Genomic DNA, 54326 nt, shown 5'->3' with positions numbered 1-54326 from the left:
ACAGCGCCTGGCCCGACGCCGGCGCGCCGGGCAGCGCGCGGCCGCGCTCCGCCACGCTGGCGATCAGGCGGCGCGACGGCGGCATCGTCGGCACCTGAACCGCACGCAAGAACGCGTTCGAAGAAAGAGAAAGGCAGACCCCATGAGCATCCGCATCGTCCGCCTCGGCACGCCCCGCGCACCCGGCGAAGGCCTGCGCGTGGGCACCGTGCGCCGCCCGCCGCGCGGCGTGCCGAAGACCGAGTTCGCCTCGCAGGACTGGTACGACGTGTGGTACCCGAACCTGGCGCCCTCGGTCGAGGCGATGAAGGAGGCGCAGGAAGCGCAGAAGACGCAATCGGCCACGCAGTGGAACGCCTTCGTGCGCAAGTTCAAGTCGGAGATGGCCGAGCCCGACGCGAGCCGCAGCCTCGACCTGCTGGCCGCGCTGTCGCATGGCGCGGCGCTGGCGGTCGGCTGCTACTGCGAGGACGAGTCCCGCTGCCACCGCTCGGTGCTGCGCAGCCTGCTGGCCGAGCGCGGCGCGAAGATCGCGGACTGACCAGGCGATCGGCGAATGCCGCTCAGACCATCGGCGCGCCGACGAACACCGGCAGGCGCTCCGCCTTCGCCGAGTACGCCGCCAGCGCGGGATGGTCGGCCGGCGAGATGGCGTCGGGCGCCATCAGTTGCGTGAAGGCCCAGGCCACGGCGGTCGATACGCCGGCCTGCGTCATCGTCTTTTCGTCGGCCGCCAGCGGCGCGGCGACGACCTCTTGCTCGAGTGCCGAACAGGCCGAGGCAAGCTGGCCGCGCACGCGGTCCAGCCACGGCGGGTGGCGCTTGTCGGCCGGGCGCAGGTTGTGCTCGTAGGCGATCTGCACGGTCTTCTCGCAGGCCGCCAGCGCGAGCCCCGTGAGGCGCAGCGCGCGCAGCCGTTCGGTGCGGTCGGCCGGCATCAGGCTGCGTCCGCTCAGCGCTTCGGCGTAGTCGATGATCAGCGTCGAGTCCATCAGCACATGGCCGTCGTCGCAGACCAGCGTGGGCGCCTTCACCACCGGGTTGATGGCGCGGAACTGCTCGAAGGTGCTGAACACCGAGAGCGAGCGGTGCTCGAAGGGAACGCCGAGCAGGCGCAGCGAAATGGCGGTGCGCCGCACGAAGGGTGAATCGAGCATGCCGACGAGTTGCATTGGCTGTTTCTCCGGAAGATGGGCGCCCACGATAGCGGCCGCGCGGCGCGCGCTGAAGTGCAATCCATCGAAAATCGCGGCCGCAAACCGATCAACCATCGGCCCTGAAGGCCCTGACAGCCCTGCCTGCGCACCATGAACATCGACAAGAAAGACCGCCTGATCCTCGAAGCGCTGCAGACCGATGCGCGCCAGAGCCTGGCCGCCATCGGCAAGCGCATCGGCCTGTCGCAGCCGGCCATGAGCGAGCGCGTGCGCAAGCTCGAGGAGGCCGGCGTGATCGAGGGCTACGGCGCGCGCGTGAACCTGCGCGCGCTGGGCGTGGGCCTGCAGGCCATCATCCGCATCGACACCACGCACGCGGGCATCGCCAGGTACCTGAAGCTGTTCGAGGCCATGCCCGAGGTGCTGAGCGCCGACCGCGTGACCGGCGAAGACTGCTTCTTCGTGCGCTGCGCGATCCCCGAGCCCTCGGACCTGGAGCGCGTGGTGGACGCGCTGGCGGTCGACGGCGCGGTGACCACGTCGCTGGTGTTGTCGAGCCCCGTGAACAAGCACGTCACGGTACACGCGGCGAAGGCTCCAAAGAAGTAGCCGCAGGCCCGCGACAGCCCGGCCCGGTCAGCGCTGCGCCTTGTCCTTCTGGTTCTGCGCCTCGATGCGTTCGCGCGCGGCCAGCCAGTCGGCGTCGCTCCACTGGCGCAGTTCGTAGAAGTTGCCGCCGGTGGCCAGCGCGTTGCCGCCGTCCATCATGATGCTCTGGCCCGTGAGCCAGTCGCACTGGCCCGGCGCCATCAGGAAGGCCGCGAGGTTCTGCAGCTCGCTCATGCGGCCGGTGCGCGCCATCGGGTTGTTCAGCTTGCTGCGCGCGCCGGGCTCCTCGCCGGGGTTCAGGCGCTTGCTCATGCCTTCGGTGGGAATCTCGCCGGGGCCCACCGCATTCAGGCGGATGCCGTGGCGCGCCCACTCGACCGCGAGCGACTTGGTCATCACGTCGATGCCGGCCTTGCTCATGGCCGAGGGCACCACGTAGGGGCTGCCGTTGTCGACCCAGGTGGTGATGATGCTCATGACACTGCGAAACGCGTCGCCGCCCTTCCACTCGCCCGCCTTCGACTGCGCGACCCAGCGCTTGCCCACCGCCTGCGTCACGTAGAAGCTGCCGTGGAACACGATGTTGGCGACGGCGTCGAAAGCGCGCGGCGACAGGTTCTCGGTGGGCGAGACGAAGTTGCCCGCCGCGTTGTTGACCAGGCCCGTGAGGCCGCCGCCCTGGAACAGGCTCTCGACCATCTCGTCGACCTGCTGCGCGATGCGGATGTCGACGCCGAAGGTGTCGATGCGCCGCTCCGGAAACTGCTGGCGCCACTCGGCGGCCGTTTCTTCGCAGACCGCCTGGCGCCGCCCGCAGATGGCAACGTCGGCGCCCAGGCCCAGGAAGCGCTCGGCCATCGCGCGGCCCAGGCCGGTGCCGCCGCCGGTCACGAGGATGCGCTGGCCGCGCATCAGGGAAGTGTCGAACATGGGGTGTCTCCTTGTCTGTGCGGGCAGCGCCAAGGTGGTGGCTGCCACCGGCGCATGCTACGCGCGCGGCGCCCCGGCGGCTTGCGGGAACTGGCTTCGCGCCGCGGGGCAGAATGTTCGAAACAAGTTCCCAGGAGACCAGACCCATGCCGAGTTCCGCCAGCCCAGCAACCGCCGCAAACGCTGTCGACGACCAAGCCGCGCCGCTCGAGGGCGTGCGCGTCGTGAGCCTCGCACTCAACCTGCCCGGCCCCGCCGCGCTGCTGCGCTGCCGCGCGATGGGCGCCACCTGCCTCAAGCTCGAGCCGCCGGGCGGCGACCCGATGGCGCTGTACAACCGGCCCGCCTACGCCGCGCTGCACGAGGGCGTCGAGGTTCGCGCGGTCGACCTCAAGAGCGACGCCGGCCAGCAGCAACTGCACGCCGAGCTCGCGACCACCGACGTGCTGCTCACCTCCTTCCGCCCTTCCGCGCTCGACAAGCTGCGGCTCGACTGGGCCACGTTGCATGCGCGCTACCCGTCGCTGTCGCAGGTCGCCATCGTCGGCGCGCCGGGCGCGCGCGCCGAGGAGCCGGGCCACGACCTGACCTACCTCGCCGAAAGCGGCCTCGTCACCGGCACCGACCTGCCGCCGACGCTGTACGCCGACATGGGCGGCGCGCTGCTCGCGAGCGAAGCGGTGCTGAAGGCCGTGCTGCTGCAGTCGCGCAAGGCGGGCGGCGTGTACCTCGAGGTGGCGCTGAACGCGTCGGCCGACTGGCTCGCCCTGCCCCGCACCTGGGGCCTGACGCAGCCCGCGGGCGCGGTGGGCGGCGCGCATGCCGGCTACCGCGTGTACCCGTGCGCCGACGGCCGCGTGGCCGTGGCCGCGCTGGAGCCGCATTTCGCGGCGCGCCTGTGCGAGGCGGCCGAGCTCGCATCGCGCGACATGATGGCGCCCGCCACGCACCAGGCGCTGGCCGCATGGATCGCGGCCCGCACGCGCGCCGAGCTCGACGCCATGGCACGCGAACGCGACGTGCCGCTGCTCACGCTGGCCGATTGATCGCACCGAGGGGTTGATCGCGCCGGTGGCGACCGGGCGCGGCGCTACCTGGTGGCGCTGTTGCGCTGCTTGTCTTCGCGCTTGAGCGCCAGGTAGGTGTCGAGGTCGACCTCGTGCAGCTGCCGCGGGTACTGCTCGGCCCCGGCGAACCAGCGGCGCTGCCGGCGCTCGGCCTGGTCCGCGCCCGGCGCGGCCAGGTAGGCGTCCAGCGTCAGGAAGTAGCGCATCGCGTTGCGCTCGACCAGCCCGCGCAGGCCGCGGATGTAGTCGGGCTGGCCTTCCGGTGTCTTGCCCATCACGGTGAAGCCCACCTTGTCGCTGCCGAAGGTGGCCAGGTAGGCCATGGTGCCCAGCCGCACCATCGCGTTGTGGTCGTAGCTGTAGCTGAAGTGCAGGAAGCTCTTGCGCTCGTCGAGCGCCACGGCCTCCAGCGTGACGCGGTAGTTGCTGGTGCCCAGCGGCCCGCTCTCCGCGGTCAGCTCGACCGACAGGTGCTCGGGCGTGGCGCTGGCCACGCGGTAGGCGAAGGGCAGCTCGAAGGCATCGTCCAGCGGCTTGTCGTAGCGCCGCACCACGTACAGCGTGAGCGTCTCGCGGCCCTGCGCGCCGCCGGCCACCACGCAGCGCCGGTTGTTGATGTGCAGCGTCAGCACGTCGCACCAGTGGGCCGAGCCTTTGAGCGTGGCGCTGATTTCGGAGAGCGGATGCTCGACCACCGCGTACACGTCGCCCTGCAGGCCGTCGGGCGTTTCCATGGAATCGAGCTGCACGGGCCGCCCGAAACTGCTGTGGTCGAGCCTGGCGCTCAGCCGCTGGTGGGTGGCGCGCAGCGCCTGGGCGGCGGAGGTCGAGGGGGCGGATGCAGCCGGGACCGGTGTTGGTGTCGATATGGGTGCTGGCGCGGGCGGTGCGGCGGCACCGTCCGCCGGCGCGGCCAGCCCCTGCACCGAGGCCGCGAGCAGCAACGCGCCCGCCAGGATGCGCGTCCATGAAACCGACGGATGGGGCGAACTGCTCATGGGACCACACGATACAACGGAGCGCCCTGCCCGTGGTGCCGGTCGGTCGGCTCGCGCCTGCTGCGCCGCACCAGCGCGAGAACGCCCCGTCGCTTATCTTTCGCAGGCGCGCCATTGCAGCAAACCAAGGAACACCCATGCCACTCGTTCGAATCGACATTTCCAGCGACAGCCCCGAAAGCCTGGGCCACGCCATCGGCGACCTCGTGTACCAGGCCATGCGCGACACCATCAACGTGCCGGAAGACGACAAGTTCCAGATCGTCACGCGGCACGACGTGCGCGAGCTGGTGCGCCCGGCAAGCTACCTCGGCATCGCGTATTCGCCGGGCCTGGTGATGCTCCAGGTCACGCTGAACCACGGGCGCTCGGTCGAGCTGAAGAAGGCGTTCTACCGGCGCGTGGCCGACGACCTGCACGGCCAGCTGGGCATCCGGCGCGAGGACGTATTCATCAACCTCGTCGAGGTGGCCAAGGAGAACTGGTCGTTCGGCAACGGGGAAATGCAGTACGCCTAGCCCAGCCTAGCCCAGCGGCGAGAATCCCGCCGATGAAACGCCAGGGCACGCTCGTTCGATGGGAAAAAGACCGGGGCTTCGGCTTCATCCGCTGCGCGGAGATTTCCGCCGACGTGTTCGTGCACCTGCGCGACTTCGCCGACCGCGGCAGCACGCCGCAGGTCGGCATGAAGCTGACGTTCGAGGAGATCCACGTGGGCGGCAAGGGGCCGCGCGCCGTGGCGGTGCAGGCCGTGGGCGCAGCGCGCCAGGCGGAAGCGCCGCAGCAGCGTCGGCAGCGGCGCATTGCCGCGGCGCCTCGCCAGCGGCCCGTTCGCGCGAGCGGTAGTCGGGGTGGCGGCGGTAACCGCGGGGGCGGTAGCGGCGGCCGGGACGCCTCGTTCCCGCAAGCGATGGTGCTGCTGCTCGCCGTGTATGCCGCCCTGCTCGGCTACGGCGTGTGGACGGCGCGCCTGCCGGCCATCGCGCTCGGCGTGTTGCTGCTGCTGAGCCTGCTGACCTTCTTCGCCTACGGCTTCGACAAGAACGCCGCCGAGGCGGGCCGCTGGCGCACGCCGGAGAACACGCTGCACATGCTCTCTCTGGTCGGAGGATGGCCGGGCGCCTGGGCGGCGCAGCGGCTGTTCCGCCACAAGGTGCGCAAGGCGAGCTTCATGGCGGCTTACTGGGCGACGGTGCTGGCCCACATGGCGGCCGTGGGCGCCTGGGTGGGCAAGCTGCTGCCAGCGGACCTGCTGGCGTTCGCTTCTTGAGGTGCCGAGGCCTCAGCGCGGCTTGCGGATACTGCCGCGCACGGGGCCGGCGGCCTTGCGCGATGCCGGTGCCGAACCGTTGTCGCGCGGCGGCAGGCCGGTGTGCTGCGTGAGGATGCGGCCCTTCGACGGCTTCACCGGCGTCAGCTTGACGGGCGCGGCCTTGGCGGCCGGCGCAACCGTCGAGTTCTTGCGCCGCGCGCTGGTGTAGCCACCGTCGGTCAGCGGCTGCCACGTCGGAATGAGGTGGTGCTTGCCGTTGCCGATCAGGTCGGCGCGGCCCATGCTCTTCAGTGCCTCGCGCAGCAGCGGCCAGTTGTTGGCGTCGTGGTAGCGCAGGAAGGCCTTGTGCAGGCGGCGGCGCTTGTCGCCGCGCACGATGTCCACCGTCTCGCTCTCGCGCGTGATCTTGCGCAGCGGGTTCTTGTTGGTGTGGTACATCGTCGTGGCCGTGGCCATCGGGCTCGGGTAGAAGGTCTGCACCTGGTCGGCGCGGAAACCGTTCTTCTTGAGCCAGATCGCGAGGTTCATCATGTCCTCGTCGCTGGTGCCCGGGTGCGCGGCAATGAAGTACGGAATGAGGTACTGCTTCTTGCCCGCCTCGGCCGAGAACTTCTCGAACATCTGCTTGAACTTGTCATAGCTGCCGATGCCCGGCTTCATCATCTTGGTGAGCGGGCCCTGCTCGGTGTGCTCGGGCGCGATCTTCAGGTAGCCTCCCACGTGGTGCTGCACCAGCTCCTTCACGTACTCGGGCGACTGCACGGCCAGGTCGTAGCGCAGGCCGGAGCTGATCAGGATCTTCTTGATGCCCTTCAGCGCACGCGCCCGGCGGTAGATCTTGATGAGCGGGTCGTGGCTGGTGTTCAGGTTCGGGCAGATGCCCGGATACACGCAGCTGGGCTTGCGGCAGGCCGACTCGATCTCGGGCGACTTGCAGCCCACGCGGTACATGTTGGCCGTGGGGCCACCCAGGTCGGAGATGGTGCCGGTGAAGCCCTTCACCGAGTCGCGGATGGCCTCGACCTCCTTGATGATCGAGTCCTCCGAGCGGCTCTGGATGATGCGGCCCTCGTGCTCGGTGATCGAGCAGAAGGTGCAGCCACCGAAGCAGCCGCGCATGATGTTCACGCTGAAGCGGATCATTTCCCACGCGGGGATCTTGGTGGCGCCGTCGTGGCCGCCGTTCTCGTCGGCATAGCTCGGGTGCGGGCTGCGCGCGTACGGCAGGTCGAACACGTGGTCCATCTCTGCCGTGGTCAGCGGAATGGGCGGCGGGTTGATCCACACGTCGCGCGCCGTGGCGCCCTCGCCGTGCGCCTGCACCAGCGCGCGGGCGTTGCCGGGGTTGGTTTCGAGGTGCAGCACGCGGTTGGCGTGCGCGTAGAGCACCGGGTCGCTGCGCACCTGCTCGTACGACGGCAGGCGGATGACCGAATGGTCGCGTGGCGGCACCTTGATCTTCGCGCGCGAAACCAGGGCCGGGTTGGGCACGAAGGTCAGCGGCTTGATGGCGGGGTTGACCACCGAGCCGGCGGCAAAGCCGGCCACAGCGCCCGCAGTGGCGCCAGCGGATTCAGCGGCCTTGGCCACCGCTTCGGCCTCGTCTTCCTTCGCGCAGGTGGCGCCGTTGGCCTTGGCCTGCTCCGACACCATGAGGTACGGGTTGACGTGCGCCTCGACGCGGCCGGGCTCGTCGACGCTGGTGGAGTTGATCTCGAACCAGCCCTCGGGCGTTTCGCGCCGCACATAGGCGGTGCCGCGCACGTCGGTGATCTGCTGCACCGGCTCCTTGGCAGCCAGGCGGTGCGCGATCTCGACGATGGCGCGCTCGGCGTTGCCGTACAGCAGCAGGTCGCACTTCGAGTCGACCACCACGGAGCGGCGCACCTTGTCCGACCAGTAGTCGTAGTGCGCGATCCGGCGCAGCGAGCCTTCGATGCCGCCGAGGATGATCGGCACGTCGTTCCAGGCTTCCTTGCAGCGCTGCGAATACACGATGGCCGCGCGGTCGGGGCGCGAGCCGCCCACGTCGCCGGGCGTGTAGGCGTCGTCGCTGCGGATCTTTCGGTCCGCCGTGTAGCGGTTGATCATCGAATCCATGTTGCCGGCGGTCACGCCGAAGAACAGGTTCGGCTTGCCCAGCGCCTTGAAGGGCTCGGCGCTCTGCCAATCGGGCTGCGCGATGATGCCCACGCGGAAGCCCTGCGCCTCGAGCATGCGGCCGATCACCGACATGCCGAAGCTGGGGTGGTCGACGTAGGCGTCGCCCGTGACCACGATGATGTCGCAGCTGTCCCAGCCGAGCGCTTCCATTTCCTTGCGCGAGGTCGGCAGGAACTTGGCCGTGCCGAAGCGGGCGGCCCAGTACTTGCGGTAGCTGGTCAGCGGCTTGGCGGCACGAGCGAAAAAGGAGACGTCGACGGGGGCGTTCATCGGTGGGAGTTGACAGCGCCATGCCGGCGCCGTTGTGGGCAACCCTCGATTTTAGGGTTTTCCACCATCCCTGTCGCGACAAACATCCTGTGACCGCACGCGCAGCAGGACTTCAATTGATTGCCAAAGTCAAATAACTTGATGACAATGGCAACCATGTTCACGCCCATGCCCCCCGTCGACCCCGCCGCCGTCAAGGCGATCCGGCAGTTCAACCGCTTCTACACGAGCCGCATCGGGGCGCTCGACCCCTACCTTGGCAGCCCCATGTCGCTGACCGATGTGCGCGTGCTCTACGAGCTGGCGCACCGCGAGACGGCGGTTGCCAGCGAGATCGGGCGCGACCTCGGGCTCGACGCGGGCTACATGAGCCGCATCCTGCGGCGCTTCGAAACCGAAGGCTGGCTCACGCGCGAGCCGCACCCGCGCGACGCGCGCCAGAGTGTGCTGCGCCTGACCGGATCCGGCCATGCCGCATTTGCGCCGCTGCAACAGAAATCGCGCGAGGAAGCCGCCGCGCTGCTCGCCCCGCTCGCGCCGGCGCAGCGCGAGCAGCTGGTGCAGGCCATGGGCACGATGCAGTCGCTGCTCGACCCCGAAGCGCCGCCGGCCAGGCCCCAGGCCGCGGTGCTGCGCGACCCGGCGCCCGGCGACATCGGCTGGGTGGTGCAGCAGCACGGCGAGATCTATGCGCGCGAATACGGCTGGAACAGCCAGTTCGAGGCGCTGGTGGCCGGCATTGCGAGCGAGTTCCTGCTCAAGTTCCAGCCCGAATGGGAGCGTTGCTGGATCGCCGAGCTCAACGGCGAACGGGTCGGCGCGATCTTCGTGGTGCGCAAGTCGGCCACGGTGGCGCAGCTGCGCATGCTGATCCTGGCGTCCGGTGCGCGCGGGCTGGGCCTGGGCGGCAAGCTGGTGGACGAATGCATCGCCTTCGCGCGCCTGAAGGGCTACAAGAAGATGGTGCTGTGGACCAACAGCTGCCTGCTGGCCGCGCGCGGCATCTATGCCAAGCGGGGCTTCAAGCTGATGGAGTCGCAGCCGCACGAGGGCTACGGCAAGTCGCTTGTGGGGGAGACGTGGGAGCTGAAGCTGTAGCCGGCGCCTGGCTCCTTCCCCCTTTGGGGGAAGGTTGGGATGGGGGCGGCGCCCAACGAGCGTCCGCGTGGGGTCGAGGCCGTCGTGCCCCCACCCTTGCCCTCCCCCCGGAGGGGAGGGAGAAAAACCAGAGACCGTTACTGCATGAACCAGCCGTGGCTCACCACCAGCGACTGGCCCGTCAGCGCGTTCGTCGGGAAGCCCGCGAACAGCAGCGCCACGCGCGCCACGTCTTCCGTGGTGGTGAACTCGCCGTCGACGGTTTCCTTCAGCATCACGTTCTTGATGACTTCCTCTTCGCTGATGCCCAGCGTCTTGGCCTGCTCGGGAATCTGCTTCTCGACCAGCGGCGTGCGCACGAAGCCCGGGCAGATCACGTTGGCGCGCACGCCGTGCTTGGCGCCTTCCTTGGCCACGGTCTTGGCCAGCCCGATCAGGCCGTGCTTGGCCGTCACGTAAGGCGCCTTCAGCAGCGACGCTTCCTTCGAATGCACCGAGCCCATGTAGATCACGCTGCCGCCGCGGCCCTGCGCGTACATGTGCTTCAGGCAGGCCTTGGTGGTGAGGAAGGCGCCGTCCAGGTGAATGGCGAGCATCTTCTTCCAGTCGGCGAAGCTGAACTCTTCCACCGGGTGCACGATCTGGATGCCGGCGTTGCTGATCAGGATGTCGATGCCGCCGAAGGCCGCGGCGCCCTCTTCCACCGAGGCATTGACCTGGTCTTCGTTCGTCACGTCCACCGCCACGCCGATGGCTTGCGCGCCCGTGGCCTTGAGCTCGGCCGCGGTGGCGTCGGCGGCTTCCTTGTTCAGGTCGGCAATGATGATCTTCGCGCCTTCCTGCGCGAACAGGATGGCGATCTCCTTGCCGATGCCGCTGGCCGAGCCTGTGATGTAGGCGACCTTGTCCTTGAGTTGCATGGTGATGTTCCTTGGGTGAGGGTTGGGTGAAAGTCAGGGTGAATGGAGGCCGCGGGAATCAGGCGAGGTAGTCGTGCTCGACGGTGCCCAGCGCCAGCGTCATGTCGGCGATGTAGTGCACCGCCGATTCGACCTTCAGCACCGGCAGGTCGGCCACCGGCGCCAGCGCATGCGGATGCAGCTCGAGCGATGCCGGTCCGCCCCACGCGCCATGCAGCGTCACGTCGACCATGTGATAGCGCACCAGCTCGCAGATGCGCGCCGTGCCGTCGACGTGCGGAATGATCTTCAGCAGGAAGTTGGCCTGCGCGATGCCCGCGAGGATGGGCTCGGGGTCGAGCGCGCGGTGCTTGAAGCCCATGGTGGCCTTGGCCACGCGCACCTTGCCGTAGTCGAGCGTGCCGACCACCACGTCGGTCTCGTAGTCGAGCACCGGCGAGGCCAGCTTCTTCGGAAAGCCCCAGAGCTCGCGCCCGCCGGCAATGGGTGGATGGTCGTTGAGGTACATCGCGTGCACGTACGCGCCCTTCTCCACGCCCTTGGCGGTGCGCAGCTGCACCGGAATGACCTGGCCCGACTCGGTGTAGTCGCCGAAGCCGGTGGAGTCGGGCATGCGGATGAATTCGTACTTCACGAGCGGCTCGACGACTTCGAGCGGCTCGGGCACCACGGCGCGCAGGGCGTCCATGTCGGTGCGGTAGGTGACGATGAGAAATTCGCGCCGCACGAACCGGTACGGGCCGGGCGGAAACGCGGGACTGGTCAGCGGCATCGCGAATGCCGTTCGGCGCACATCTTCAATGTTCATGAACATTTCCTCCTGTTGAAGTGACGACCCAGTCTGGCGCTGGTTTCTTAGTCGAAGCTGAATCCCCGGCTACCGGGACAGCCCCGGCCGCTTGACGCGCCCCGAGCCATGCTCGCCAAGGTCGAAGGTGGTCACGCCGTTCACGGTGGCATCGGCGCGCAGCGTCTCCGGATGCGCGAGCGTCACGCGCATGTCGCGCGCGCCCGAGTCCCAGTGCTCTTCCACCGCGGCGCGCGAGAACTCGTAGTCTTTCGATTCGAGTTCATAGGGCTTGTCGCGGTAGATCAGGTGAAAGATGTCGATGGGCTCGTGCGTGAGCTGCGATTGCACCGCGAGCACGCTCGGGTCGTTGCGCAGGCTGGCCGGCAGCTTGGTGATGAGGTCGGCAATGGCCTGCTGCAGGTTCATGTTGGCGGCCAGGGCGTCGGTGTTCGCGCGGGTGCGACTCGAGTAGGTGATGTCCTTCTGCCGCTCCAGCACGCCCGCCATGGTGCGCGGCATTTCGCCGCGCGCGTTGAACAGGTCGACCTGCAGCACCACCAGCGGCTCGTTGCGCGGGTGCATGTCCAGCACGTACTGCAGCGGCGTGTTCGACACGATGCCGCCGTCCCAGTAGTCGTCGCCGTCGATGCTGATGGGCGCGAAGCCCGGCGGCAGCGCGCCGCTGGCCATGATGTGCTCGGGGCCGATGCGCTGGCGCGTGTTGTCGAAGTACACCGAGTTGCCGGTGCGCACGTTCACCGCGCCCACGCTGAAGCGGGCCTCGCACGCGTTGATGCGGTCGAAGTCCACGAGCCGTTCAAGCGTGGCCTTCAGCGCCGAGGTGTCGTAGTAGCTCAGCAGCGGCGCGGCGCCGCCCATGAGAAAGGCCGGCGAGTAACGCGGTTCGAAGAAGCCCGGAATGCCCACCAGAGAGGCCATCGTCGCGCTGTACTGGTTCTGCGTGGCGCGGTCGCCCATCCAGGAAGGCAGGCGCTGCGATGGACCGGAAGACACCAGGTGCCAGAACTCGCGCAGCCGGTCGACCCGGTGCTCGCGCGCGTTGCCCGCGATCAATGCCGCGTTGATGGCACCGATGGACACACCGGCAATCCAGTGCGGCTCGAGCTCGGTCTCGCTGAGTGCGGCATACACGCCGGCCTGGTAAGCGCCAAGCGCGCCTCCACCCTGCAGCACCAGTGCCTTGCGGGCACTGCGCATGTCTTCGCGTCGCGAAGCAAAAGGGTTGAGGGGTTGGGCGGCGGCACGGGGTTTCTTCTTCGAAGGTGTCGTCATGCGTTCATTTGACACCAGCCGTGCGACATCCAACCTGACCAGGGAATTACCGGGCACCCGCAACCGCGCGGGCTCCCGGTACAAGGTCACACCGTGGTCACATCTTCGGCAGCATCTGTCCGCGGATCTCGCCGCCGGGGTTGGCGGCCGTGTGCACGTTGGCGTACCACTTGCCCGCGGACAGGTCGGCGGCCTGCGCCGGCGTGAGCGTGGCCTGGCCTTCGATCGGGCTCGCCGGGTTGGCGAAGGGCAGCACCACGCCGGCATTGGCGCCCGCGGCCGCGGGGCCGTGGAAGTGCGCCATGGTGGCCGGGCCACTCAGGCCGGTGTAGGTGATCTTGTACTTCAGCACGTTGGTGTCGCGGTTCAACCAGGCTTCGGCCATGCCGCTGCCGCGCGTCATGTTCGGCGGGACTTCGCTGGCCGCGTTCATCGCGCCGCTGAAGGTGGCGACGTTCGACTTCGACATCATTCCGCAGCCGACCAGCGCGGCACTGGCCACCCCGGTGATGAGGGCTGCGCGCAAAAAAGTGCCATATTTGGTCATGAGCTTGATCTCCTGAGTTGTGGAAGCGTCCACAGCATAGGCAGCGCGGCGAGAGTTGTCTTGTCGGCCATCGCCCCGACTTCGGCCCTCGGGCATGGGTGAAAACGCGTGCTGGAAGAGAATGCGCCGATGACCTCCCAAGCACTTGCGTCGGCCCGCGACGTCGTCGATTTCTGGCGCCAGGCCGGCCCCAAGCGCTGGTTCGCCAAGAACGACTCCTTCGACGCCGACTTCATCGCCCGCTTCGCGCAGGCCCACCAGGCGGCCGCCCGCGGTGAACTCGACCACTGGCTGGCCGACGCCGAAGGCACGCTCGCCCTCTTGGTGCTGCTCGACCAGTTCCCGCGCAACGCCTGGCGCAACAACCCGCACATGCTGGCCACCGACGGCAAGGCGCTCGCGGTGGCGAAGCAGGCCGTCGAGGCGGGCTTCGACCGGCAGCTGGAAGCGGTGCTGCGCCCCTTCTTCTACATGCCCTTCATGCACTCGGAGGTGCTGGCCGAGCAGGAACGCTCGGTGGCGCTCAATGCGGCGGTGGACGCCAACACGCAGCGCTTTGCCGTGATGCACCGCGACCTCGTGGCGCGCTTCGGGCGCTTTCCGCACCGCAACACGCTGCTGGGGCGCGAATCGAGCGCCGAGGAACAGAAGTACCTCGACGACGGCGGCTTCACGGGCTGACGGTTTCGCCGCCAGCCGCTCGGCCGGCCCCGGCGCTCAGCTGTCGTTCTCCGGCAGTGGCACCTCGCGCGTCGGCGAGGGGTTCAGGTCGGCGATGCCTTTCGTGTCCTTCATGGAACCGTAGGTGCGCGCATAGACCCAGGTGAACTCGGCCCCCAGCAGGAAGATCTGCGCCGAGTAGTAGACCCACACCAGCACCACCACCAGCGAGCCCGCCGCGCCGTAGCCCGAGGCCACGCTGCTCTTGCCGATGTACAGCCCGATGAGGTGCTTGCCCACGGTGAACAGCAGCGCCGTCACCGCCGCGCCCACCCACACGTCGCGCCACTGCACCCTGGCGCGCGGCATGATCTTGTAGATCATCGCGAAGATCACGGTGACCATCGCGAAGCTGAAGACGAAGTTCACCACCTGCGCCGTGGTCTCCCAGGCGCCGAACATCGGCGACCACCACTTGCCCAGCGCCGCCAGCGCCGCGCTGGCCACCAGCGACACCATCAGCAGGAAGCCGATGCCCATGATCATGCTGAACGACAGCAGGCGCACCCGCAGCATGTTGAACAGGCCCTTGTTCTTGATGCGCGCGGGCGCGCGCCAGATGCGGTCGAGCGCGTCCTGCAGCTCGCCGAAGACGGTGGTGGCGCCCACCACCAGCAGCCCGATGCCGACCACCGTGGCCACGATGCCCTCGGCCGGCTTGTTCACGGCCTGCAGCATGCCCTGCACCGCCGCCGCCCCCTGGTCGCCCATGAGGCCCGAGAGCTGCGCGAAGATCTCGCCGCGCGCGGCCTCCTGGCCGAACACCAGGCCCGCCACCGCGATCACGATCAGCAGCAGCGGCGCGATCGAGAACACCGTGTAGTAGGCCAGCGCCGCGCCCATGCTCGGCGCGTAGTCGTTCGACCAGGAGTTGAAGGCCCTTTGGCAGAGGTCGAAGAGTGCGCGCAGTTTCAAGAGCATGCTGAAGTGTTCCCTGTGCTGAAGTGTCGGTGCGGGGCCGGGCCGCATCTTGTCAGCGCGGCGCCCGGCACGTTGCAGGCCTGCCTACGATAATCGCATCACATGCACCCGTCTCCCCCTGCCACCGGCGCGGCGGCGCCGTCCCAGCCGCCCGATGCACCTGCCGCGCCCGCGGCAACCGCTGCGGCTGCCGCGCCTGCTGCGTCCAGTGCTCCCGACGCGCCTGCCGTTGCGCACCCGCAGTCGCCGCGCGACCTGTTCGTCTCGTTCACCTTTCTGGCACTGCAGGGCTTCGGCGGGGTCCTCGCCATCGTCCAGCGCGAGATGGTCGAGAAGAAGAAATGGCTCACCCCCGAGCAGTTCCTCGAAGACTGGGCCGTGGCCCAGGTCATGCCCGGGCCCAACGTGATCAACCTGGCCCTGATGATCGGCGACCGCTACTTCGGCCTGCGCGGCGCGGTGGCCGCGGTGGCGGGCATGCTGACCGTTCCGCTGGTGGTGATCCTGGCGCTGGCCGTGCTCTACGCCCACTACGCGGGCAACCCGCAGGTGGCCGCCGCGCTACGCGGCATGGGCGCCGTATCGGGCGGGCTGATTGCCGCGACCGGCATCAAGCTGGTGCCGCAACTGCGCAAGCACCCGCTGGGCTTTGCCACCTGCCTGGTCTTCATGGCGCTGGTGTTCCTGGCCATCGCGGTGTTCAAGATACCGCTGGGCTGGGTGCTGCTGGTGGTCGGCGGCGTCGCCTGCGCTTGGACCTGGAAGAGGATTCCCGCATGACCATCGCGATGCAATGGCACGACTGGCTGGCCCTGCTCGGGCAGTACATGCTGCTGTCGCTGCTGTCGATCAGCGGCGCCATCACCACGGTGCCCGACATGCACCGCTACCTGGTCGCCCAGCACGGCTGGCTCACCGACGCGCAGTTCAGTTCCTCGGTAGCCATTGCGCAGGCCGCGCCGGGGCCCAACGTGCTGTTCGTGGCACTGATGGGCTGGAACGTCGGGCTCAACGCGGGCGGCGGCATCGGCGCCGGGCCGGGCGCCTGGCTGCTCGGGCTCTTCGGCCTGCTGGTCACCATGGTGGGCATCATGCTGCCCAGCACCACCCTCACCTACTTCGCCACGCGCTGGGGCCACCGCAACCGCACGCGGCGCGGGGTGCGCGCCTTCAAGCAGGGCATGGCACCGGTGGTGGTGGGCCTGCTGATCGCCACCGGCTGGGTGCTGGCGGCGGGCAACCATGCCGGCGATGCGCCCGCATGGCACCTGTGGCTGCTCAGCGGCGTGGCCGCGCTGGTCGTCTGGCGCACGCGCATCCACCTGCTCTGGCTGCTCGGTGCCGGCGCGGTGCTCGGCGCCGTGGGCTTCGTCTAATCTTCAGTACCTCTCTTTTTTCTCCTTCACCTTCAGGGACGCATCGACATGTCGCAACTTCGCCCGCTGGGCCGCTCCGGCCTCCTGGTTTCCCCGCTCGCCTTCGGCGGCAACGTGTTCGGCTGGACCGTGGACGAGGCGGCCTCGTTCAAGCTGCTCGACGCCTGGCTGGACGCGGGCTTCAACTTCGTGGACACGGCCGACGTCTACTCGGCCTGGGTGCCGGGCCACACGGGCGGCGAGTCGGAGACCATCATCGGCAAGTGGCTCAAGCAGAGCGGCAAGCGCAACCGCGTGGTGCTGGCCACCAAGGTCGGCAAGCCGATGGGTGAAGGCAAGGTGGGCCTGTCGCCCAAGTACATCCGCGAGGCCGTCGAGGCCTCGCTCAAGCGCCTGCAGACGGACTACATCGACCTGTACCAGTCGCACGACGACGACGCCGGCACGCCGCTGGAGGAATCGCTGGGTGCGTTCGACGAGCTGATCAAGGAGGGCAAGGTGCGCGCCATCGGTGCGTCGAACTACACGGCACCGCGGCTGGAGGAAGCGCTCGACGTGTCGGAGCGCCTGGGCATTGCGCGCTACGAGAGCCTGCAGCCGCTGTACAACCTGTACGACCGCGCGGTGTTCGAGGACGCGCTGGAGCCGCTGTGCGTGAAGCGCGAGGTGGGCGTGATCAACTTCTACGCGCTGGCCGCCGGCTTCCTCACCGGCAAGTACCGCACCGAGGCCGATGCGGCCAAGAGCGCGCGCGGCGCCAACACGACCAAGAAGTACCTGAACGAGCGCGGCCTGCGCATCCTCGACGCGCTCGACAAGGTGGCCCAGCAGTACAACGCCAAGCCGGGCCAGGTCGCCATCGCCTGGCAGATCGCGCGCCCGGGCGTGACGGCGCCGATTGCCAGCGCCACCTCCATCGCGCAGCTCGAGGAGCTCGTGGTTGCGACGCAGCTGAAGCTGGACACGGGCACGATCGAAATGCTCGACCGAGCCAGCGCCGAGAACGCCGCGGCCTGAAGCGGAAGCCGGCGATGAGCCTCTTCGATTCCATCGCCGCGCCCACCCTCGAGCACTTCGCCGACCTGCGGGTCGAGGTGGGCGTGCCGCAGGTGCTGGGCAACAGCACGCGCGGGTTGCGCCGCACCGTGCCGATCACGGGCGGCGAGGCCGTCGGCCACGGCTGGCGGGCGCGTGTGCTGCCGGGCGGCAGCGACTTCCAGCTGATCGTGAGCGACACGCTCTCCGAGCTCGACGCGCGCTACGGGCTCGAGACGGACGCGGGCGACCTGCTGTACGTGCAGAACCGCGCCGTGCGCTCGGCCTCGCCCGAGGTCATGGGCCGGCTGCTGCGCGGCGAGCCGGTCGATCCGTCGCAGGTGTACTTTCGCTGCAGCCCGCGCTTCGAGACCGCGTCGGCCTCGCTGAAGTGGATCACCGAGCGCATGTTCGTCGGCGCCGGCATGCGCCACCCCGCCGAGGTGGTGATGCGGTTCTACCTGCTGGCCTGAAAAGCCTTCTTCAGCCGTCGACCGGCTGCAGCGGCGTCGCCAGAATGCGCTGGTAGAAGGCCACGTCGAGCCAGCGGCCGAACTTGAAGCCGGCCTGGCGCACGGTGCCCGAGTGCTCGAAGCCCAGGCGCTCGTGCAGCGCGATGCTGCCGGCGTTGGCCGCGTCGATGGCGCCGACCATCACGTGCACGTCGCGCGCAACGGCTTCGGCAACGATCGCCTCCATCAGCGTGCGGCCCAGGCCTTCGCCGCGGTGCGCGCTGTCGACATACACCGAGTGCTCCACCGTGTACTTGTAGGCGGGAAAGGCGCGGAACGCACCGTAGCTCGCGAAGCCGAGCAGCTTGCCGGCGTCGTCCACGGCGCCGATCACCGGGAAGCCGCTGGCGCGCTTGGTGGCGAACCACGCCACCATGTTCTCGGCCGTGCGCGGCTTGTAGTCGTACAGCGCGGTGGACGTGGCGATGGCTTCGTTGAGGATGGCAAGGATCGCGGCGGCGTGCGCTTCTTCGGTGCAGGGGATCAGACGCATGGTGTTCCTCATCGGAATGCTGTTCAATATAGGAGAATAATAATCTCATATGAGAAACGATTCATCCCCTTCACATTCTCGCCCTTCACGTTCTCGCCCTTCACGTTCTCTCGCTTCACGTTCTCTGCCGCCTCCCGTTGCCGAAGCGCCCGGCGAGAACATCGACACGCTCATCGCCTCGCGGCTGCTGGCGCTGCGGCAGGCGCAGGAGCTCAGCCTGAGCGAGCTGGCCGAACGCTCGGGTGTCAGCAAGGCGATGATCTCGAAGGTCGAGCGGGCGCAGAGCAGCCCCACCGCCGTGCTGCTGGGCCGGCTGGCCGCCGGGCTCGGCGTGCCGCTGGCGCAGCTGCTGACCGAGGAGAAGACGCAACCGCAACGGCTGCGCCCGCGCGCCGCGCAGGAAGTGTGGCGCGACCCCGAGGCGGGCTACCTTCGGCGCCAGGTCGCCGAGCGCCAGGCGGGCAGCGGGGTGGAGCTGGTCGAGGTGGAGCTGCCGCGCTCGGCCCAGGTCGGCTACCCGCGATGGAGCGGCAAGCCCTACCGGCAATGCCTGTGGATGCTGGAAGGTGCGCTGCGGGTGGACTACGGCGACGAGCGCTTCGAGCTCGCACCCGGCGACTGCCTGGACTTCGGCGTCGACCGGCCGCTGGTCTTCAAGGCGCTGGGGCGCACCGGCTGCCGCTACCTGCTGGTGGCCAGCCCCGAGTGAATGTGCCCGCCGTGAACGGCTGCGAAGGGTAGGCAGGCTCCCACATGCACAGGCGGCACGCGCCGGTGCGGCGGCCGGCACCGCTCGGGATACTGCAAGGCATCTCAGCTTCCGGAGGAACGACGATGTCCTTTGCGCTCTACATGATCGGTTTCGTGATTTTCCTGGGCGGCCTCATCTGGGGCGCCTCGGTGGCCGGCGTGCCTACGCTGTACATCGGCATCGGTGCGGTGATCCTGCTGGGCATCGGCATCTTCAGCGCGGTGGGCCGCACGCGCGGCAAGGACCCTTCCTGAGTTCATTGAGTTCACACAGGCTTCACGCCGCCCGCACAGGCGCTAGCTAACTTCGCATGCGCACTGCACGACGCAGTGCGCATCGAACCGTTGGCTGCCCATGCACACCCCTTCTTCCAGTTTCTTCACTCCCCTCGCTTCTTCCTCCGCTTCCTGCGCCGCACCTGAGCCAGCCCCGGCTGCATCGGCCGGCAACGGCTTGGGCAGCATCAAGGTCGACTTGCTCGTCGTGGGCGCCAGCTTTGCAGGTCTCGCCTGCGCGCGCGCCGCAGCACTGGCCGGCCTCAGCGTGATGGTGTTGGAGAAGAAGACCAGCGCCGGGGCCAAGCTCCACACCACCGGCATCATCGTCAAGGACGCGGTGGACACCGTGCCCTGGCTCGCCGAGGTGCCGCCCGCGCTGGTGCGCCGCATCGAAGGGGTGCGGCTCTACGCGCCCAACATGCGCAGTGTCGACCTGCACGCGCCGGGCTACTGGTTCTGGGCCACCGACGCGCCGGCGCTGCTCGACTGGATGACCGATTCGGCGCGCGCATGCGGCGTCGACGTGCGGCTGGGCACGCTGTTCGAGCAGGCGCTGTGGATCAACGGGCGCTGGGAGGTGCCGGTGACGCAGGGCCCCTGCATCACCGCCACTTACCTGGTCGGCGCCGATGGCCCGCATTCGCGCGTGGCGAAGGCGCTGGGCCTCTCGCGCAACACGCGCTTTCTGTACGGCGTCGAGCACGAATACCAGGGCGCACGCATGGCGCCCGACCTGCTGCATTGCTTCGTCGACCGGCAGCTCGCGCCCGGCTACATCGGCTGGGCACTCGAGGGCGTGGGCGTGAGCCAGATCGGGCTGGCGCGCCGCATGGGGCGCCACGATGCCACTGCGCTGAAGCTCGACCCGCTGCTGCGCAAGATCGCGCCGGTGGTGACGCCGGGCAATGCACCGCCGGTTGCGGTGCGCGCCGGCATGATCCCTTGCGGCGGCGTGCTGCCGCGGGTTTCAAGGGAGCGGGCGTTGCTGGTGGGCGATGCGGCCGGCATGGTGTCGCCGGTGACGGCCGGCGGCATCCACACCGCCCTGCTGCACGGCCAGCGCGCGGGCGAGGCCGTGGCGCGCTTCGTTCGCCGCGAGGTCGGCGACCCGGCCACCTGGTTCGTGCGCGGCTACCCGGGCTTTCACCTCAAGCGCACGCTGCGCTGGGCCTTCGACCACTTCCAGAGCGACTGGATGTTCAACCGCCTGCTGGGCACACCGCAGATGCGGCGCATGGCGGAGCTGGTCTACTTTCACCGCAAGGGCACGGCCTTGTCCGCCCGGCAGGACTGAACGACGAAGAAGCGAAAAAGCGAAAAAGCGAAAAAGCGAAAAAGCGAAAAAGCGAAGACGCGAAGACGCGAAAAACGCGCCCTCGCTCAGGCGCCGCGTTGGCGCAGCGCCTCGTACAGGCACACGCCGCTGGCCACCGAGACGTTCAGGCTCTCGACCGCGCCGGCCATCGGAATGCTCACCAGCTCGTCGCAGGTCTTGCGCGTGAGTTGCCGCATGCCTTCGCCCTCGGCGCCCAGCACCAGCGCCAGCGGGCGCTTGAAGTCGCTCTGGTAGATGGTGCCTGGCGCGTCGTCGCTGGTGCCCACGCACCAGATGCTGCGCTCCTTGAGCTCGTTGAGCGTGCGCGCGAGGTTGGTGACCATGAAGTACGGCACGGTCTCCGCCGCGCCGCTGGCCACCTTGGCCACGGTGGCGTTGATGCCGGCCGCATGGTCCTTGGGCGCGATGACCGCGTGCGCACCGGAACCGTCGGCCACGCGCAGGCAGGCGCCGAGGTTGTGCGGGTCGGTGACGCCGTCGAGCACCAGCAGCAGGGGCACGGTGCCGGCCTCTTCGAGGCCTTCGAGCAATTCGTCGAGCGAATGGATCTGCGCGGCGGGTTCCACGCGCGCCACCACGCCCTGGTGGCCGTGGCTGCCGCTGAGCTTGGACAGCCGCAGGCCGTCGGCCTCGACCAGCCGCACACCGGCTTCCTGCGCACGCGCAATGAACTGTTTCATGCGCGCATCGCGCCGGCTGGCGTCGAACATCACTTCGAGCACCGATTTCGGCGCGGTCTTGATGCGCACGCCCACGGCATGGAAGCCGAAGATCACTTTAGGAGAAGACATCCCCCGATTATCCCCACCCCGGGGCCCCTGCCCGCTTTGGGTGCTCAGGCCAGGGGCAGGCCGCTCAATGCGCGGGTGCGTTCGTCGTGCAGCTCCTGCACCGCGCGCGCATTCGGATGCACCCGCTCGCTGTTGCCCACGCTCTCCAGGTACTGGCAGGCGGCGTGGCCTTCGGCGGCCTTTTCGTAGCGGGCGATCCAGGCGTCGCGCACGGGCAGCTTGTCGGGCGACACCGGCCACACGCCGGGTTGCGGGCGCATGTGCTCGCCGATGCCCACGCGCCATGGCTTGGCGCTCACGCGGGCGCGAAAGCAGTTCTGGTTACGGCACATGCGCGCGTAGACCTTGTCCACGCCCATGGCCTGGAAGCAGTCGGCCACGCTCAAGTCGCCGGGGCTGAACACGTCGTGCATGGCCAGCACGCGAAAGCCCGCGGGCGTGCGGTAGATGCGCAGGTGCCAGTCGGGGTGTTGGTGCATGAAGCGGCCGATGCGCTCCGCCGCGAGTTTCTCGGGCGCGGGGTTGCCGCTGGGCTGGCCGCGCTTCTTGCGCTGGCCGATGACCCAGGCCACGGTGAACACCACGAAGAACGCGATCAGCCCGCCCAGCCAGGTCTTGGCGGCCCAGCCGCCGACCACGCCGGCAATGAGCGCCGGCACCAGCGCAAAAGCGAACACGCTGCCGCGCAGCGGCTCCTCGAAGTCGATGTCGACGAACAGCACGTCGGGCGTGTTGAGGCAGCGCGCGCCGTAGCCGTTGCGGGTGATGACGGTGTCGCCCTGGCGCTCGACGATCTCCTCGCGGATGGGCACGCCATTGGCGCCGTTGTAGGCCAGCTTTCGCTCGCGGCGCTCCAGCTTCTCGCCCTGCACGATGCGCTCGAAGGCCTCGCGCGTGCGCTGGTCGGCGTGGGCCTGCGCGGCCAGCGGGCTGTCGTCGGACCAGCCGTAGCGGCGCACGGTGACCTGCTTGCCGGCCACGCGCTCCTGGATGCGGCCTTCGGCCCAGAACTGCGGAACGATCATCGGGTCAGAACGTCCCGCCGAAATACAGCCAGACCATCAGCGCGGCCAGCACGACGATGACCGCCGGCAGCCACTTGTAGCCGCCGCCGTGCACACGGCCGGGCTCGTCCATGGGGCGGCGCGGCATGTGCGAAGGCAAGGCAGCGAAGTCGCCCACCGATGGGTCGTCGTGCTTCTCGACCAGCCGCTTGGCGGCGGCCAGGCTCAGGCCGGTGGCCTCGCGCGTGAGGCGGACCGCCTCGACCTTGTTGCCCTGCGCCAGCGCCTTCAGCGCGGTGGACGGCATCGACGCGAAGCCGCGGTCCTGCATGGCGACATCGGGCGCACTGCGCCCGGTGGCGGTGTCTTCGTCCCCCTCGTCCATGCGCGCGGCATACCGCTCGACGGCTTCCTTGGCCGACTTGAGGTCCAGGCCGGTGCGGTCGCGCACGATCTTGATGGCCTCGATCAGCCTGCCGCTCTGGAGCGCGCGGACAGCGTCGGGGGGAAGTTCTTCCATTCAGGCTCCTCGGATTGGTTTGCTATTTATTTAATAGCTTATCGCGCTTGTCAGACGGGCGCTACGGCAGCTTTTTCATTAAAAGCCACGCGGCCGGCCTCGATGGTGATGCGCCGTTCGCACTGCGCCGCAATGCCGCGGTCGTGGGTGACCAGCACGAGCGTGGTGCCCAGCTCGCGGTTGAGGTCGAACATCAGCCGCATGACCTGCTCGCCGGTGGCGAAGTCGAGGCTGCCGGTGGGCTCGTCGGCCAGCAGCAGGGCCGGCTGCACCACGAAGGCACGGGCCAGCGCCACGCGCTGCTGCTCGCCGCCCGAGAGCACCTTCGGGTAGTGGCCCAGCCGCTGGCCGAGGCCCACGCGAGCGAGCATCTCGGTGGCGGCCTTGCGCGCGTCCTTGCGGTTGGCCAGCTCCAGCGGGAGCATCACGTTCTCCAGCGCGCTGAGGTTGCCCAGCAGCTGGAAGCTCTGGAACACGAAGCCCACGCGCTGGGCGCGCACCGCCGCGCGTTCGTCCTCGTCGATGGCGAAGATGTCCTCGCCGGCAATGCGCACCGTCCCGCGCGTGGGGGTGTCCAGCCCGGCAATGATCGACAGCAAGGTGCTCTTGCCGGAGCCCGAGGCACCGACGATGGCGGCGGTCTCCCGTGCCCCGAGGGTGAAATCGATGTCCTGCAGAATGTCCAGCGTACCGGTCGAGTCGGTGACGGACTTGAAGACATGCTCGACGGCAACAATTACATCGGACGGGGGTTGGGACATGGAAAGGCTTTGGTTTTGAATCGACGTGACTTTATCTTGACCACCGCCGCGCTCGGCAGCGCGGGGATATGGACGACCGCGGCGCAAGCCCAGGCCGGCAAGCCGGTGATCCTGGTGCTGGGCGATTCGCTGAGCGCAGAGTACGGGCTGAAGCGCGGCGAAGGCTGGGTACCCTTGCTGGAGAAAAGGCTTGCGCAGCAGAAGGTCGCGGCCAGCGTCGTCAACGCCAGCATCAGCGGCGACACCAGCTCGGGCGGACGCTCGCGCTTCGCCTCGCTGCTCACGCAGCACAAGCCCACGCACGTGGTGGTGGAGCTCGGCGCCAACGACGCGCTGCGCGGCCTGCCGCTGGCGGACACCGAGAGCAACCTGCTGCAGATCACCAAGGCCGCGCAGGCCGCGGGCGCGAAGGTGCTGATCGTCGGCATCCAGGTGCCGCCCAACTACGGCGGCGACTACACGCGGCGCTTCGAGGCCGTGTTCTCAAAAGTGGCGGGCGAGACCAGGTCGGCGCTCGTGCCCTTCCTGCTCAAGGGCGTGGCCGACGCGCCCGATGCGCTGACGCTGTTCCAGGCCGACCGCATCCACCCGACCGCCGCGGCGCAGCCCCAGTTGCTGGACAACGTCTGGCCCGAGCTGCGCAAGCTGCTGCCGAAATAAAAAAACCGCCGCAGGCGCGGGCCTGCGGCGGCTTCTTGATGGGTACGCCAGGAGCGGATCAACCGTTCTTGGTGGGCAACTCGGGCACCGTGGGGGCATCGTGTTCGAGCGAGGCCACATCGGTTTCCGGGTCCCCGGGGGCCAGGCCATCGCTGCTCGGTGAGAGTTTGCGATTCGCCTTTTCCCGGAGCTTCTCTTCCTTTTTCTTCTTCTTGGCCAGCTCTTTCTGGCGCTTCTCGTAGCCGTAATTTGGTGTTGCCACTGCTTCTCCTTGGGCGAGGCAGTCAGGGTGACTGCGCGTCGCCTACTGTAAGCGATAACGCCGCACTCTCAAGACGGTACCCCGCGGCGCTCCCAAGGAGCGGGAAGCGATTTTTTACAACCGCCCCAGCGCCTGCTGCAGATCGGCGCGCAGGTCCCCGACGTCCTCGAGCCCGATCGAAAAACGAACGAGCGTGCCCTTGTAGGGCCAGCGCGCCACGCTGGCGTCGCGCATCAGGCCGATGTCGTAGGGCACCACGAGGCTGATGGGCCCGCCCCACGAATAGCCGAGGCGGAAGAGCTTCAGGCTGTCGCAGAAGCGGTCGACCTGCTCGGTGCTGAAGCGCTCGTCGAACACCACCGAGAACAGTCCCGCCGCCAGGTCGGCCTGGCCGCACAGCGCGCGCCAGTGCACGTGGCCGGGCGAATCCTCGAGCGCGGGGTGCAGCACCTGCGCGATCTCGTCGCAGCCGTTGAGCCAGCCCGCCAGCTCGCGCGCCGCGCGGTCGTGCGCGGCGTAGCGCAACGCGATGCTGGGCAGCGAACGCAGCAGCGTCTCGACGTCGCCCACGCCAATGCCGAAGCCCATGCGCATGTGCGTGAGCTTGAGCGCGCGATGCAGGCGCTCGTCGCGCGTGACCACGCTGCCCATGAGCACGTCGCCGCCGCCGCTGGGGTACTTGGTGAGCGCGTGCACGGAGATGTCGACGCCCTGCCCCGTGCCGTTGAAGTCGAAGGGCGCGAAGGCCAGGCCCGCGCCCCAGGTGTTGTCGAGTGCGGTCATCACGCCGCGCGCGCGGCAGATGTCCACCAGGGCCGGCAGGTCGGGGAACTCCATCGTCACCGAACCGGCCGCCTCGACCCATACCAGCTTGGTGCGGTCCGACAGCTTGGCCGCGAGGTCGGCGGGGTTCATCGCGTCGTACATGCGGTGCGTGATGCCGAAGTTCGCGAGCTCGCCGGTGGCCAGCGCCTTGTTGGGGCCGTAGGCGTTGTCGGGAATGAGCACCTCGTCGCCCGTCTTCAGGAAGGCGAAGGACACCAGCGCGATGGCCGCGAGGCCGCTGGGCACCAGCAGGCATTCGGTGCCGCCCTCGAGCGTGGCCAGCCGCTCCTCGAGCGTGAAGGTGGTCGGCGTGCCGTGCAGGCCGTAGGTGTAGCCGGCCTTGGTCTTCCAGTCGCGCGCACGCATGGCGGCCACGTCGGCGAAGAACACGGTCGATGCCTTGAACACGCCGGGCTGCGGCGCGGCGAAGGTGGCGGGCGGGGTGTAGGGGTGGTGGATCAGGTTGGTGGAGGGCTTGCTCATGGGGGAGATGCTAGCGCGGCACGATCGAGCAAGCCCGGACACGCCCTTGCGGACCATGTGCGAAACAATCGACGGCTCATGACCATCGATGCCTTTGCCAGCACTCGCACGCAGACCGTGCGCTACCTTGACCTGCTGTCGCGCGCGGCCGCCTACATCGACGGACATCTCGGCGAGCCTCTCGATGGTGCCCTGCTGGCGGACATGGCGGCCATGTCGCGCTACCACTTCCACCGCATCTTTCGAGCCTACTTCGGCATCACGGTCGGCGGCTACATCACGTGGCGGCGCATGCAGCGCGCCTGCGAGCTGCTGACGGACAACCCGGCCTCCGTGAACGACGTGGCCCTGGAAGTCGGCTACGAGTCGGCGCAGGCACTGGCCAAGGCCATGAGGCGCGAGCTCGACACCACGCCGGCGGCTGTGCGCGGGGGCCAGGCGCCTCGCTGGCAGCAATTGTTCGATCGCCGGTCGGCGCCCGATCCCGGGACGGCACGCCAGAACCCGATGCTGCGCCCGCAAATGCTCGACGTGCCCGCACTCGCGGTGCTGACGGCCACCGGGCGCGGCATGGTGGATGGCGTGCGCACCGGAGCCGCGCAACGCGCATTTGCCGAGCTGGTCCCCGTCGTGCGTGCGGCCGGCCTGCTGCCACGCACGCGCAGTTGGGTCGCTGTTTTCCCCGACGAGCCGCAGGGACCCGACGACCAGGAGGCGCGCATGCTCTGTGGCGTCGTCTTCGATCATTCGCTGGCCGAACGCACCGGCGCGCCTGGACAACCGGCCACAGCGCTCAGCGGCACGCTCGCCTGGAGCCATCTGCCGGCGGGCCGCCACGCCGTGTTCACGCATCGGGGAGCGCACACGCTGCTGCACACCGTCTGGACCGCCATCTATCGCGACTGGCTGCCGGCCACTGGCTACGTGCTGCGCGATGCGCCCTGCTTCATCCACTACGCCAACGATCCGCGCGAGCCGCTGGGCGACGGTTGGCGCACGCATCTCTACCTCCCACTGCAATAGAGCCATGAATCCATCCTCCCCTGAACGCCAGACGGCCGGCCTGCTGATCGAAGCACTCGCCGCGCGACGGATCGGCGCGCTTGAGGCTTGCGACGCCGCCATCGCGCGCATCGAGGCTTGCGACCCGAAGATCAACGCCGTCGTCGTACGCGACTTCGAGCGCGCACGCGAGCAGGCGCGCATCGCGGACGCCGCCCTGGCCCGGGGCGAACGCCGTCCTCTGCTCGGGCTGCCCATGACAGTGAAAGAATCGTTCAACGTGGCGGGCTTGCCCACAACCTGGGGCTTCGAGTTCGCGCGCTCGCTGCCGCCGGCGGCCGAAGATGCGGTGGCTGTGCGCCGCCTGAAGGCCGCGGGCGCGGTGATCCTGGGCAAGACCAACCTCGCGCTCGGGCTCGGGGACTACGAAAGCAACAACCCCGTCTACGGCCGCACACTTCATCCGCTGGACCCGGAGCGCACACCCGGTGGCTCCTCGGGCGGCTCGGCAGCGGCCCTGGCGGCCGGCATGGTGACGCTGGAGCTGGGCTCGGACGTCGGCGGCTCGCTCCGGGTACCGGCCCATTTCTGCGGGGTCTACGGCCACAAGCCGACGCATGGGCTGCTGCCTGCGCGTGGCCATGACTTCCCAGGTGGCTACCAGGCGGCTCCGGACGTGCTGTCAGTCATCGGCCCGATGGCGCGGAGCGCCAGCGACCTCGAACTGGCGCTGGACGTACTGGCCGGCCCCGATGGCGACGAAGCCACGGCCTTCCAGCTCACATTGCCGCGCGCGCGGCATGCCCACATCCGCGAGCTGCGCGCCCTGGCGCTCAGCGAGCACCCCTCGGCATGCGCCAGCGCGGAGGTACGTCATGCGGTCGATGCGGTTACACGCACCCTTGTCGCGGCTGGTGCCCGCGTCGAGCGCACCAGCGTGCTGCTGCCCGATCTGGCCGCCATCCAGGTCGACTATGTGAACATCCTGCGCACGATCACGACGCGCGGCGGTCCGAGTTCCCCGCCGTCGATCTCGGCGCATGAGTGGCTGCGCCTGCTGGACCGGCGCATGGGACTGCAGCGAGACTGGGGCCGCCTCTTTCGGAGCTTCGACATCGTCATCGCGCCGGCCTTCGGCTCGGCCGCCTTCGCGCACATGGACGCGCCCGACTGGGGCCACACGACGTTGACCATCGACGGTGATGCTTCGCTGTATCGCGACCAGCTCGCCTGGTCCGGCCTCGCCACGGTCGCGGGCCTGCCGGCTACCGTCGCGCCTGCCGGAAAGACTGCACAAGGGCTGCCGATCGGGCTCCAGATCATCGGGCCTCGCTTCGAGGACCGGACGCCGCTGGCCGTGGCCCGCTGGCTGCAGCAAAACCACAGCTTCTGATCATTGGCCGGCGGTCGCGCAGAATGCGCCGATGCAGCTGACGCGCCCCCCCGCTCACCACCTGCGGCCCTTCGTGCGGCTGCTGTGGGCCTCCACGCCCGACGACGCGCCCACGCCGCAGCCCGGCGCGCGCGAGCACGTGCTGCCCACCGGTGGCATGCATCTCGTGTTCCGGCTCGGCGGTCCGCCGCTGCGGCTGTTTCGCGACGACGCCGATGCGCAAGGCTTCACGGTGGGCTACGCGATGGTGGGCGGGACGCGCCCGGCCTTCTTCGTGCGCGACGTGTCGGTGGAAACGCCTTCGGTCGGCGTCATGCTGCAGCCGGGCGCGGCCCGGGCGCTGCTCGGCGCGCCTGAAGGCGCGCTGGCCGATTGCCACACGCCGCTCGATGCGCTCTGGGGCACCGACGCGGGCTTCGCGCTCGAACAGCTCCACGGCGCCGGCTCGCTGGCCGCACAGCTGGCCGTCGTCGAGGCCCTGCTGACGGCGCGCCTGGCACTGCGCGCGCTGCACGGCCTGCACCCGGCGGTGGCCCATGCGCTGGCCGGGCTGTCGGGCGGCAGCGTCATCGGCGAACTGGTGAAGCACAGCGGCTACAGCCACCGGCGCTTCATTGCGCTCTTTCGCGGCATGACGGGCCTGGCGCCCAAGCAGTACACGCGCATGCTGCGCTTCGACCGGGTGCTGTCGCAGTTCGCGCTCGAACCCCACCAGCCCTGGGTCGAGCTGGCGCTGCAGGCCGGCTACAGCGACCAGGCGCACTTCAACCGGGACTTCCTGGCGATAGCCGGCATGTCGCCGCAAGCCTACCGGCGCGCAGCACCGACAGCCTCGCGGCACGTGCCGATGCGAGGCCCTTCCCACAGGTCAAATTTGTCCAAGACCTGAAGCGCCGCCGACACCAGAATCGCGCCCATTCCAACCACGAACGGACAAGACCATGGCCATCCACGAACTGTTTCCCTACCTCTGCGTGCACGATGCCGGCGCAGCCATCGGCTTCTATTGCGAGGTCTTCGAGGTGAAGGAGATCTTTCGGCTCACCGAGCCCAGCGGGCGCATCGGCCACGCGGAGCTGGACTTCCACAACGGCGCCATCCTGATGATTTCGGACGAGTTCGCCGAGTTCAACATCCACAGCGCGAAGACGCTGGGCGGCACGCCTGTCTCGCTGCACCTGCATGTGGACGATGCCGATGCGGTGGTGGCGCGCGCCGTGGCGGCGGGCGCCACGCTCGACATGGCGCCGCAGGACCAGTTCTATGGGGAACGCTCCGGCGTCTTTCGCGACCCCTTCGGCCATCGCTGGAACGTGGGGCACAGCATCGAGAAGCTGACGCCGGAGGAAATGCAGCGGCGCTACACCGCGATGCTGCTGAACCCCGCCGAGTGAACCGGCAGAGTTGACCGGCGGAGTGAGCCAGCCGGGGGGCCTTCAGGCGCGAAGGCTCAGACCGACCACTTCTCGATGAGCTTCTCGGCGCCCATCGAGTCGTAGCCTTCGAAGGGCTGGTGAATCCACGGGTTCGTGGCCAGGAACTCCACCTGGTAGTCGGGCGTGAAGGTCGACAGCGCCTTGGTCCAGATCACCGCGCTGCGCAGCTCGGTGATGGGCGGGTAGTTGTTGCGCAGCATGTCCATCACCGCGTGCAGCGTGTGACCCGAGTCGGCCAGGTCGTCGACCAGCAGCACCTTGCCCGCGATCTCGCCCTTGGGGGTGGTGATGAAGCGGGCAATGTCGAGGTGGCCCTGCACCGTGCCGGCGTCGGCGCGGTACGAGCTGGTCGACATGATGGCCAGCGGCTTGTCGAAGATGCGCGAGAGCACGTCGCCGGGGCGCATGCCGCCACGCGCCAGGCACAGGATCGTGTCGAACTCCCAACCCGACTGGTGCACCTTGATCGCGAGCTTCTCGATCAGGTTGTGGTACTCGTCGTAGCTGACGTAGAGATGCTTGCCGTCTTCGGTCAACATGGTTCTTCTTTTCCTCTTCAGTCGGCCAGGTAGGGGTGGCGCATCATGATCGTGTGATCGCGGTCGGGGCTGGTCGACACCATGTGGATCGGCACGCCGGTGACCTGTTCGATGCGCTGCAGGTACAGGCGCGCGTTGACCGGCAGCTTCTCGTATTGCGTCACGCCCACGGTGCTTTCGGTCCAGCCTTCGAGGGTCTCGTAGATCGGCGTGCAGCGCTCGATCTCGTCCGCGCCCATCGGCAGGATGTCGGTGATCTCGCCGTCGAGCTCGTAGCCGGTGCACAGCTCGAGCGTCTCGAGGCCGTCGAGCACGTCGAGCTTGGTGATGCACAGGCCCGACAGGCCGTTGACCTGCGCCGAGCGCTTGAGCAGCGCCGCGTCGAACCAGCCGCAACGGCGGCTGCGGCCGGTGGTCACGCCCTTTTCGGCGCCCACGGTGCTCATGTGGTAGCCGGGGGTGCCGGGCTTTTCCCACTCGAGCTCGGTCGGGAACGGACCGCCGCCCACGCGCGTGCAGTAGGCCTTGGTGATGCCCAGGATGTAGTGCAGCATGCCCGGGCCCACGCCCGAACCGGCGGCGGCATTGCCGGCCACGCAGTTGCTGGAGGTGACGTACGGGTAGGTGCCGTGGTCCACGTCGAGCAGCGTGCCCTGCGCGCCTTCGAACAGCAGGTTGGCGCCGTTCCTGTGGGCGTCGTTCAGCTCGCGCGAAACGTCGGCCATCATGGGCTTGAGCAGCTCGGCATGCTTCATCGCTTCGTCGAAGACTTCGTCGTAGTCGATGGCCGGCGCGTTCAGCACCTGCGTCAGCACGTGGTTGTGCAGGTCGAGCAGCACGCGCAGCTTGGCCGCAAAGCGCTCGGGGTGCTTCAGGTCCTGCACGCGCAGCGCGCGGCGGGCGATCTTGTCTTCGTAGGCCGGGCCGATGCCGCGGCCGGTGGTGCCGATCTTCTCGATGCCACCCTTTTCGCGGTAGGCCTCGCGGGCGATGTCCAGCGCGGCGTGGAACGGCAGGATCAGCGGGCAGGCCTCGCTGATGCGCAGGCGCGAACGCACTTCCACGCCGGCCTTCTCCAGCCCTTCGATTTCCTCGAACAGCTTGGCGGCGGACAGCACCACGCCGTTGCCGATGTAGCACTTGACGCCGGGGCGCATGATGCCGCTCGGGATCAGGTGCAACGCGGTTTTCACGCCGTTGATGACCAGCGTGTGGCCCGCGTTGTGGCCGCCCTGGAAACGGACCACGCCCTGGGCGCTTTCCGTCAGCCAGTCGACCAGCTTGCCTTTGCCTTCGTCGCCCCACTGGGTACCGACGACGACCACGTTTCTTCCGGTGGTTACGCTCATGCTCGTTCCATTACTTCAAAAATTCAGATCGCTCGGACATTCCACTGGCCCGCTTGCTCGACGAGCTCGCGGTCGCAATGGAATTCATCGATTTCGCTGCCATGGCCCGGCAGCACGCAGACTACCGTTTCGCCGGCCTTGCGCAATTGGGCAATTGCCTGACGCAGCCCCGCCGCGTCGCTCCAGGGCGCGCGGATGGCGGCGCGCAGCGGGCGGGCCGGCAGCACGCCGACCAGCTCGCGCACGTCCAGGCTGAAGCCGACGGCCGGACGGTTGCGGCCGAACACGGCCCCCACCTCGTCGTAGCGGCCGCCGCGCACCAGCGAATCGGCCGCGCCGGGCACGTAGATGCCGAAGCGCATGCCGCTGTAGTAGGCGTAGCCGCGCAGGTCGGCCAGGTCGAAGCTGATCTGGCGGCCCGGCACGCCCTGCAGGCCGGCGGCCAGCTGCTTCAGGTCGGCCAGCGCCGCGGCCACGGCGGGCGTGCCCTTGAGCGCCTTGGCGGCCTCGTCGAGCACCGACGCGTCGCCGTACAGCCCGACCAGCGCGCGCAACCCGTCACGGGAGGCGGCAGGAAAGTTTTTGGTGAGCGCGTCGAGCTCGCTCGCGTCCTTGGCGGCCAGCGCGGCATGCACACGGGCCAGCCCGGCGGCATCGATCGGCACGCCGGCGAACAGCGCACGCACGATGCGGGCATCGGCCAGGTCGACGATCACGCCCTCTTCCAGGCCGGCGGCCTGGAGGCAGTCGAGCGCCAACAGCAGGGTTTCGGTGTCGGCCTCGAGGCCGGCGTGGCCGTAGATCTCGGCGCCGAACTGCAGCGGCTCGCGGGTGGCGTGCGGCCGGTCGGGCCGGGTGTGGAGCACCGGGCCGCAGTAGCACAGGCGGGCCACGCCGTCGCGGTTGAGCAGGTGGGCATCGATGCGCGCCACCTGGGGGGTGGTGTCGGCACGAAGGCCCATGCTGCGGCCGGAGAGCTGGTCGACGAGCTTGAAGGTTTGGAGGTCGAGTGCCTCGCCGGTGCCCGAAAGCAACGACTCGAGGTGCTCGAGCAGCGGCGGCATCACCAGCTCGTAGCCATAGCCACGGGCGGTATCGAGCAGCTGGCGTCGAAGTTCTTCGATGTGGCGCGCCTCGGAAGGCAGCACATCGGCAATGTGATCCGGGAGGACCCAGGCGGACATGGGGATCGGGGGCGTGGTTAAACCGGGATTCTACCGGGACCGCGCTACCCCAAGATCCAGAGCAGTGCCAAACCCAGCAGGATGCTGCAAAGTCCAAAGAAACGGAGCTGGCCGTCGCGCAGCTGCATGAGCTGCCCGAAGCCGCGCCGCCACCCTCCTGGCGAGACGAAAGGCAGGATGCCTTCGATGACCAGGACGAGCGCCAAGGCGCTCCAGAAGGTGTCGGCGCTCACGGCTCCGGAAGACGAATCAGCGGCGAGGCGCGCTGGTGTTCGATCCCGAGCCCTGCATGGCGCGGAAGAAGTCCGACGACGGGTCGAGCACCATCACGTCGCTCTTCTTGTTGAAGCTCTGCTTGTAGGCCTCGAGGCTGCGGTAGAACTGGGCGAACTGCGGATCGCGGCCGAACGACTCGGAATACGCGGCGGCGGCCTGGGCATCGCCCTCGCCCTTGATCTTCTGTGCGTCGCGGTAGGCATTCGCCACGATCACTTCACGCTGGCGGTCAGCGTCGGCGCGGATCTTTTCACCCTCGGCGGTACCGGTCGAACGCAGTTCGTTGGCCACGCGCTTGCGCTCGGCTTCCATGCGGCGGTAGACCGATTCGGTGATCGCCTCGACGTAGTCGACGCGGGTGATGCGCACGTCGACGACGTCCACGCCCCAGGGCTTGGCCCCCTTCACCACCGACAGCACTTCGCGCTGCACGTCGGCCATCAGGGCTTCGCGGCGCACCGAGATCAGGTCGCGCACGGTGCGCTTGTTGATGTTTTCCTGGAACGCATTACGCACCACGCGGTTGAGCTGCATGGCACCGGCGTTCTCGTCGAGGCCGACGTTGCGGATGTAGGCCTGCGGGTCGCTGATGCGCCAGCGCACGTACCAGTCGATGACCACGCGCTGCTTTTCGGCGGTGAGCATCGGCTCGGTGTCGACGCTCGAGAGCGTCAGCAGGCGCTTGTCGATGTACGACACGTTCTGGAACGGCGGCGGCAGCTTGAAGTTCAGGCCGGGCTCGGTGATGACCTGCTTGATCTGGCCGAGGGCATAGACCACGCCGAACTGGCGCTGGTCGACCACGAAGAGGGTCGAGCTCAACAGCACGAGCAAGACGAGGATCGACGAGGCGATGAATCCGATTCTGTTCATGTTCTTCTAGGCCTTTTTCATCAACGCACGTCGCGGTCGCGCGAACGGCCGTCGCGTGCACGCACGTCGCTGGTCGTGGGCGCCACCGGGATCACCGAGGACTGGGCCGGCGCGGTGCCGGCAACGCTCGGGCTGGCTGCGTCGACCGGCGTGGCCGCGTTGTTGCCGGTTGCCTGCATGAGCTTGTCCAGCGGCAGGTACAGCAGGTTGGAGCCCTGCTTGCTGTCGACCAGCACCTTGGTGGTGCTGGCGTAGATCTGCTGCATGGCGTCGGTGTACATGCGGTCACGCGTGACCTGCGGCGCCTTCTGGTACTCGGCGAGCACCGCGGCGAAACGGCCGGCATCACCTTGCGCCTGGGCGACGATCCGCGCCTTGTAGGCCTCGGACTCTTCCTTCAGGCGCGACGCCGTACCGGTGGCCAGCGGCACCACGTTGTTGGCGTAGGCCTGCGCATCGTTCTTGGTGCGCTCGCGTTCCTGGCCGGCCTTGAGCACGTCGTCGAACGCGGCCTGCACCTGCTCGGGCGGACGCACGCCGCCCTGCTGCAGGTTGATGCCCACGACTTCGACGCCGATCTTGTAGCGGTCCAGGATGGTCTGCATCAGCGTGCGCACGCGCGGTGCGATCTGGTCGCGCTCTTCGGCGAGCGCGGCGTCCATCTTCATCTTGCCCACGACCTCGCGCACCGAGGTCTCGGCCACCTGCACCACCGTCTCGGCGGGCGACTTGCTCTCGTAGAGCCAGGCGCGCGCATCGCTCAGGCGGTACTGCACGGCGAACTTGATTTCGACGATGTTCTCGTCTTCGGTCAGCATGGCCGACTCGCGCAGGCCGGTGGAACGCACGATGGCGTCACGACCCACGTCGGTGGAGCGGATCTGCGTGACCACCACCAGCTCGTGGCGCTGAATGGGGTACGGCAGGCGCCAGTTGAAACCGGCGCCCACGGTCGTCTTGTAACGGCCGAATTGCGTGACCACGGCCTGCTGGCCTTCATTCACGATGAAGAAACCGGTGCCGAGCCAGATGAGGATCGCCACGGCAGCCACGAGGCCGAGGCCGAATCCTGCGTTTTTCATGTCGGGCCTGTAGCCGTTGCCGCCGCCGCTGCTTCCGCCGTTGGGACGGTTGCCGCCACCCTTGCCGCCGAAGAAACCGCCGAGCTTGCGATTGAGGTCGCGCCAGAGTTCATCGAGGTCGGGAGGACCCTGGTTGGGGCCTTGACCGCGGGGGCGGTTGTCGTTGTTGTTGTTGCCCGAGGGCGGGGGTGTCGGTGCGCCTGGAGGATTGGCGTCGGGTGGCCGGTTGCCGGCCGGGCGTTCGCCGTTGGAGGACGGCTCGTCGCCGCGACCCCATCGGCCGTCGTTCAGATTGAACATGCCCAGAAACCCTCTCCGCGCTGGCTTTGAATTCATTCGCTTCGTTCTCTTGTCAGTGGCGGGATTGTGCCCAATCCATCGGCGGCATCGTGCAATTCAGCGTCTGCCTCAGGGGTCATCGTATCGGCTACGGAGCCCGACTGCCGGGCGAGCTCCGCGCGCAGCAACGGCACTCCCTCGCCGCTCTTGGCGCTGAGGAAGATACGGGGAACCTGCACGCCGTCGATTTCCATCTCGTCCTGCAGATGCAGCGGACGTTGCGTGCTTTCAAGAGCGTCGAGCTTGTTGAACACCAACAACTGCGGCACGGCCTCGGCTCCGATGTCGCGCAGCACCGACTGCACCTCGGCCATCTGCTCGGGGTAGTGGGGGTTGGAGGCGTCGATCACGTGCAGCAGCAGGTCGGCATCGACCGCCTCCTGCAGCGTGGCCTTAAAGGCGTCGACCAGCCCGTGCGGCAGATCGCGAATGAAACCGACCGTGTCGGAGATGGACACCTGCCGCCGCGCGTCGCCCAGGTAAAGGTTGCGCGTGGTGGTGTCGAGCGTGGCGAACAGCTGGTCGGCCGCATACGCGCGAGCCTTGACCATGGCGTTGAACAGCGACGACTTACCCGCATTGGTGTAACCCACCAGCGAGATGTTGAAGGTCTCGCGGCGCTCGCGCTGGCGGCGTTGCGTGCCGCGCTGCTTCTGCACCTTGGCAAGCCGTTCGCGCGTGCGCTTGATCGACTCGTTGATCATCCGGCGGTCGAGCTCGATCTGCTTCTCGCCCGGGCCGCCGCGCACACCTGCACCGCCGGTCTGGCGCTCCAGGTGAGACCAGCGGCGGACCAGCCGCGTGCTGAGGTACTGCAGGCGAGCGAGCTCGACCTGCAGCTTGCCTTCGTGCGAACGCGCGCGCTGGGCAAAGATCTCGAGGATGAGAAAGGTGCGGTCGTAGACCGCGACGTCGAGCTGGCGCTCGAGGTTGCGCTGCTGCGCGGGGCTCAGGGACTGGTCGAAGATGACTTCGCTCGCCCTGTACAGGGCAGCCAGCTCCTTGATTTCTTCGGCCTTGCCACTGCCAACGAACAATGCCGCGTCGGGCGCCTTGCGCTTGCACGCAAGCCGGGCGACGGGCGTCAGGCCCGCGGTCTGCGCGAGCAGGCCGAGTTCCTCGAGTTCGCTGTCGAAATGGGGCAGCCCGAAATCTACGCCGACGAGAACGGCGGCGCCTTCCTGGCGGGGGATCAGTTCAGACAAGCGGGATCAGAATAGGGAAAAAGCGCGGCAGCCGGGGCCGCCGCGCTCCGCGCGATCAGGCGGCGGTGTCGTCGTTCTCGGCAGCCGAGAAGTTGACGGCGCGACCCGGCACGATGGTGGAAATGGCGTGCTTGTAGACCATTTGTGTCACCGTGTTGCGAAGCAACACGACGTACTGGTCAAAAGACTCGATCTGGCCTTGCAGCTTGATACCGTTCACCAAATAAATGGAAACCGGCACATGCTCGCGACGCAAGGTGTTCAGAAACGGGTCTTGCAGAAGTTGCCCTTTATTGCTCACGATATTCTCCGTGTTCAAGAGTAGTTGTTGGAGAGATGACCTTAACACAGGGTTTCCGCGCTGCAGCAACCGGGGTCAAAAGCCTTGAGAAAATAACGGCTCTCAAAAGACGGAACTTCCATGACAGGAGCAAGTCAACAGCCGCCATCGGCAGCCAAGACCCGCCCTGCCCTCAGTCGTCCTTGTCGGCGAACGGATTCGCGGAGCTCTTGAACTGGATGCGCAGCGGCGTGCCCACCAGGTCGAACTCCTTGCGGAAGCGCCCTTCGAGGAAGCGCTTGTACGCCTCGGTCACGTGCTCCAGTGAATTGCCGTGGATCACGATCACCGGCGGGTTCATGCCGCCCTGGTGCGCGTAGCGCAGCTTGGGCCGGTACATGCCACCGCGCTTGGGCGCCTGGAACTGCACTGCCTCCAGCAGCAGCCGGGTCAGCACCGGCGTCGACATCTTGCGCGTGGCCGACTTGTGGGCCTGCGCAATCGCCTGCCACACGGGGCCCAGGCCCTGGCGCTTGATGGCCGAGATGAAATGCAGCGCCGCGAACTTCAGGAACGGCAGCCGGGTCTCGATCTGGCGCTGGATCTGTTCGCGCTGGTAGCTGTCGACCGCGTCCCACTTGTTGATGGCGATCACCACGGCCCGTCCGCTTTCGAGGATGTAGCCCGCAATGTGCGCGTCCTGGTCGGTCACGCCCTGCGTGGCGTCCAGCAGCAGCAGCACGACGTTGGCCGACTCGATGGCCTGCAGCGTCTTGACCACCGAGAACTTCTCGATCGCCTCGAACACCTTGCCCTTGCGGCGCAGCCCGGCCGTGTCGATCAGCTCGAAACGTTGCCCGTTGCGCTCGAACGGCACCGAGATGGCGTCGCGCGTGGTGCCCGGCATGTCGAAGGCCACGAGGCGCTCTTCACCCAGCCAGGTGTTGATCAGCGTCGACTTGCCCACGTTGGGGCGGCCGGCCACGGCCAGCTTGATCGGCTTGTTGACGTCGTCTTCTTCGGCCTCGTCGTCGGGGTCTGGCAGGTTCAGCGGGGCGAGCGCGAGCTCGACCAGGTCACGCATGCCCTGCCCGTGTGCCGCGGACACGCCGTGCACGTCGCCGAAGCCGAGTTCGTAGAAGTCCACGAGCTTGGTGCCGTCGTGCATGCCTTCGGCCTTGTTGGCCGCCATCACGCAGGGCTTGCCGAGATGGCGCAGCTCGTTGGCAATGTCATGGTCCTGCGCCGACAGGCCCTCGCGGGCGTCGACCACGAAGATCACCACATCGGCCTCGGCCACGGCCTGGCGCGTCTGCTTGGCCATCTCCTTGTAGATGCCGCTGCCCGCGTCGGGCTCGAAGCCGCCGGTGTCGATGACGATGAACTCGTGCTTGCCCAGGCGGCCGTTGCCGTAGTGGCGGTCGCGGGTGAGTCCGGCAAAGTCCGCGACGATGGCGTCGCGCGTCTGGGTCAGGCGGTTGAAGAGCGTCGACTTGCCGACGTTGGGCCGCCCGACCAGGGCCACGACCGGCTTCATGGCCGGCCTTTCGATGGCACGGTTTTCATGGTCGGGCCTTGGAGGAAAAAGAAAGAATTATTCAGGACGGTAGCCAAACACACCACCCTTGGCGGTCACGACAACGACGGTGTTGCCTGCCAGCACCGGCGTGACGGTGATCGCCGAGCCATCGGGCGCGACGCGGTTGAGCAGTGCACCGTCTTCGCGCGACACGAAGTGCAGCGTGCCGGTGTCCTCGCCGATGACCAGCGAGCGGCCCACGGCCAGCGGCGCGGTCAGGTTGCGGTTCTTCAGGCGGCTCATCTGCCAGGCGCGTTCGCCGTCGGCGCGGCGCCATGCGGTGACGCTGCCGTCGGACTCGGTGCCATAGACGAAGCGCTCGTCGCCGCTGACGCCGTCGGCGCCCGAAGCGGGCTTGCTCCAGACCAGCGAACCGCGAACGGTTTCGACGCAGCCCACGCTGGCGTAGTACGCGCGGGCGCAGAGCGTGTCGCCGAAGCGGCTCACGCTGCCGGTCAGGTCGACCAGGCGCTCGACATCGTTGGTGCCGCGCGGCGCCGCAATGGGCGATTCCCAACGCGACGTGCCGTTGGCCGGATTGATGCCGACCAGCCGGCCGCCGATGCCGGCCACCAGCGTGTCGCCCACGGCGAGCAGCACGCCCGACTTGCGCAGCACCAGGTTTTCACCCGTGCGCTGCTGGATCCAGAGGCGGCGGCCGCTCTGCCCGTCCCATGCGCTGATGCTGCGGTCGGCGGTCTGCACGAACACGCGGCGGCCCGCCACCAGCGGTGCGGTGAAGGCTTGCGCGGACAGCTTCTGCTTCCACAGGACCTTGCCCTTCTCGATCGCGACCAGTTCGTTGTTGGTGGTGACGACGGCGGCCATGGAGCCGTCGCTGCCTACACCTGCCGCCAGCGGAGCGCCGGCGCTGACGCGCCAGGTTTCACGGCCGGCGCGGGCGTCGATGGCCACCACCGTGCCGTCGCTGCCGGCCACGGTGACCGTGTCGCCGCTGACGTCGGTGGTGAGCGGGAACTTGACATCGGGAATGCGCACGGTCCAGGCTTGGCGCACGCCGAGCAAGGACGGGTTGGCCGCGAGTTCTTCGGGCTTCGGCTTGCCGCTGCCAGAGCAGGCGGCAAGCAACGCGACCAAAACAAGAGCTGATCCCGCACGCAGGGCGGTCGATTCAGGCATGAGACGCTTGAAATTCATGATGCGGTCAGGGAGTTTTGGGGGCTGCGGGTGTGACGGTGACGACAGGCGCCAGGCTCTTCGGGTCGACGCCGACCGCGTTGAGCTTGATCTCGATCAGGCGGCGGTAGTCGGAGGTGGCGCCGAGACCGGTCCAGGCCTTGCGGTATTCGGCCTGCGCTTCGGCGCGCTTGCCCTGGGCCAGGTAGATGTCGCCCTTGCGGTCGGCCACCAGCGGTTCGAATTCCTTGGGCACGCTGCCGTCGAGCTGTTTGAGCGCGTCGTCATAAGACTTGCTCTCGAGCAGTTCGGCCGAGAGGCGCAGCTTCGCGACCGCCTGGTACCCCGGGTCGACGGCGCTTTGCGCCACCCACGTGAGCGCAGCGCGCGAGCCGTCGGCATTGCCCTTTTCATACAGCGTCTTGGCGACCAGCAGGCCGGCCTGTTGCGCGTAGGTGGTGCGGGCGAAGCGCTCCTTCATGTCGCCCATCACACGCTGGATGCGCTCGACGTCGCCGGACTGCGTGCTGCGTTCGACCTCGTCGTAAAGGGCCGCTGCCTGGGCTGCCTGGCTGCGCTGGTAGTACTGCCAGCCGTTCCAGGCCACGAAGGCGCCGGCGACAAGCAGCACGACCCAGGTGATCAGGGTGCCGTAGGTGTTCCAGAAATGCTTGAGCTGGTCGAGCTGTTCCTGTTCTTCGAGGTCGAGATGGGTTGCCATGCGCTGTCAGGTGTTGGGAGCCGGCGATTGTAGGGTGGCGGCCCAGGCGGCCACTTCTGCGAGAGGCCGTGCGGTCTGCGGGACGTTGGCGTCGCGCAGGGCCTTGAGAGTCACTTCGCCGCGCGCAAGTTCATCGGCGCCGAAGATCAGGACAAAGGGAGCGCCACTGGCGTCGGCCTTCTTCATCTGCGCCCTGAAGCTCGAGAGGCCTTCGGCGGTGGCCGCGTGCATCTGGATGCGCACGCCGGCTTCACGCAGCTGCTGCAGGGTGCGCAGCACGACAGGCATCGCAGCGGCGTCGGGCACGATGGCATAGGCATCGGGCACCGGCGACGGCACATCGGCGCCCTGCTCCTTGAGCAAGTCGAGCACGCGCTCCACGCCCATGGCCCAACCCACGGCCGGTGCGGGCTTGCCGCCGATCTGCGCGATCAGGTCGTCGTAGCGGCCCCCTGCGCACACCGTGCCCTGCGAGCCCAGGCGGTCGGTCACGAACTCGAACACCGAGAGGTTGTAGTAGTCCAACCCGCGCACCAGACGCGGATTGATCGTGAACGCGATGTCGTTGGCCTTGAGGATGGCCTGCAGCCCTTCGAAGTGCGCGAGCGACTCGGCACCGAGGAAGTCGATCAGCTTCGGTGCCGACTCGACCACGTCCTTCATGGCCGGATTCTTCGTGTCGAGGATGCGCAGCGGGTTGCTGTGCAGGCGGCGCTTGCCGTCCTCGTCGAGCTTGTCGGCGTGCTTCTCGAAGTGCGCGATGAGCTCGGCGCGGTGCAGCGCCCGCTCGGCGGGCTGGCCCAGGCTGTTGAGCTCGAGGCGCACGTCGGTCAGGCCGATGGTCTTCCAGAGCGCGTTGGCCAGCAGGATCAGTTCGGCGTCGACGTCGGGACCGGCAAAGCCCAGCGCCTCGGCGCCGATCTGGTGGAACTGGCGGAAGCGTCCGCGCTGCACGTTCTCGCGGCGGAACATCGGCCCGGTGTACCAAAGCCGCTTGGGGCCTTCGTACAGCATGTTGTGCTCGATCACTGCGCGCACGAGGCCCGCGGTGTTCTCAGGGCGCATGGTCAGGTGTTCGAACTTGCCGTTCTTGTCCGCCCGGTCTTCGAAGGAATACATCTCCTTCTCGACGATGTCCGTGACCTCGCCGATGCCGCGCACGAAGAGTGCCGTGCGCTCCAGGATGGGCGTGCGGACGTTGCGGTACGCGAAGCGCCCCATCAGGTCGCGCACGGTGGCCTCGAGCCACTCCCAGCGCGCCGATTCGGGCGGCAATATGTCGTTCATGCCTTTGACGGCATTCAATTTTTCAGCCATGGATCTGCGGAGGTGTCAGGCCGCGACAGCGTGTTCGCCGCCGAAGCGCTTTTCGATGTAGGTTTCGACGAGCTGGTGGAACTCGTTGGCGATATTGTCGCCGCGCAGCGTGAGGGCCTTTTCGCCGTCGATGAAGACCGGCGCGGCAGGCGATTCGCCGGTGCCGGGCAGGCTGATGCCGATGTCGGCATGCTTGCTCTCGCCGGGGCCGTTGACGATGCAGCCCATGACGGCCACCTTCATCGTCTCGACGCCGGGGTATTTCTTGCGCCAGACCGGCATCTGCATGCGCAGGTAGTCGTCGATCTGCTTGGCCAGTTCCTGGAAGGTGGTGCTGGTGGTGCGGCCGCAGCCCGGGCAGGCGGTGACGCTCGGCACGAACACGCGCAGGCCCAGCGCCTGCAGGATCTCTGAGGCGATGACCACCTCCTGCGTGCGCGACTCGCCCGGCTGCGGCGTAAGCGACACGCGAATGGTGTCGCCGATGCCCTCCTGCAGCAGGATCGACAGCGCCGTGGCCGACGCCACCGTGCCCTTGGTGGCCATGCCGGCTTCGGTCAGGCCCAGGTGCAGCGCGTAGTCGCAGCGGCGGGCCAGTTCGCGGTAGACCGAGATCAGGTCCTGCACGCCGCTCACCTTGCACGACAGGATGATCTGGTTGCCGTCCATGCCCATCGACTCGGCCAGTTTGGCGGACTCGATGGCCGAGGTGATGAGCGCCTCGTACATCACCTGCTTGGCGTCCCACGGCTGGGCGCGCCCGCTGTTGACGTCCATCAGGCTGGCGAGCAGCTCCTGGTCGAGGCTGCCCCAGTTCACGCCGATGCGCACCGGCTTGTTCCAGCGCATGGCCGCCTCGATCATCTGGCCGAACTGCTTGTCCTTCTTGTCGCCCTTGCCCACGTTGCCGGGGTTGATGCGGTACTTGCTCAGCGCCTCGGCGCAGGCCGGAAAATCGGTGAGCAGGCGGTGGCCGTTGTAGTGGAAGTCGCCGACCAGCGGCACGTCTATGCCCATGCGGTCGAGCTGCTCGCGGATGTACGGCACCTGCGCGGCGGCCTCCGGCGTGTTGACCGTGATGCGGACCATTTCCGAGCCGGCAATGGCCAGTTCCTTCACCTGGATGGCGGTGCCGATGGCATCGACCGTGTCGGTGTTGGTCATGGACTGCACGCGCACCGGCGCGTCGCCACCCACCGTGACCACGCGCGGGCCCCAGACCACGTTGGCCTGGCGCGAGCGGCGCGCCTTGGGCGCGGCCGATTCGATGGGCACGGGAAGGCTCTCGTTGGTCATCACTTCACCTCGAAACGCGCCACGCCACCGCCCTTGGTGACGGGCTTCAGGTCGAACGGCTGGCCGCGAACCTGCACATCGACGCTCGACGCGCGACCGATCACGACCGAGAGCGGCAACGTGCCCGACAGGCCGAGCGTCTCGCCGGCCTTGAGGCTGCGGCGAAGCAGTTGCTTGCCGCCGGCTTCGCTCACGGTGACCCAGCATTCCTCGCGTGCCACGAAGACGAGTTGCTGGCCGCTGTTCGCGGCGGCTGCCGCGGGTGCAGAAGCTGCGGCCAGCGGCGCCGCGGCAGCGCCCGCGCCGACGGTCCCGGGTGCAGTTGCGGGCGCAGCGGCACTCGCAGCGCCCACGGCTCCCACGGGCCCGCCCGGCGCCACGATCTGCGCGGGAACGCTTTCCGCAACGGTGCCGGGAGCGCTCGGCGCAGCGGAGCCGCCCGCCGGCGCTTCGCCGGTCGAATTGGTGTTGTCGGAGCCGCTGTGCGCCGTCAGACGCGCCACGGTGGCGCCGATCTGGTCGAACACCGACTGAGGCAGCCAGAACAAAGCGCCCGCGCCGATCAGCAGCAGCAGCACGACGGTGAGCAGCGCGCGCGACGGCAGGCCGCTCGAACGGCTGCTGTTGCTGCTCCAGCGCGGCGTGCCCGACGAGATGTTGGTCTTGAGCGTGCGGTCGGCTTCGGCCAACGACACCCGCTGCGTGGTGGGCAGCTTCGCCAGCACCGGCGCCGGGTCGATGCGCAACGCGCGGCACACGCTGCTGGCCAGCGCGCGTGCAAAGACCGGGTCGGGCAGCGACGCGATGTCGTCCGCCTCGAGCGCCAACAGTTTTTGCGGCGGCACCTTCAGCGCGGCCGCCACCATTTCGATGTGCAGGCCATGGGCCTCGCGTGCCTCGCGAAGCAGGTCGCCGGCCGTCTTGTGCGTGTTGTCGCCTTCCGCCAGCGGCTGTGCCACGGAAGTGCCGAACTCCGAAACCCGATCAATCATTGAAATTCCCGCGCTCGTACGCTGATGCCTCCCGCGATTGGGGGAAACGTCGTTGCAGTTGGCCTCCCAACTGCGCTGCGGCCTCGCGGTTGTTGAGCTTTCGTTCGACCCTGATGCCGAGCCAGAGCGTTTCCGAACTGGCCGCGGCGCTGTTGTTGACCCGGCGAATGTAGAACTGCGCGCGCGTCCACTCTTCGCGCTGCGCCAGCACCGAAGCCAGGTTGAAGCCGACCACCGGATTGCCGGCGTCGATCTCGTAGGCCTGCATAAGGCTGCGCTCGGCCTGCACCCGCTGGCCGGCCTTGAGCTCGCACACGCCCTGCGTCATCAGCGTCTTGGCGCGGTCGGCGTAGCTGGGCACGGCAAGCGCTTCGTTGAACTGCGCGGCCGCGTCGCCGAAACGGTTCTGCTGGCACAGCAGCCAGCCGTAGTTGTGGCGTGCATTCGCGTCGCGCGGACTGATGGCGATGGCACGGCGGAAGCTGTCTTCGGCCATGCCGGCGTCGTCCAGCCGCATGTAGACCAGGCCGCGCAGGTTGTAGGCGTCGGCGTTGTTCGGGTCGGCGACCAGCGCCTGCTTGATCTCGTCGAGCGCCACGGTCGTCTGGCCCTGCTCGAAGTAGCCCGAAGCGAGCTCCATGCGCAGGCGCGCACGGCGCTGGCGGGAACTCTCGTCGGACTCGGTCACGATCTCGTTGCCCTTGCTCGAGCTGTTGTCGGCAAGGCTGGTGGTGGTGGTCCGCGTATTCACGCAGCCCGAGAGCAGTAACGCCACGGCGACACCGGCAAGGCCCACGGCAAGCAGCCGCTGCGCATTCACGGTCGTCATCGGAAAGGCCATGCTCATTGTTTCAGTGCTCCTGGGGGGTGGTCTTGCGAACGGGATGCAAAACGATGGGGCGCTCCGTGGCGCGGCGCTGGGCCATGCGTTCGGCCGCACGGGTGCGGTCCTTGACGTCGCCGGCGAGCTGGCCGCAGGCGGCATCGATGTCGTCGCCGCGCGTCTTGCGCACGGTGGTCACGAGTCCGGCTTCGCTCAGCGTCTTGGCGAACGCCAGCACGCGCGGTTGCGGCGAGCGCAGCAGGCCCGACGCCGGAAACGGATTGAACGGAATCAGGTTGAACTTGCACGACACGTCGTGCTTGCGCACCAGCTCGATGAGCTGGCGGGCGTGTTCGGGCTGGTCGTTGACGCCGTCGAGCATGCAGTACTCGAAGGTGATGAAGTCGCGCGGCGCATGCACCAGGTAGCGCTTGCAGGCCTCGAGCAGCTCGGCAATAGGGTACTTGCGATTGAGCGGCACCAGGTCGTCGCGCAGCGCGTCGTTGGGCGCATGCAGCGAGACGGCCATGGCGACGGCGCAATCGGTGCCCAGGCGGTCGATCATGGGCACCACGCCAGAGGTCGACACCGTCACGCGGCGGCGCGACAGCCCGTAGGCGTTGTCGTCGAGCATGGTGCGCAGCGCGGGCACGAGCGCCGAGTAGTTCTGCAGCGGCTCGCCCATGCCCATCATCACCACGTTGGAGATGACGCGCTCGCTGCGCTTGAGGTGCTTGCGAAGGAAGTGTTCGGCAAACCACAGCTGGGCGACGATTTCGCCCGTGCTGAGGTTGCGGCTGAAGCCCTGGTGCCCCGTGGAGCAGAAGCGGCAACCGACCGCACAGCCGGCTTGGGACGACACGCACAACGTGCCGCGGTCGTCCTCGGGAATGAATACGGCTTCGACGGCATTGCCGTCACCGACGTCGAACAGCCACTTGATCGTGCCGTCCTTGGATTCGTGCTGCGTGAGGACCGGCAAGGCCTCCACGCGCGCGGTGGTCGCGAGCTTCTCGCGAAGCGACTTCGCCAGATCGGTCATCTGGGTGAAGTCGCTGGCGCCACGCTGGTGGATCCAGCGGAACAGCTGCGTGGCGCGGAATTTCTTCTCGCCGAGTTTTTCGCAGAACGCAGCCAACCCCTCGAGATCGAATTCGAGCAGATTGGCCGTGGTCATGGAATCGGTCGAGATGCGGCTTCAGCGTGCGTAGACGTTGAGGCCGGCGAAGAAGAAAGCGATTTCGTTCGCTGCGGTTTCGGGAGCGTCCGAACCGTGAACGGCGTTGGCGTCGATGCTGTCGGCGAAGTCGGCGCGGATGGTGCCGGCGGCTGCCTTCTTGGGATCGGTCGCGCCCATCAGGTCACGGTTCTTGGCGATGGCGTTGTCGCCTTCGAGCGCCTGCACGAACACCGGGCCCGAGATCATGAACTCGACCAGGTCCTTGAAGAAGGGACGTTCCTTGTGCACGGCGTAGAACTGTTCGGCTTCGTTGCGCGACAGGTGCACCAGCTTGGCGGCCACGACCTTGAGGCCGGCGGCTTCAAAACGGGAAACGATCTTGCCGATCACATTCTTGGCAACTGCGTCGGGCTTGATGATGGAGAGGGTACGTTCGATAGCCATTGAGTGCTTCCTGGAGCTTGATTTTGAAGTGTTTTGTCACAACCGCAACACTCTTGTTGCGTCGCATGTCGACAAAGCCTCTGATTTTAACCGGCGCGGCCTTGCGGATTGGTGAAAACCCCGCGAAAGGCCGCGCTGTGGCGGCAGGCTTTCAGCGCCCGCGGCGCCGTCCGCCACCCTGCCCGGCCGGACCACCGTAGCCGCCCCCACCGCCGCCACCGCGGCGCCCACCCGGGCCTCCGCGCTGTTCCTTGCGCTGACGCGAAAAGCTGTCGGCGCCGATGTAGCCCAGCGAGGTCTTCATCGGATCGGGCTGGTTGGCGCCGGTGGGCTGGCGGTCTTCGCCCTGGCGATTGCCACCGCCCTGCCCTTGGCGATTGCCGCCACCACCGCCACCACCACCACCGCTGTTGCCGGCGTTGCCGCGGCGGCCCTGCCCTTGCGGCGGACCGCCGTTGCCGCCACCGCGATTGGCGCGCCCGCCCCGATCGCCGCGCGGCGGACGACCGTCGCCCAGCGGATTCGGGATCGGCGCCTCGCGCCCGCCGTCGTCGCGCATCTCGCGCGGCGCCTGGCCGCCGCCGGCGTTGCGGTTGCCGCGGCGCTTCTTGTTGCGTCCGTTGCGGCCGTTGCTGCCACCACCGTCCTGTCCTGGACCGCGCTGCTGCGGGGCTGGACGCGCCGCGGCACCGCCCGACGCCTGGAACAGCGCGCGGATGTCGCGCTCGTCGAGCTCCATCCAGGCGCCGCGCTTCAGGCCGCGCGGCAGCACCATCGCGCCGTAGCGGATGCGGATCAGCCGGCTGACCGCATGGCCCACCGACTCGAACAGGCGGCGCACCTCGCGGTTGCGGCCTTCGGAAATGGTCACGCGGTACCAGCAGTTGGAGCCTTCGCCGCCACCGTCTTCGATGGCGCCGAACTGCGCCATGCCGTCGTCCAGGCGCACGCCGTCGAGCAGCTTCTGCTTTTCCTCGCTGGTGAGCGCGCCCAGCACGCGCACCGCGTACTCACGCTCCAGGCCGAAGCGCGGGTGCATGAGCTGGTTGGCCAGGTCGCCCGAGCTGCTGAACAGCAGCAGGCCTTCGGTGTTCAGGTCGAGGCGACCGACCGACTGCCACTTGCCCTGTTGCAGGCGCGGCAGCTTGCGGAACACCGTCGGCCGGTTCTGCGGGTCGTCGTGCGTGACGACTTCGCCCACCGGCTTGTGGTACGCGATGACGCGCGGCGGCGGGGGCGCGATACGGAAGCGGATCGGCTTGCCGTTGATCTTGACCTGATCGCCGAACTGGATGCGCTGGCCGATGTGGGCCGGCTCGTTGTTGACGGAGATGCGGCCCTGGAGGATCAGCTGCTCCATTTCGAGCCGCGAGCCGAGGCCGGCCTGCGCCAGCACCTTGTGCAGCTTGGGCGAATCGGCCTCGGGCAGCAGCACGCGCTTGAGCGGCGGGACCTCGGGGCTTTCCTCGTCGGCGTCGAACTGGCCGGAGATGACGTCGGCGAAGCGGATCGGCTCGGGCGGCAGCGCATTGCGCTGCTCGCGCTCGGCGGCGCGGCGGGCACGGTCGAGGTCGTCCTCTTCCTCGTCGGGCTCTTCTTCGTCTTCTTCGTCCTCTTCGTCGTCCTCGTCGTCGCGACCGGCTTGCTCGGCGCGCGGCTCCTGGCGGGCTTGCGGAGCCACCGGCGCGGGTGCCGGCTCTTGCGCGGGAGCCTCGGCGACGGGCGCTTGCACCTCGACAGCAGCGGCCGCGGCCACCACGGGTTCTGCAGCTTCAGGGGCATCCGCCACCGCTGGTGCTTCGGGCGCTTCGGCAGTTGCAGCGGCCTCATCGACCACCACCTTCTTCTTGCGTGGCGCACGCGGCTTCTTCGGCGCTTCGGCCTCGACGGGCGCAACGACTTCCGGCGCTGGCTCCGCGGCCTCCGGCGCTACCGATTCAGTAGCAGCACCCGCAGCCTTCTTGGGCGTGGTCGCCCTTTTCTTCTTTTTGACTTCGGGCTCGGCAGGCAGCATTGCCGCGTCTTCGGTGTCGGTTGTGCTCATGAGGTTTTTCCGGAGGAAGGAGCGTGAGGGTCGGCCTCGTCCGGGGACGGGGCATCGGGTTCTGGCGCCGGGGCCGGGGCCTGCGCGGAATCGGGTTCCGGCTCGGCGGCGGGTTCGGCGGCGCCTTCAATGTCAACGGTGGGCGAGGCTTGCGGCACGTCGTCTTCGGCGGCGGCATCCTCGGCAAATTGCGCTTGCGCGGCTTCGACGGCCTCGGCCGCTTCAGCTGCTTCGGCCGGTTCAGCCACTTCCGCTGCTTCAGCCACTTCCGCTGCTTCAGCGGCCTGGGCGGGTTCCGGCAGGACCTCGGCGACGGCGGCCTCTTCACCCAGCAGCGCGCCCGGGTCCGAAGCGTCCTGCCCCGTGGCGTCCGCATCGCCTTCGATGGAGACCGCATCGGCTTGCGGTGCGGCGTCCATCGGCAGCCCCTGCTGCTCGCCCGAGGCCCGCTCCAGCGCATCGACCAGGGCCGCCTGCTGCGCGGGCGTCTCGATCAGCGGCAACTGGTCGAGCGAGGCCAGGCCCAGGTCGTCCAGGAACTGGCGCGTGGTCGCGAACAGCGCCGGCCGGCCCACCGTTTCGCGGTGCCCGATGACCTCGACCCAGCCGCGGTCCTCGAGCTGCTTCAGGATCATCGAGTTGATCGTGACGCCGCGGATGTCTTCCATGTCGCCGCGCGTCGCCGGCTGGCGGTACGCAATGATGGCCAGCGTCTCGAGCGCGGCGCGCGTGTAGCGCGGCGGCTTCTCGGGGTGCAGGCGATCGAGGTGGTCGCGCATCTCGGGCCGGCTCTGAAAGCGCCAGCCGCTGCCGACGCTCACAAGCTCCAGGCCGCGCTGCGCCCAGTCTTCCTGCAATTCAAGCAACAGCACCTTGATGGTGTCCACACCCAGTTCGTCGTCGAACAGCACGCGCATGTCGCGCACCGGCAGCGGCTGGCTCGAACAGATCAAGGCGGTTTCGAGAATGCGCTTGGCATCCGCCGTATTCATGGTTCGCGTTATCCGGGAAAAGGCGCCTCGGGGGCGCTTGTTCAGAAGGATGAAAGGAGTAGGCGTTGCAGGCACGCGGCAAATGCAACGCAAGGCCGGTCTTGGGTGACCAGCGCGGCTCTCGGGCCGTCAGGCGCGATTGTAATCCAGCCCCCAGGTCTGCAAAGCCTGGGCCAGGTCGGCCGGCGGCGCCGAGCGGAACTCCGTCGGCGCTTGCGTGACGGGGTGCACGAAAGCCAGCCTGAAGGCATGCAGCGCCTGGCGTGACAGGCCGACGGCCGGGGCGCCGCCATACAGCGCGTCGCCAACCAGCGGATGGCCGATCGACGCCATGTGCACGCGGATCTGGTGGGTGCGGCCCGTTTCGAGCGTGCAGCGCACGGCGCAGCCCTCGGAATGGCTGTCGAGCCGCTCGATCAGGGTGCGTGCCGTCTTGCCCGCATGGCGCTCCAGATCGACCACGGCCATGCGCAGCCGGTTGCGCGGATCGCGGCCGATGGGCGCGTCGACCTGCCGTGCGGCGGCGCCCTCCCAGGGCTTGTGGCCGATCGCCAGGTACTGCCGCTTGACCTCGCGCGCGGCGATGAGCGCCACCATCGCATCCATGGCCGCCCGGGTGCGCGCCACCACCATCAGCCCGCTGGTGTCGCGGTCGAGCCGGTGCACGATGCCGGCGCGCGGCAGCAGCACGGCCTTCGGGTCCAGCGCCAGCAGGCCGTTGAGCAACGTGCCGCTCCAGTGCCCCGGCGCGGGATGCACGACCAGCCCCGCGGGCTTGTCGATGATGCGCAGGTGCTCGTCCTCATGCACGGTGACGATGTCCATCGCCTCGGGCCGGAAGGCCTGGCTCTGGGGCGTGGGGCGCAATTCGATGCGGCCGGCCTGCCCAGCTTTCACCGCGGCGGAGACCTTCTTGAGCGTGCGGCCCTGGAGCTCGACCGCTCCGGCCTCGATCAGCTGCTGCAGGTAGCTGCGGGAAAATTCGGGCACCAGCGCGGCGAGCGCGCGGTCCAGCCGCTGGCCATGCTGCGCCGCGTCAATGGTGAAGGGGCGCAGTTCGCTGGGCTCGATGGGGTCGGCGCCCTCCTCGAGTTCGGCCGCCTCGGCGGACTCGGGGCCTTCGGGGATCGGGCCCGAAGGGCCGGTCGATATAATTGAGGGTAACTGTTTCACGAAAGCCGTATGTGATGTTTCGCGCCAAATTATCGGTCCCCACCTGGATCGCGCTCAGCGCGGCGGCTCTGCTAGCAGCTGGCTGCTCGTCGACCTCCGTCGACAAGACCGCGAACTGGAGCCCCAACCGCATCTACGCGGAAGCCAAGGACGAAGCCGGCTCGGGCGCCTACGACAAGGCCGTGCCGCTCTACGAGAAGCTCGAAGGCCGTGCCGCCGGCACGCCGCTCGCCCAGCAGGCCCAGCTCGAAAAGGCCTATGCCCAGTACAAGTCGGGTGAAAAGGCCAGCGCCATTTCCACCATCGACCGCTTCCTGAAGTTGCACCCGGCAAGCCCCGCGCTCGACTATGCGCTCTACCTGAAGGGCGTGATCAACTTCAACGACGACCTCGGCATGTTCGCCTTCATGACGCGCCAGGACCTGTCCGAGCGCGACCAGAAGGCCGCCAAGGAATCGTTCGAGTCCTTCAAGGAACTCGTGACGCGCTTCCCCGATTCGCGCTACGCCCCCGACGCGCGCCAGCGCATGAACTACATCGTGAACTCGCTCGCGCAGTACGAAGTTCACGTGGCTCGCTACTACTACTCGCGCGGCGCCTACCTGGCCGCCATCAACCGCGCGCAGGTCGCACTGTCCGACTACCGCGAAGTGCCCGCACTCGAAGAAGCGCTGTTCATCATGGTCAAGTCGTACGACGCGCTCGGCATGAAGGACCTGCGCGACGACACGCAACGCGTGCTGACCACGAACTACCCGCAGAGCACCTACCTCGCCAACGGCTTCAAGGGCAAGGACGACCCTTGGTGGAAGCTCTGGTAAGTCCAGAACCCGCGCGGCGCGCTCGGCGCGCGCCGCTCAGTTCCTGAGCGCGTCCAGCGCGGCGTCGAAGTCCGCTTCGCTCTCGAGCCGCCGCATCGGCGGCAGCGCCGCCAGCAACCGGCGGCCATAGCCCATGGCGACCAGGCGCGTGTCGCAGATGGCGAGTACGCCGCTGTCGGTTTCCCGGCGAATCAAACGCCCCGCCCCCTGCTTGAGCGCAACCGCCGCCTCCGGCAGCGAGTAGTCGGCAAACGAACTCCTGCCTTGCGATTCGAGCCGCTGCGAGCGTGCCTCGACCAGCGGATCGTTCGGCGGCGGGAACGGCAGCTTGTCGATCACCACCAGCTGCAGCGCGTCGCCCGGCGCGTCGAACCCCTCCCAGAACGATGCCGACGCCACGAGCACGCAGCCCGCGCGCCCGGCGCTCGCACCCTCGCGGAAGCGGTCCATCAGCACGCGCTTGGGCAGCTCGCCCTGCACCAGCACCTCGGGCCTCGATGCGGCATCGAGCAGCTCGAAGTGCTGCTTCATGGTGTCGCCGATGGTGCGCAACGCGCGCAGCGTGGTGGTCAGCACCAGCGTGCGTCCGCCAAGCTCGGTGGCGCCGCGTGCCGCCAGTTGGGCGACCTTTTGACTGTGCGAGGGATCGTTGGGCTTCGGAAAAGCGCGCGGCACATAGAGCGCGGCCTGCGAGGCGTAGTCGAACGGACTCTGCACGCGCAGCACTTCCGCGTCGTGCAGGCCGCAGGGCTCGGTGAACCAGCGCAGCGTGGGCTCGTCGCCCAGCGTGGCGGAGGTGAAGACCCAGGCGCGCCCGCCGTTTTCGTGCGATGGCACTTCCTGGCCTGCTGAACGGCCCTGGCCCTGGTCCAGGCCCTGTTCCTGCCGCTCGCCATAGGCGTCAAGGTCGTCGTCCATGCCATCGCCGTCATCGGCCCCAGCCTCGACGATCTTGAGCACGCGCTTGCGCATGGCATCGGCAATGTCCAGCGGCGATTCGATCAGCCGCAGCTGCGAACCCACGTCGACCCAGCGCACCGAATCGACCTCGCAGGGCAAGGCGAAACGCGCGGCGCGTTTTGCGAGCTGCCGCGCCCGCTCGTGCAGGCGCACGAAGTCGGGCGAGATCTCGCTGACGGTGGCAATCCCTTCGGCCGCCAGCTCGAACGAATGCTGCAGGTCGTCGAGCGCGCGCTGCCAGGCGTCGGCATCGACACCTTCCGGCGATGCGCCGAGCCAGCGCAGCTTGGCCCCGGGCCATTGCTTGCCGACCACCAGGCGCAGCTCGCGCGCGGCGCGTTCGACGCCGCCCACCAGTTGCTGCCAGTCGACCAGCCCGCGCGCGTGCTGCAGGCCCGCGCCGAGCATGTCGCGCGCGAAATCGAGCGCCTGGCCGCTGCCGAGTTGCGCGCCCAGGAACTGCACGCCGGTCTCGTTGAGCTGGTGCGCTTCGTCGAAGACGACCACGCTCACGGTCGGCAGCAGTTCCGCCATGCCGGTCTCGCGCACCGCGAGGTCGGCAAAGAACAGGTGGTGGTTGATGACGACGATGTCGGCCGCCAGCGCTTCTCGCCGCGCCAGGTTGACGTGGCACGACTTGAATTGCGGGCACTGCGCGCCCAGGCAGTTCTCGCGCGTGGAGGTGATCAGCGGAATCAGCGGCGAGCGTTCGTCCAGCCCCGGCAGCTCGGCCAGGTCGCCGGTGCGCGTGGCCTTCGACCACTGCTCGATCTTGGCCAGCGTGCGCAGGCTGCCGCGCTCGGGCAGCGAGGCGTCGTGGCGCGCCATGTCGAGCCGGTGCAGGCACAGGTAGCTGCCGCGCCCCTTGAGGAGGGCCGTGCGCACCGGCAGGCCGAAGGCCTCCACCAGCCGCGGCAGGTCACGGCCGAACAGCTGGTCCTGCAAGGTCTTGGTGGCGGTCGACAGCAGCACGCGTTCGCCGCTCAGCAGGGCCGGCACGAGGTACGAGAAGGTCTTGCCCACCCCGGTGCCCGCCTCGACCACGAGCACACCGCCCTGGTCGATGGTGCGGGCCACGGCGATGGCCATTTCGGTCTGGCCCGAGCGTTCACGGAATTGTTCGGCGGCGCGCGACAGCACACCGTCTTGCGCGAAAGCGTCGCGCACCTTGTCTTCGAGCGCGCCCATCAGGCCGGTTCTTTCGGGTCGAGGTCGTTTTCGAGGCGCGTGATCTGATCGCGCAGCGCGAGGCGGCGCTTTTTCAGGCGCCGCAGCAGCAGCTCGTCTTGCGGCGAGCCTTCGGACAGCCGGTCGATGGTGGCGTCGAGGTCGGCATGCTCGATGCGCAGCTCGATCAGCTGGCGGGAGAGGGAGTGAAGATTGGAGTCCAACGGTGGGGTGCGCACGCTGTGTTTTCGCGGCGCTTGTTCATTCGATAATACGTCCTGACACGAATCCCCGAGAAGACAGAAACACGCGCTTCAGGCGCCCATGCCTCATGACTCAAGGCTTTCGACTTGCAGCGGCCACCGGACTCCACAAGGGAGACCGCCCCTACCAACAGGACCAGGTGCTCATGATGAGCCACCCGCGCGTGCCTGGCTGCGTGCTCGGCCTCGTGGCCGACGGCATGGGCGGCCGCAGCGGCGGGCGCAAGGCGTCCGACCAGGTGCTGATGACGGCGCGCCAGCTCTTCACCCGCTACCAGCCTGGCCGCGACGACCCGCAGGCCGTGCTCCGGCAGATCCTGGAAGACTCGCACACGGTCATCAAGCTCACCGCCGTCTCCAGCGAGCAGGAGCCGCACAGCACGCTGGCGGCCTTCCTGATGACCCCGAAGGGCGACTGCGCCTGGATCCACGCGGGTGACTCGCGCATCTACCACTTCCACGACGGGCAGCTCGTCATGCGCACGCGCGACCATTCGTACGTGCAGGTGCTGATCGACCGCGGCGAGATCACCGAGGCCGAGGCCAACATCCATCCGCAGGGCAACATCCTGCTCGGCTGCCTGGGCATGGCGACCACGCCGCCGCCCGTCGACCC

The 54326-nt window shown here is 68.2% G+C and carries 60 protein-coding genes (2 of these 60 running past the window's edge); 22 read left to right on the top strand and 38 right to left on the bottom strand.

All coding sequences use genetic code 11. The features are described from left to right. Together BM004_RS22210 and BM004_RS22205 are read left to right on the top strand one after the other, a co-directional pair. Positions 1-98, top strand: the 3' end of a protein-coding gene (locus BM004_RS22210; protein ID WP_093216756.1) for a PhoX family protein. 1780 nt of this gene lie to the left of the window's left edge; only the last 98 of its 1878 coding nucleotides appear in the window; its start codon lies beyond the left edge, outside the window; its stop codon occupies positions 96-98. Between the two features lie 44 nt (positions 99-142). Continuing rightward, positions 143-541 (top strand): DUF488 domain-containing protein, encoded by a 399-nt coding sequence (locus BM004_RS22205; RefSeq protein ID WP_093216753.1) that lies wholly within the window; start codon positions 143-145, stop codon positions 539-541. Between the two features lie 22 nt (positions 542-563). Here the strand turns inward: BM004_RS22205 and BM004_RS22200 are convergent, their stop codons facing one another. Next, a complete protein-coding gene (locus BM004_RS22200; protein ID WP_093216751.1) occupies positions 564-1172 on the bottom strand; it encodes a glutathione S-transferase in 609 nt (202 codons plus the stop codon). Positions 1173-1307: 135 nt separating this feature from the next. Here BM004_RS22200 and BM004_RS22195 point away from each other — a divergent pair, with 135 nt between their 5' ends. After that, positions 1308-1766, top strand: coding sequence for an Lrp/AsnC family transcriptional regulator (locus BM004_RS22195; protein WP_093122965.1), 459 nt, complete (start codon positions 1308-1310; stop codon positions 1764-1766). A gap of 27 nt (positions 1767-1793) precedes the next feature. Here the strand turns inward: BM004_RS22195 and BM004_RS22190 are convergent, their stop codons facing one another. Then, positions 1794-2696: an SDR family oxidoreductase gene (locus tag BM004_RS22190; protein WP_093216748.1), complete on the bottom strand. Its 903-nt coding sequence runs from the start codon at positions 2694-2696 to the stop codon at positions 1794-1796. Positions 2697-2842: 146 nt separating this feature from the next. On the opposite strand from BM004_RS22190, the gene BM004_RS22185 reads away from it, so the two are divergent. Next, positions 2843-3742 (top strand): CoA transferase, encoded by a 900-nt coding sequence (locus BM004_RS22185; protein ID WP_093216746.1) that lies wholly within the window; start codon positions 2843-2845, stop codon positions 3740-3742. 44 nt (positions 3743-3786) lie between these two features. Here the strand turns inward: BM004_RS22185 and BM004_RS22180 are convergent, their stop codons facing one another. After that, positions 3787-4761, bottom strand: a complete 975-nt coding sequence (locus tag BM004_RS22180) for a hypothetical protein (RefSeq protein ID WP_093122973.1) — start codon at positions 4759-4761, stop codon at positions 3787-3789. Positions 4762-4898: 137 nt separating this feature from the next. Between BM004_RS22180 and BM004_RS22175 the strand changes: the two genes are divergently transcribed. After that, positions 4899-5279 (top strand): tautomerase family protein, encoded by a 381-nt coding sequence (locus BM004_RS22175; protein ID WP_093216744.1) that lies wholly within the window; start codon positions 4899-4901, stop codon positions 5277-5279. A 32-nt stretch (positions 5280-5311) separates the two neighbouring features. Beyond that, a complete protein-coding gene (locus BM004_RS22170) occupies positions 5312-6031 on the top strand; it encodes a DUF1294 domain-containing protein (protein ID WP_093216742.1) in 720 nt (239 codons plus the stop codon). 12 nt (positions 6032-6043) lie between these two features. Here BM004_RS22170 and BM004_RS22165 read toward each other — a convergent pair whose 3' ends face one another. Beyond that, positions 6044-8467: a YgiQ family radical SAM protein gene (locus BM004_RS22165; protein WP_093216740.1), complete on the bottom strand. Its 2424-nt coding sequence runs from the start codon at positions 8465-8467 to the stop codon at positions 6044-6046. Between the two features lie 141 nt (positions 8468-8608). Between BM004_RS22165 and BM004_RS22160 the strand changes: the two genes are divergently transcribed. Beyond that, positions 8609-9565, top strand: a complete 957-nt coding sequence (locus BM004_RS22160) for a bifunctional helix-turn-helix transcriptional regulator/GNAT family N-acetyltransferase (protein WP_093216737.1) — start codon at positions 8609-8611, stop codon at positions 9563-9565. A 137-nt stretch (positions 9566-9702) separates the two neighbouring features. Here the strand turns inward: BM004_RS22160 and BM004_RS22155 are convergent, their stop codons facing one another. The 4 genes from BM004_RS22155 to BM004_RS22140 form a co-directional block, all read right to left on the bottom strand. Further along, on the bottom strand, positions 9703-10485 hold the full coding sequence (locus BM004_RS22155; RefSeq protein ID WP_093122986.1) for a 3-hydroxybutyrate dehydrogenase: 783 nt from the start codon (positions 10483-10485) through the stop codon (positions 9703-9705). Positions 10486-10543: 58 nt separating this feature from the next. Then, positions 10544-11293, bottom strand: coding sequence for an acetoacetate decarboxylase (locus tag BM004_RS22150; protein WP_093216865.1), 750 nt, complete (start codon positions 11291-11293; stop codon positions 10544-10546). A gap of 69 nt (positions 11294-11362) precedes the next feature. Then, positions 11363-12568: a patatin-like phospholipase family protein gene (locus BM004_RS22145; protein WP_093216734.1), complete on the bottom strand. Its 1206-nt coding sequence runs from the start codon at positions 12566-12568 to the stop codon at positions 11363-11365. 97 nt (positions 12569-12665) lie between these two features. After that, complete coding sequence (locus tag BM004_RS22140; protein WP_093216732.1) at positions 12666-13115, bottom strand: CHRD domain-containing protein; 450 nt, start codon at positions 13113-13115, stop codon at positions 12666-12668. Between the two features lie 129 nt (positions 13116-13244). On the opposite strand from BM004_RS22140, the gene BM004_RS22135 reads away from it, so the two are divergent. Continuing rightward, complete coding sequence (locus BM004_RS22135) at positions 13245-13796, top strand: DUF924 family protein (protein WP_093216862.1); 552 nt, start codon at positions 13245-13247, stop codon at positions 13794-13796. A 36-nt stretch (positions 13797-13832) separates the two neighbouring features. On the opposite strand, the gene BM004_RS22130 is transcribed toward BM004_RS22135, so the two are convergent. Then, a complete protein-coding gene (locus tag BM004_RS22130) occupies positions 13833-14756 on the bottom strand; it encodes a YihY/virulence factor BrkB family protein (protein ID WP_177206564.1) in 924 nt (307 codons plus the stop codon). Positions 14757-14858: 102 nt separating this feature from the next. Here BM004_RS22130 and BM004_RS22125 point away from each other — a divergent pair, with 102 nt between their 5' ends. The 4 genes from BM004_RS22125 to BM004_RS22110 are packed head-to-tail and all read left to right on the top strand — an operon-like array spanning position 14859 to position 17640. After that, on the top strand, positions 14859-15536 hold the full coding sequence (locus BM004_RS22125; protein WP_256219983.1) for a chromate transporter: 678 nt from the start codon (positions 14859-14861) through the stop codon (positions 15534-15536). Next, positions 15533-16132 (top strand): chromate transporter, encoded by a 600-nt coding sequence (locus BM004_RS22120; RefSeq protein ID WP_093122999.1) that lies wholly within the window; start codon positions 15533-15535, stop codon positions 16130-16132. Before BM004_RS22125 ends, BM004_RS22120 begins: the two co-directional genes overlap by 4 nt. A 48-nt stretch (positions 16133-16180) precedes the next feature. After that, positions 16181-17149, top strand: coding sequence for an aldo/keto reductase (locus BM004_RS22115; RefSeq protein ID WP_093216729.1), 969 nt, complete (start codon positions 16181-16183; stop codon positions 17147-17149). A 14-nt stretch (positions 17150-17163) separates the two neighbouring features. Next, on the top strand, positions 17164-17640 hold the full coding sequence (locus BM004_RS22110) for a DUF3237 domain-containing protein (protein WP_093123005.1): 477 nt from the start codon (positions 17164-17166) through the stop codon (positions 17638-17640). Positions 17641-17650: 10 nt separating this feature from the next. Here the strand turns inward: BM004_RS22110 and BM004_RS22105 are convergent, their stop codons facing one another. Continuing rightward, entirely contained in the window at positions 17651-18172 is a 522-nt protein-coding gene (locus BM004_RS22105; protein ID WP_093216857.1) for a GNAT family N-acetyltransferase, read from the bottom strand. Positions 18173-18221: 49 nt separating this feature from the next. Here BM004_RS22105 and BM004_RS22100 point away from each other — a divergent pair, with 49 nt between their 5' ends. From BM004_RS22100 to BM004_RS22095, 3 genes are all read left to right on the top strand, one after another. Then, positions 18222-18881 carry a helix-turn-helix domain-containing protein gene (locus BM004_RS22100; RefSeq protein ID WP_093216727.1) on the top strand — a complete coding sequence of 220 codons (660 nt, stop codon included), beginning with the start codon at positions 18222-18224 and terminating at the stop codon, positions 18879-18881. A 125-nt stretch (positions 18882-19006) separates the two neighbouring features. Further along, positions 19007-19177 carry a hypothetical protein gene (locus tag BM004_RS41480; RefSeq protein WP_177206563.1) on the top strand — a complete coding sequence of 57 codons (171 nt, stop codon included), beginning with the start codon at positions 19007-19009 and terminating at the stop codon, positions 19175-19177. 199 nt (positions 19178-19376) lie between these two features. After that, entirely contained in the window at positions 19377-20495 is a 1119-nt protein-coding gene (locus tag BM004_RS22095) for an NAD(P)/FAD-dependent oxidoreductase (protein WP_256219982.1), read from the top strand. A gap of 86 nt (positions 20496-20581) precedes the next feature. Here the strand turns inward: BM004_RS22095 and rlmB are convergent, their stop codons facing one another. Genes rlmB through BM004_RS22075 form a run of 4 tightly spaced genes read right to left on the bottom strand, consistent with a single transcriptional unit; the run spans position 20582 to position 23613 of the window. Then, positions 20582-21328: a 23S rRNA (guanosine(2251)-2'-O)-methyltransferase RlmB gene (rlmB, locus tag BM004_RS22090; RefSeq protein ID WP_093216722.1), complete on the bottom strand. Its 747-nt coding sequence runs from the start codon at positions 21326-21328 to the stop codon at positions 20582-20584. A gap of 44 nt (positions 21329-21372) precedes the next feature. After that, the gene (locus BM004_RS22085; RefSeq protein ID WP_093216719.1) at positions 21373-22353 is read right to left on the bottom strand and encodes a hypothetical protein; all 981 of its coding nucleotides are present in this window, start codon (positions 22351-22353) and stop codon (positions 21373-21375) included. 4 nt (positions 22354-22357) lie between these two features. Beyond that, a complete protein-coding gene (locus BM004_RS22080; protein ID WP_093123016.1) occupies positions 22358-22852 on the bottom strand; it encodes a hypothetical protein in 495 nt (164 codons plus the stop codon). 50 nt (positions 22853-22902) lie between these two features. Further along, positions 22903-23613 (bottom strand): ABC transporter ATP-binding protein, encoded by a 711-nt coding sequence (locus BM004_RS22075; protein ID WP_093123018.1) that lies wholly within the window; start codon positions 23611-23613, stop codon positions 22903-22905. A gap of 36 nt (positions 23614-23649) precedes the next feature. Here BM004_RS22075 and BM004_RS22070 point away from each other — a divergent pair, with 36 nt between their 5' ends. Continuing rightward, complete coding sequence (locus BM004_RS22070; protein WP_177206562.1) at positions 23650-24273, top strand: arylesterase; 624 nt, start codon at positions 23650-23652, stop codon at positions 24271-24273. A 58-nt stretch (positions 24274-24331) separates the two neighbouring features. Here the strand turns inward: BM004_RS22070 and BM004_RS22065 are convergent, their stop codons facing one another. Together BM004_RS22065 and BM004_RS22060 are read right to left on the bottom strand one after the other, a co-directional pair. Next, positions 24332-24535, bottom strand: a complete 204-nt coding sequence (locus BM004_RS22065) for a hypothetical protein (protein WP_093123021.1) — start codon at positions 24533-24535, stop codon at positions 24332-24334. Between the two features lie 114 nt (positions 24536-24649). Next, positions 24650-25843: a PLP-dependent transferase gene (locus tag BM004_RS22060; protein WP_093123024.1), complete on the bottom strand. Its 1194-nt coding sequence runs from the start codon at positions 25841-25843 to the stop codon at positions 24650-24652. Positions 25844-25921: 78 nt separating this feature from the next. Between BM004_RS22060 and BM004_RS22055 the strand changes: the two genes are divergently transcribed. Genes BM004_RS22055 through BM004_RS22040 form a run of 4 tightly spaced genes read left to right on the top strand, consistent with a single transcriptional unit; the run spans position 25922 to position 29632 of the window. Beyond that, positions 25922-26866: an AraC family transcriptional regulator gene (locus BM004_RS22055; RefSeq protein ID WP_093216717.1), complete on the top strand. Its 945-nt coding sequence runs from the start codon at positions 25922-25924 to the stop codon at positions 26864-26866. 4 nt (positions 26867-26870) lie between these two features. After that, positions 26871-28238 carry an amidase family protein gene (locus BM004_RS22050; protein ID WP_218152713.1) on the top strand — a complete coding sequence of 456 codons (1368 nt, stop codon included), beginning with the start codon at positions 26871-26873 and terminating at the stop codon, positions 28236-28238. 31 nt (positions 28239-28269) lie between these two features. Further along, the gene (locus BM004_RS22045; protein ID WP_093216711.1) at positions 28270-29127 is read left to right on the top strand and encodes a helix-turn-helix domain-containing protein; all 858 of its coding nucleotides are present in this window, start codon (positions 28270-28272) and stop codon (positions 29125-29127) included. Positions 29128-29179: 52 nt separating this feature from the next. Beyond that, a complete protein-coding gene (locus tag BM004_RS22040; RefSeq protein WP_093123034.1) occupies positions 29180-29632 on the top strand; it encodes a VOC family protein in 453 nt (150 codons plus the stop codon). Positions 29633-29688: 56 nt separating this feature from the next. Here the strand turns inward: BM004_RS22040 and BM004_RS22035 are convergent, their stop codons facing one another. The 20 genes from BM004_RS22035 to BM004_RS21940 all read right to left on the bottom strand — a co-directional run bounded on the left by BM004_RS22035 (position 29689) and on the right by BM004_RS21940 (position 50478). Next, positions 29689-30213: a phosphoribosyltransferase gene (locus BM004_RS22035; protein WP_093123037.1), complete on the bottom strand. Its 525-nt coding sequence runs from the start codon at positions 30211-30213 to the stop codon at positions 29689-29691. 17 nt (positions 30214-30230) lie between these two features. Further along, positions 30231-31562 (bottom strand): adenylosuccinate synthase, encoded by a 1332-nt coding sequence (locus BM004_RS22030; protein WP_093216708.1) that lies wholly within the window; start codon positions 31560-31562, stop codon positions 30231-30233. A 23-nt stretch (positions 31563-31585) separates the two neighbouring features. Continuing rightward, positions 31586-32746 (bottom strand): ATP phosphoribosyltransferase regulatory subunit, encoded by a 1161-nt coding sequence (locus BM004_RS22025; RefSeq protein WP_093216706.1) that lies wholly within the window; start codon positions 32744-32746, stop codon positions 31586-31588. A 44-nt stretch (positions 32747-32790) separates the two neighbouring features. Continuing rightward, entirely contained in the window at positions 32791-32979 is a 189-nt protein-coding gene (locus BM004_RS22020) for a DUF2065 domain-containing protein (protein WP_093123048.1), read from the bottom strand. Positions 32980-32995: 16 nt separating this feature from the next. Then, on the bottom strand, positions 32996-33895 hold the full coding sequence (gene hflC / locus BM004_RS22015; RefSeq protein ID WP_093123050.1) for a protease modulator HflC: 900 nt from the start codon (positions 33893-33895) through the stop codon (positions 32996-32998). Positions 33896-33915: 20 nt separating this feature from the next. Continuing rightward, positions 33916-35277, bottom strand: coding sequence for an FtsH protease activity modulator HflK (hflK, locus tag BM004_RS22010; protein WP_093216703.1), 1362 nt, complete (start codon positions 35275-35277; stop codon positions 33916-33918). 32 nt (positions 35278-35309) lie between these two features. Next, positions 35310-36521 (bottom strand): GTPase HflX, encoded by a 1212-nt coding sequence (gene hflX, locus BM004_RS22005; RefSeq protein ID WP_093216701.1) that lies wholly within the window; start codon positions 36519-36521, stop codon positions 35310-35312. 55 nt (positions 36522-36576) lie between these two features. Then, positions 36577-36822 carry an RNA chaperone Hfq gene (gene hfq / locus BM004_RS22000; protein WP_093123058.1) on the bottom strand — a complete coding sequence of 82 codons (246 nt, stop codon included), beginning with the start codon at positions 36820-36822 and terminating at the stop codon, positions 36577-36579. A gap of 172 nt (positions 36823-36994) precedes the next feature. Then, positions 36995-38338 (bottom strand): ribosome biogenesis GTPase Der, encoded by a 1344-nt coding sequence (gene der, locus BM004_RS21995; RefSeq protein WP_093216698.1) that lies wholly within the window; start codon positions 38336-38338, stop codon positions 36995-36997. Between the two features lie 57 nt (positions 38339-38395). Then, positions 38396-39538: an outer membrane protein assembly factor BamB gene (gene bamB / locus BM004_RS21990; RefSeq protein ID WP_093123062.1), complete on the bottom strand. Its 1143-nt coding sequence runs from the start codon at positions 39536-39538 to the stop codon at positions 38396-38398. Between the two features lie 7 nt (positions 39539-39545). After that, complete coding sequence (locus BM004_RS21985) at positions 39546-40238, bottom strand: YfgM family protein (protein ID WP_093123065.1); 693 nt, start codon at positions 40236-40238, stop codon at positions 39546-39548. A 6-nt stretch (positions 40239-40244) separates the two neighbouring features. Continuing rightward, positions 40245-41555 carry a histidine--tRNA ligase gene (hisS, locus tag BM004_RS21980; protein ID WP_093216696.1) on the bottom strand — a complete coding sequence of 437 codons (1311 nt, stop codon included), beginning with the start codon at positions 41553-41555 and terminating at the stop codon, positions 40245-40247. Positions 41556-41570: 15 nt separating this feature from the next. Then, a complete protein-coding gene (gene ispG / locus BM004_RS21975; RefSeq protein ID WP_093123070.1) occupies positions 41571-42851 on the bottom strand; it encodes a flavodoxin-dependent (E)-4-hydroxy-3-methylbut-2-enyl-diphosphate synthase in 1281 nt (426 codons plus the stop codon). Beyond that, on the bottom strand, positions 42851-43843 hold the full coding sequence (locus BM004_RS21970) for a helix-turn-helix domain-containing protein (RefSeq protein ID WP_093216693.1): 993 nt from the start codon (positions 43841-43843) through the stop codon (positions 42851-42853). The genes ispG and BM004_RS21970 overlap by 1 nt, the downstream gene beginning before the upstream one ends. Then, positions 43836-44690, bottom strand: a complete 855-nt coding sequence (gene pilW / locus BM004_RS21965) for a type IV pilus biogenesis/stability protein PilW (RefSeq protein ID WP_093123076.1) — start codon at positions 44688-44690, stop codon at positions 43836-43838. Before pilW ends, BM004_RS21970 begins: the two co-directional genes overlap by 8 nt. A gap of 4 nt (positions 44691-44694) precedes the next feature. Further along, positions 44695-45843 carry a dual-specificity RNA methyltransferase RlmN gene (gene rlmN / locus BM004_RS21960; RefSeq protein ID WP_093216691.1) on the bottom strand — a complete coding sequence of 383 codons (1149 nt, stop codon included), beginning with the start codon at positions 45841-45843 and terminating at the stop codon, positions 44695-44697. A 21-nt stretch (positions 45844-45864) separates the two neighbouring features. Continuing rightward, positions 45865-46290: a nucleoside-diphosphate kinase gene (gene ndk, locus BM004_RS21955; protein ID WP_056521682.1), complete on the bottom strand. Its 426-nt coding sequence runs from the start codon at positions 46288-46290 to the stop codon at positions 45865-45867. 151 nt (positions 46291-46441) lie between these two features. After that, the gene (locus BM004_RS21950; protein ID WP_093216688.1) at positions 46442-48334 is read right to left on the bottom strand and encodes a pseudouridine synthase; all 1893 of its coding nucleotides are present in this window, start codon (positions 48332-48334) and stop codon (positions 46442-46444) included. Then, on the bottom strand, positions 48331-49326 hold the full coding sequence (scpB, locus tag BM004_RS21945) for an SMC-Scp complex subunit ScpB (protein WP_093216686.1): 996 nt from the start codon (positions 49324-49326) through the stop codon (positions 48331-48333). The genes BM004_RS21950 and scpB overlap by 4 nt, the downstream gene beginning before the upstream one ends. Before the next feature lie 129 nt (positions 49327-49455). Continuing rightward, on the bottom strand, positions 49456-50478 hold the full coding sequence (locus tag BM004_RS21940; protein WP_371270255.1) for an RluA family pseudouridine synthase: 1023 nt from the start codon (positions 50476-50478) through the stop codon (positions 49456-49458). Positions 50479-50513: 35 nt separating this feature from the next. Between BM004_RS21940 and BM004_RS21935 the strand changes: the two genes are divergently transcribed. Next, the gene (locus tag BM004_RS21935; protein ID WP_093123090.1) at positions 50514-51320 is read left to right on the top strand and encodes an outer membrane protein assembly factor BamD; all 807 of its coding nucleotides are present in this window, start codon (positions 50514-50516) and stop codon (positions 51318-51320) included. A 36-nt stretch (positions 51321-51356) separates the two neighbouring features. Here the strand turns inward: BM004_RS21935 and BM004_RS21930 are convergent, their stop codons facing one another. Next, positions 51357-53471 (bottom strand): ATP-dependent DNA helicase, encoded by a 2115-nt coding sequence (locus BM004_RS21930; RefSeq protein ID WP_093123093.1) that lies wholly within the window; start codon positions 53469-53471, stop codon positions 51357-51359. Further along, entirely contained in the window at positions 53468-53671 is a 204-nt protein-coding gene (locus tag BM004_RS21925; RefSeq protein WP_093123096.1) for a YdcH family protein, read from the bottom strand. The genes BM004_RS21930 and BM004_RS21925 overlap by 4 nt, the downstream gene beginning before the upstream one ends. Positions 53672-53778: 107 nt before the next feature. Between BM004_RS21925 and BM004_RS21920 the strand changes: the two genes are divergently transcribed. After that, on the top strand, positions 53779-54326 hold the 5' portion of the coding sequence (locus BM004_RS21920; protein ID WP_093123098.1) for a PP2C family protein-serine/threonine phosphatase. Its footprint extends 223 nt past the window's final position; the window shows 548 of its 771 coding nt (coding positions 1-548); its start codon is at positions 53779-53781; its stop codon lies beyond the right edge, outside the window.

This window comes from Variovorax sp. OK212, assembly GCF_900112425.1.
Classification (GTDB): domain Bacteria; phylum Pseudomonadota; class Gammaproteobacteria; order Burkholderiales; family Burkholderiaceae_C; genus Variovorax.
The sequence above is the reverse complement of the archived record's forward strand: the minus strand, read 5'-3'. Positions and strand labels throughout refer to the sequence as shown.

What these genes read in the sequence shown, in the direction of transcription:
- bamB (WP_093123062.1), bottom strand. Translation starts at nt 39,538, where the DNA reads ATGAATTTCAAGCGTCTCATGCCTGAATCGACCGCCCTGCGTGCGGGA.
- BM004_RS22085 (WP_093216719.1), bottom strand. Translation starts at nt 22,353, where the DNA reads ATGATCGTTCCGCAGTTCTGGGCCGAAGGCCGCATCCAGGAGCGCGTG.
- BM004_RS21970 (WP_093216693.1), bottom strand. Translation starts at nt 43,843, where the DNA reads ATGATTGATCGGGTTTCGGAGTTCGGCACTTCCGTGGCACAGCCGCTG.
- BM004_RS41480 (WP_177206563.1), top strand. Translation starts at nt 19,007, where the DNA reads ATGTCCTTTGCGCTCTACATGATCGGTTTCGTGATTTTCCTGGGCGGC.
- BM004_RS22125 (WP_256219983.1), top strand. Translation starts at nt 14,859, where the DNA reads ATGCACCCGTCTCCCCCTGCCACCGGCGCGGCGGCGCCGTCCCAGCCG.
- BM004_RS22045 (WP_093216711.1), top strand. Translation starts at nt 28,270, where the DNA reads ATGCAGCTGACGCGCCCCCCCGCTCACCACCTGCGGCCCTTCGTGCGG.
- BM004_RS22120 (WP_093122999.1), top strand. Translation starts at nt 15,533, where the DNA reads ATGACCATCGCGATGCAATGGCACGACTGGCTGGCCCTGCTCGGGCAG.
- BM004_RS22145 (WP_093216734.1), bottom strand. Translation starts at nt 12,568, where the DNA reads ATGACGACACCTTCGAAGAAGAAACCCCGTGCCGCCGCCCAACCCCTC.
- BM004_RS22155 (WP_093122986.1), bottom strand. Translation starts at nt 10,485, where the DNA reads ATGCAACTCAAGGACAAGGTCGCCTACATCACAGGCTCGGCCAGCGGC.
- BM004_RS22050 (WP_218152713.1), top strand. Translation starts at nt 26,871, where the DNA reads ATGAATCCATCCTCCCCTGAACGCCAGACGGCCGGCCTGCTGATCGAA.
- BM004_RS22115 (WP_093216729.1), top strand. Translation starts at nt 16,181, where the DNA reads ATGTCGCAACTTCGCCCGCTGGGCCGCTCCGGCCTCCTGGTTTCCCCG.
- BM004_RS22195 (WP_093122965.1), top strand. Translation starts at nt 1,308, where the DNA reads ATGAACATCGACAAGAAAGACCGCCTGATCCTCGAAGCGCTGCAGACC.
- BM004_RS21985 (WP_093123065.1), bottom strand. Translation starts at nt 40,238, where the DNA reads ATGGCAACCCATCTCGACCTCGAAGAACAGGAACAGCTCGACCAGCTC.
- rlmB (WP_093216722.1), bottom strand. Translation starts at nt 21,328, where the DNA reads ATGTCTTCTCCTAAAGTGATCTTCGGCTTCCATGCCGTGGGCGTGCGC.
- BM004_RS22180 (WP_093122973.1), bottom strand. Translation starts at nt 4,761, where the DNA reads ATGAGCAGTTCGCCCCATCCGTCGGTTTCATGGACGCGCATCCTGGCG.
- scpB (WP_093216686.1), bottom strand. Translation starts at nt 49,326, where the DNA reads ATGAATACGGCGGATGCCAAGCGCATTCTCGAAACCGCCTTGATCTGT.
- BM004_RS22205 (WP_093216753.1), top strand. Translation starts at nt 143, where the DNA reads ATGAGCATCCGCATCGTCCGCCTCGGCACGCCCCGCGCACCCGGCGAA.
- BM004_RS21935 (WP_093123090.1), top strand. Translation starts at nt 50,514, where the DNA reads ATGTTTCGCGCCAAATTATCGGTCCCCACCTGGATCGCGCTCAGCGCG.
- ndk (WP_056521682.1), bottom strand. Translation starts at nt 46,290, where the DNA reads ATGGCTATCGAACGTACCCTCTCCATCATCAAGCCCGACGCAGTTGCC.
- BM004_RS22160 (WP_093216737.1), top strand. Translation starts at nt 8,609, where the DNA reads ATGACAATGGCAACCATGTTCACGCCCATGCCCCCCGTCGACCCCGCC.
- BM004_RS22025 (WP_093216706.1), bottom strand. Translation starts at nt 32,746, where the DNA reads ATGTCCGCCTGGGTCCTCCCGGATCACATTGCCGATGTGCTGCCTTCC.
- BM004_RS22110 (WP_093123005.1), top strand. Translation starts at nt 17,164, where the DNA reads ATGAGCCTCTTCGATTCCATCGCCGCGCCCACCCTCGAGCACTTCGCC.
- hflC (WP_093123050.1), bottom strand. Translation starts at nt 33,895, where the DNA reads ATGAACAGAATCGGATTCATCGCCTCGTCGATCCTCGTCTTGCTCGTG.
- pilW (WP_093123076.1), bottom strand. Translation starts at nt 44,690, where the DNA reads ATGAGCATGGCCTTTCCGATGACGACCGTGAATGCGCAGCGGCTGCTT.
- BM004_RS22175 (WP_093216744.1), top strand. Translation starts at nt 4,899, where the DNA reads ATGCCACTCGTTCGAATCGACATTTCCAGCGACAGCCCCGAAAGCCTG.
- BM004_RS22150 (WP_093216865.1), bottom strand. Translation starts at nt 11,293, where the DNA reads ATGAACATTGAAGATGTGCGCCGAACGGCATTCGCGATGCCGCTGACC.
- hflK (WP_093216703.1), bottom strand. Translation starts at nt 35,277, where the DNA reads ATGTTCAATCTGAACGACGGCCGATGGGGTCGCGGCGACGAGCCGTCC.
- BM004_RS22140 (WP_093216732.1), bottom strand. Translation starts at nt 13,115, where the DNA reads ATGACCAAATATGGCACTTTTTTGCGCGCAGCCCTCATCACCGGGGTG.
- BM004_RS22185 (WP_093216746.1), top strand. Translation starts at nt 2,843, where the DNA reads ATGCCGAGTTCCGCCAGCCCAGCAACCGCCGCAAACGCTGTCGACGAC.
- BM004_RS22105 (WP_093216857.1), bottom strand. Translation starts at nt 18,172, where the DNA reads ATGCGTCTGATCCCCTGCACCGAAGAAGCGCACGCCGCCGCGATCCTT.
- BM004_RS22165 (WP_093216740.1), bottom strand. Translation starts at nt 8,467, where the DNA reads ATGAACGCCCCCGTCGACGTCTCCTTTTTCGCTCGTGCCGCCAAGCCG.
- BM004_RS22190 (WP_093216748.1), bottom strand. Translation starts at nt 2,696, where the DNA reads ATGTTCGACACTTCCCTGATGCGCGGCCAGCGCATCCTCGTGACCGGC.
- BM004_RS22080 (WP_093123016.1), bottom strand. Translation starts at nt 22,852, where the DNA reads ATGGAAGAACTTCCCCCCGACGCTGTCCGCGCGCTCCAGAGCGGCAGG.
- ispG (WP_093123070.1), bottom strand. Translation starts at nt 42,851, where the DNA reads ATGACCAACGAGAGCCTTCCCGTGCCCATCGAATCGGCCGCGCCCAAG.
- BM004_RS22170 (WP_093216742.1), top strand. Translation starts at nt 5,312, where the DNA reads ATGAAACGCCAGGGCACGCTCGTTCGATGGGAAAAAGACCGGGGCTTC.
- BM004_RS22055 (WP_093216717.1), top strand. Translation starts at nt 25,922, where the DNA reads ATGACCATCGATGCCTTTGCCAGCACTCGCACGCAGACCGTGCGCTAC.
- der (WP_093216698.1), bottom strand. Translation starts at nt 38,338, where the DNA reads ATGAAGCCGGTCGTGGCCCTGGTCGGGCGGCCCAACGTCGGCAAGTCG.
- BM004_RS22100 (WP_093216727.1), top strand. Translation starts at nt 18,222, where the DNA reads ATGAGAAACGATTCATCCCCTTCACATTCTCGCCCTTCACGTTCTCGC.
- BM004_RS22130 (WP_177206564.1), bottom strand. Translation starts at nt 14,756, where the DNA reads ATGCTCTTGAAACTGCGCGCACTCTTCGACCTCTGCCAAAGGGCCTTC.
- BM004_RS22030 (WP_093216708.1), bottom strand. Translation starts at nt 31,562, where the DNA reads ATGAGCGTAACCACCGGAAGAAACGTGGTCGTCGTCGGTACCCAGTGG.
- rlmN (WP_093216691.1), bottom strand. Translation starts at nt 45,843, where the DNA reads ATGACCACGGCCAATCTGCTCGAATTCGATCTCGAGGGGTTGGCTGCG.
- BM004_RS22075 (WP_093123018.1), bottom strand. Translation starts at nt 23,613, where the DNA reads ATGTCCCAACCCCCGTCCGATGTAATTGTTGCCGTCGAGCATGTCTTC.
- BM004_RS22040 (WP_093123034.1), top strand. Translation starts at nt 29,180, where the DNA reads ATGGCCATCCACGAACTGTTTCCCTACCTCTGCGTGCACGATGCCGGC.
- hisS (WP_093216696.1), bottom strand. Translation starts at nt 41,555, where the DNA reads ATGGCTGAAAAATTGAATGCCGTCAAAGGCATGAACGACATATTGCCG.
- BM004_RS21950 (WP_093216688.1), bottom strand. Translation starts at nt 48,334, where the DNA reads ATGAGCACAACCGACACCGAAGACGCGGCAATGCTGCCTGCCGAGCCC.
- BM004_RS22200 (WP_093216751.1), bottom strand. Translation starts at nt 1,172, where the DNA reads ATGCAACTCGTCGGCATGCTCGATTCACCCTTCGTGCGGCGCACCGCC.
- BM004_RS22060 (WP_093123024.1), bottom strand. Translation starts at nt 25,843, where the DNA reads ATGAGCAAGCCCTCCACCAACCTGATCCACCACCCCTACACCCCGCCC.
- BM004_RS22035 (WP_093123037.1), bottom strand. Translation starts at nt 30,213, where the DNA reads ATGTTGACCGAAGACGGCAAGCATCTCTACGTCAGCTACGACGAGTAC.
- BM004_RS22135 (WP_093216862.1), top strand. Translation starts at nt 13,245, where the DNA reads ATGACCTCCCAAGCACTTGCGTCGGCCCGCGACGTCGTCGATTTCTGG.